Source organism: Entomomonas asaccharolytica, from assembly GCF_016653615.1.
In the GTDB taxonomy this organism is placed as follows: domain Bacteria; phylum Pseudomonadota; class Gammaproteobacteria; order Pseudomonadales; family Pseudomonadaceae; genus Entomomonas; species Entomomonas asaccharolytica.
Window position 1 is genome coordinate 2939885 of record NZ_CP067393.1, and the last position, 56923, is coordinate 2996807.

Annotated in this window: 62 protein-coding genes, 5 tRNA genes and 1 other RNA gene (2 of these 68 cut by a window edge); 40 read left to right on the forward strand and 28 right to left on the reverse strand. The window is 36.7% G+C overall.

Annotated elements, in window-relative coordinates; all coding sequences use genetic code 11:
- Together JHT90_RS13640 and grxD are read left to right on the forward strand one after the other, a co-directional pair.
- Positions 1-196: the 3' portion of a DEAD/DEAH box helicase gene (locus JHT90_RS13640; protein WP_201091950.1), read on the forward strand. Its footprint begins 1109 nt before the window's first position; the window shows 196 of its 1305 coding nt (coding positions 1110-1305); its start codon lies beyond the left edge, outside the window; the stop codon is at positions 194-196.
- A gap of 203 nt (positions 197-399) precedes the next feature.
- On the forward strand, positions 400-717 hold the full coding sequence (gene grxD / locus JHT90_RS13645; RefSeq protein ID WP_201091958.1) for a Grx4 family monothiol glutaredoxin: 318 nt from the start codon (positions 400-402) through the stop codon (positions 715-717).
- A 35-nt stretch (positions 718-752) separates the two neighbouring features.
- On the opposite strand, the gene JHT90_RS13650 is transcribed toward grxD, so the two are convergent.
- Positions 753-1349, reverse strand: a complete 597-nt coding sequence (locus JHT90_RS13650; protein ID WP_201091960.1) for a LysE/ArgO family amino acid transporter — start codon at positions 1347-1349, stop codon at positions 753-755.
- A gap of 84 nt (positions 1350-1433) precedes the next feature.
- On the opposite strand from JHT90_RS13650, the gene JHT90_RS13655 reads away from it, so the two are divergent.
- The 4 genes from JHT90_RS13655 to JHT90_RS13670 are packed head-to-tail and all read left to right on the forward strand — an operon-like array spanning position 1434 to position 4303.
- The gene (locus JHT90_RS13655; protein ID WP_201091962.1) at positions 1434-1829 is read left to right on the forward strand and encodes an RNA-binding S4 domain-containing protein; all 396 of its coding nucleotides are present in this window, start codon (positions 1434-1436) and stop codon (positions 1827-1829) included.
- 1 nt (position 1830) lies between these two features.
- Positions 1831-2799, forward strand: a complete 969-nt coding sequence (gene birA, locus JHT90_RS13660) for a bifunctional biotin--[acetyl-CoA-carboxylase] ligase/biotin operon repressor BirA (RefSeq protein ID WP_201091969.1) — start codon at positions 1831-1833, stop codon at positions 2797-2799.
- 2 nt (positions 2800-2801) lie between these two features.
- Positions 2802-3551 carry a type III pantothenate kinase gene (locus JHT90_RS13665; RefSeq protein ID WP_201091970.1) on the forward strand — a complete coding sequence of 250 codons (750 nt, stop codon included), beginning with the start codon at positions 2802-2804 and terminating at the stop codon, positions 3549-3551.
- Positions 3551-4303 carry a hypothetical protein gene (locus JHT90_RS13670; protein WP_201091971.1) on the forward strand — a complete coding sequence of 251 codons (753 nt, stop codon included), beginning with the start codon at positions 3551-3553 and terminating at the stop codon, positions 4301-4303. The genes JHT90_RS13665 and JHT90_RS13670 overlap by 1 nt, the downstream gene beginning before the upstream one ends.
- Here JHT90_RS13670 and JHT90_RS13675 read toward each other — a convergent pair.
- From JHT90_RS13675 to rsgA, 6 genes are all read right to left on the reverse strand, one after another.
- On the reverse strand, positions 4300-4749 hold the full coding sequence (locus JHT90_RS13675; protein WP_201091977.1) for an LEA type 2 family protein: 450 nt from the start codon (positions 4747-4749) through the stop codon (positions 4300-4302). The two genes, JHT90_RS13670 and JHT90_RS13675, sit on opposite strands and share 4 nt — an antisense overlap.
- Before the next feature lie 452 nt (positions 4750-5201).
- Positions 5202-5879 carry a tRNA (adenosine(37)-N6)-threonylcarbamoyltransferase complex dimerization subunit type 1 TsaB gene (gene tsaB, locus JHT90_RS13680; RefSeq protein WP_201091985.1) on the reverse strand — a complete coding sequence of 226 codons (678 nt, stop codon included), beginning with the start codon at positions 5877-5879 and terminating at the stop codon, positions 5202-5204.
- 51 nt (positions 5880-5930) lie between these two features.
- Positions 5931-6578: an adenylate kinase gene (adk, locus tag JHT90_RS13685; RefSeq protein WP_201091987.1), complete on the reverse strand. Its 648-nt coding sequence runs from the start codon at positions 6576-6578 to the stop codon at positions 5931-5933.
- Between the two features lie 218 nt (positions 6579-6796).
- A complete protein-coding gene (locus tag JHT90_RS13690) occupies positions 6797-7546 on the reverse strand; it encodes an OmpW/AlkL family protein (protein WP_201091989.1) in 750 nt (249 codons plus the stop codon).
- A gap of 216 nt (positions 7547-7762) precedes the next feature.
- Positions 7763-8632: a thioredoxin gene (trxA, locus tag JHT90_RS13695; RefSeq protein WP_201091991.1), complete on the reverse strand. Its 870-nt coding sequence runs from the start codon at positions 8630-8632 to the stop codon at positions 7763-7765.
- A gap of 43 nt (positions 8633-8675) precedes the next feature.
- Complete coding sequence (gene rsgA / locus JHT90_RS13700; RefSeq protein ID WP_201091994.1) at positions 8676-9692, reverse strand: small ribosomal subunit biogenesis GTPase RsgA; 1017 nt, start codon at positions 9690-9692, stop codon at positions 8676-8678.
- A 162-nt stretch (positions 9693-9854) separates the two neighbouring features.
- On the opposite strand from rsgA, the gene JHT90_RS13705 reads away from it, so the two are divergent.
- From JHT90_RS13705 to hflX, 12 genes are all read left to right on the forward strand, one after another.
- Positions 9855-10535, forward strand: coding sequence for a hypothetical protein (locus JHT90_RS13705; protein WP_201091996.1), 681 nt, complete (start codon positions 9855-9857; stop codon positions 10533-10535).
- Positions 10535-11386, forward strand: coding sequence for a hypothetical protein (locus JHT90_RS13710; protein ID WP_201091998.1), 852 nt, complete (start codon positions 10535-10537; stop codon positions 11384-11386). The genes JHT90_RS13705 and JHT90_RS13710 overlap by 1 nt, the downstream gene beginning before the upstream one ends.
- Positions 11383-11655, forward strand: coding sequence for a hypothetical protein (locus JHT90_RS13715; protein WP_201092001.1), 273 nt, complete (start codon positions 11383-11385; stop codon positions 11653-11655). Before JHT90_RS13710 ends, JHT90_RS13715 begins: the two co-directional genes overlap by 4 nt.
- Positions 11652-12134: a hypothetical protein gene (locus tag JHT90_RS13720; protein WP_201092003.1), complete on the forward strand. Its 483-nt coding sequence runs from the start codon at positions 11652-11654 to the stop codon at positions 12132-12134. Before JHT90_RS13715 ends, JHT90_RS13720 begins: the two co-directional genes overlap by 4 nt.
- Before the next feature lie 153 nt (positions 12135-12287).
- Positions 12288-12836: an oligoribonuclease gene (orn, locus tag JHT90_RS13725; protein ID WP_201092006.1), complete on the forward strand. Its 549-nt coding sequence runs from the start codon at positions 12288-12290 to the stop codon at positions 12834-12836.
- Between the two features lie 3 nt (positions 12837-12839).
- Complete coding sequence (locus JHT90_RS13730) at positions 12840-13682, forward strand: NAD(P)H-hydrate dehydratase (RefSeq protein WP_201092007.1); 843 nt, start codon at positions 12840-12842, stop codon at positions 13680-13682.
- On the forward strand, positions 13667-14134 hold the full coding sequence (gene tsaE / locus JHT90_RS13735; RefSeq protein ID WP_379971775.1) for a tRNA (adenosine(37)-N6)-threonylcarbamoyltransferase complex ATPase subunit type 1 TsaE: 468 nt from the start codon (positions 13667-13669) through the stop codon (positions 14132-14134). Before JHT90_RS13730 ends, tsaE begins: the two co-directional genes overlap by 16 nt.
- Positions 14135-14277: 143 nt before the next feature.
- Complete coding sequence (locus JHT90_RS13740; protein WP_201092011.1) at positions 14278-15666, forward strand: N-acetylmuramoyl-L-alanine amidase; 1389 nt, start codon at positions 14278-14280, stop codon at positions 15664-15666.
- Positions 15667-15676: 10 nt separating this feature from the next.
- Positions 15677-17536 carry a DNA mismatch repair endonuclease MutL gene (gene mutL, locus JHT90_RS13745; RefSeq protein WP_201092013.1) on the forward strand — a complete coding sequence of 620 codons (1860 nt, stop codon included), beginning with the start codon at positions 15677-15679 and terminating at the stop codon, positions 17534-17536.
- Positions 17536-18498 (forward strand): tRNA (adenosine(37)-N6)-dimethylallyltransferase MiaA, encoded by a 963-nt coding sequence (gene miaA / locus JHT90_RS13750; protein ID WP_201092015.1) that lies wholly within the window; start codon positions 17536-17538, stop codon positions 18496-18498. Before mutL ends, miaA begins: the two co-directional genes overlap by 1 nt.
- A gap of 51 nt (positions 18499-18549) precedes the next feature.
- Positions 18550-18807 carry an RNA chaperone Hfq gene (gene hfq, locus JHT90_RS13755; RefSeq protein WP_201092017.1) on the forward strand — a complete coding sequence of 86 codons (258 nt, stop codon included), beginning with the start codon at positions 18550-18552 and terminating at the stop codon, positions 18805-18807.
- Positions 18808-18819: 12 nt separating this feature from the next.
- The gene (hflX, locus tag JHT90_RS13760) at positions 18820-20118 is read left to right on the forward strand and encodes a ribosome rescue GTPase HflX (RefSeq protein ID WP_201092020.1); all 1299 of its coding nucleotides are present in this window, start codon (positions 18820-18822) and stop codon (positions 20116-20118) included.
- A gap of 55 nt (positions 20119-20173) precedes the next feature.
- On the opposite strand, the gene folD is transcribed toward hflX, so the two are convergent.
- From folD to yrfG, 5 genes are all read right to left on the reverse strand, one after another.
- Positions 20174-21031 (reverse strand): bifunctional methylenetetrahydrofolate dehydrogenase/methenyltetrahydrofolate cyclohydrolase FolD, encoded by an 858-nt coding sequence (gene folD, locus JHT90_RS13765; RefSeq protein WP_201092022.1) that lies wholly within the window; start codon positions 21029-21031, stop codon positions 20174-20176.
- Positions 21032-21114: 83 nt separating this feature from the next.
- On the reverse strand, positions 21115-21516 hold the full coding sequence (locus JHT90_RS13770; protein ID WP_201095912.1) for an SMI1/KNR4 family protein: 402 nt from the start codon (positions 21514-21516) through the stop codon (positions 21115-21117).
- Positions 21517-21605: 89 nt separating this feature from the next.
- Complete coding sequence (locus JHT90_RS13775; RefSeq protein ID WP_201092024.1) at positions 21606-22325, reverse strand: OmpA family protein; 720 nt, start codon at positions 22323-22325, stop codon at positions 21606-21608.
- A gap of 73 nt (positions 22326-22398) precedes the next feature.
- Complete coding sequence (locus tag JHT90_RS13780) at positions 22399-22788, reverse strand: DUF4398 domain-containing protein (RefSeq protein WP_201092026.1); 390 nt, start codon at positions 22786-22788, stop codon at positions 22399-22401.
- 286 nt (positions 22789-23074) lie between these two features.
- Positions 23075-23728, reverse strand: a complete 654-nt coding sequence (yrfG, locus tag JHT90_RS13785; protein ID WP_201092028.1) for a GMP/IMP nucleotidase — start codon at positions 23726-23728, stop codon at positions 23075-23077.
- 64 nt (positions 23729-23792) lie between these two features.
- On the opposite strand from yrfG, the gene nudE reads away from it, so the two are divergent.
- Together nudE and cysQ are read left to right on the forward strand one after the other, a co-directional pair.
- Positions 23793-24359 carry an ADP compounds hydrolase NudE gene (gene nudE / locus JHT90_RS13790; RefSeq protein WP_201092030.1) on the forward strand — a complete coding sequence of 189 codons (567 nt, stop codon included), beginning with the start codon at positions 23793-23795 and terminating at the stop codon, positions 24357-24359.
- Positions 24353-25171 carry a 3'(2'),5'-bisphosphate nucleotidase CysQ gene (gene cysQ, locus JHT90_RS13795; RefSeq protein WP_201092032.1) on the forward strand — a complete coding sequence of 273 codons (819 nt, stop codon included), beginning with the start codon at positions 24353-24355 and terminating at the stop codon, positions 25169-25171. The genes nudE and cysQ overlap by 7 nt, the downstream gene beginning before the upstream one ends.
- Before the next feature lie 6 nt (positions 25172-25177).
- On the opposite strand, the gene JHT90_RS13800 is transcribed toward cysQ, so the two are convergent.
- The 3 genes from JHT90_RS13800 to prfA form a co-directional block, all read right to left on the reverse strand.
- Positions 25178-26509: an ATP-binding protein gene (locus JHT90_RS13800; protein ID WP_201092034.1), complete on the reverse strand. Its 1332-nt coding sequence runs from the start codon at positions 26507-26509 to the stop codon at positions 25178-25180.
- Positions 26510-26559: 50 nt separating this feature from the next.
- Entirely contained in the window at positions 26560-27291 is a 732-nt protein-coding gene (gene ompR / locus JHT90_RS13805) for an osmolarity response regulator transcription factor OmpR (protein ID WP_201092039.1), read from the reverse strand.
- A 184-nt stretch (positions 27292-27475) separates the two neighbouring features.
- The gene (gene prfA / locus JHT90_RS13810) at positions 27476-28558 is read right to left on the reverse strand and encodes a peptide chain release factor 1 (RefSeq protein WP_201092040.1); all 1083 of its coding nucleotides are present in this window, start codon (positions 28556-28558) and stop codon (positions 27476-27478) included.
- Positions 28559-28916: 358 nt separating this feature from the next.
- Between prfA and JHT90_RS13815 the strand changes: the two genes are divergently transcribed.
- From JHT90_RS13815 to JHT90_RS13840, 6 genes are all read left to right on the forward strand, one after another.
- Positions 28917-30638, forward strand: coding sequence for a tetratricopeptide repeat protein (locus JHT90_RS13815; protein ID WP_201092041.1), 1722 nt, complete (start codon positions 28917-28919; stop codon positions 30636-30638).
- A gap of 3 nt (positions 30639-30641) precedes the next feature.
- The gene (lolB, locus tag JHT90_RS13820) at positions 30642-31292 is read left to right on the forward strand and encodes a lipoprotein insertase outer membrane protein LolB (protein WP_201092042.1); all 651 of its coding nucleotides are present in this window, start codon (positions 30642-30644) and stop codon (positions 31290-31292) included.
- Positions 31293-31306: 14 nt separating this feature from the next.
- On the forward strand, positions 31307-32173 hold the full coding sequence (gene ispE, locus JHT90_RS13825) for a 4-(cytidine 5'-diphospho)-2-C-methyl-D-erythritol kinase (protein ID WP_201092044.1): 867 nt from the start codon (positions 31307-31309) through the stop codon (positions 32171-32173).
- Between the two features lie 105 nt (positions 32174-32278).
- Entirely contained in the window at positions 32279-32503 is a 225-nt protein-coding gene (locus tag JHT90_RS13830) for a bacterioferritin-associated ferredoxin (RefSeq protein WP_201092045.1), read from the forward strand.
- 109 nt (positions 32504-32612) lie between these two features.
- A complete protein-coding gene (gene bfr, locus JHT90_RS13835) occupies positions 32613-33089 on the forward strand; it encodes a bacterioferritin (protein WP_201092047.1) in 477 nt (158 codons plus the stop codon).
- A 211-nt stretch (positions 33090-33300) separates the two neighbouring features.
- Entirely contained in the window at positions 33301-34611 is a 1311-nt protein-coding gene (locus JHT90_RS13840) for a haloacid dehalogenase-like hydrolase (protein ID WP_236253970.1), read from the forward strand.
- A gap of 49 nt (positions 34612-34660) precedes the next feature.
- On the opposite strand, the gene rsmD is transcribed toward JHT90_RS13840, so the two are convergent.
- Genes rsmD through JHT90_RS13855 form a run of 3 tightly spaced genes read right to left on the reverse strand, consistent with a single transcriptional unit; the run spans position 34661 to position 38014 of the window.
- Positions 34661-35233: a 16S rRNA (guanine(966)-N(2))-methyltransferase RsmD gene (gene rsmD / locus JHT90_RS13845; RefSeq protein WP_201092052.1), complete on the reverse strand. Its 573-nt coding sequence runs from the start codon at positions 35231-35233 to the stop codon at positions 34661-34663.
- Positions 35230-36675: a M16 family metallopeptidase gene (locus tag JHT90_RS13850; protein WP_201092053.1), complete on the reverse strand. Its 1446-nt coding sequence runs from the start codon at positions 36673-36675 to the stop codon at positions 35230-35232. The genes rsmD and JHT90_RS13850 overlap by 4 nt, the downstream gene beginning before the upstream one ends.
- Positions 36668-38014: a M16 family metallopeptidase gene (locus tag JHT90_RS13855; RefSeq protein ID WP_201092054.1), complete on the reverse strand. Its 1347-nt coding sequence runs from the start codon at positions 38012-38014 to the stop codon at positions 36668-36670. The genes JHT90_RS13850 and JHT90_RS13855 overlap by 8 nt, the downstream gene beginning before the upstream one ends.
- A 174-nt stretch (positions 38015-38188) precedes the next feature.
- Here JHT90_RS13855 and ftsY point away from each other — a divergent pair, with 174 nt between their 5' ends.
- The 11 genes from ftsY (at position 38189) to epsC (ending at position 48713) form a co-directional block, all read left to right on the forward strand.
- Positions 38189-39490: a signal recognition particle-docking protein FtsY gene (gene ftsY, locus JHT90_RS13860; protein WP_201092055.1), complete on the forward strand. Its 1302-nt coding sequence runs from the start codon at positions 38189-38191 to the stop codon at positions 39488-39490.
- Between the two features lie 2 nt (positions 39491-39492).
- Positions 39493-40161: a cell division ATP-binding protein FtsE gene (gene ftsE, locus JHT90_RS13865; RefSeq protein ID WP_201092057.1), complete on the forward strand. Its 669-nt coding sequence runs from the start codon at positions 39493-39495 to the stop codon at positions 40159-40161.
- Positions 40161-41144 carry a permease-like cell division protein FtsX gene (ftsX, locus tag JHT90_RS13870; protein ID WP_201092059.1) on the forward strand — a complete coding sequence of 328 codons (984 nt, stop codon included), beginning with the start codon at positions 40161-40163 and terminating at the stop codon, positions 41142-41144. Before ftsE ends, ftsX begins: the two co-directional genes overlap by 1 nt.
- 156 nt (positions 41145-41300) lie before the next feature.
- On the forward strand, positions 41301-42158 hold the full coding sequence (gene rpoH / locus JHT90_RS13875) for an RNA polymerase sigma factor RpoH (protein WP_201092061.1): 858 nt from the start codon (positions 41301-41303) through the stop codon (positions 42156-42158).
- 110 nt (positions 42159-42268) lie between these two features.
- Positions 42269-42901 (forward strand): LysE family translocator, encoded by a 633-nt coding sequence (locus JHT90_RS13880; RefSeq protein WP_201092063.1) that lies wholly within the window; start codon positions 42269-42271, stop codon positions 42899-42901.
- 126 nt (positions 42902-43027) lie between these two features.
- Positions 43028-43104, forward strand: a tRNA-Arg gene (locus JHT90_RS13885).
- A gap of 34 nt (positions 43105-43138) precedes the next feature.
- A tRNA-Arg gene (locus JHT90_RS13890) sits at positions 43139-43215 on the forward strand.
- A 218-nt stretch (positions 43216-43433) separates the two neighbouring features.
- Positions 43434-44870, forward strand: a complete 1437-nt coding sequence (gene mgtE / locus JHT90_RS13895) for a magnesium transporter (protein WP_201092065.1) — start codon at positions 43434-43436, stop codon at positions 44868-44870.
- 113 nt (positions 44871-44983) lie between these two features.
- Positions 44984-45910: a 4-hydroxyphenylacetate catabolism regulatory protein HpaA gene (hpaA, locus tag JHT90_RS13900; protein ID WP_201092067.1), complete on the forward strand. Its 927-nt coding sequence runs from the start codon at positions 44984-44986 to the stop codon at positions 45908-45910.
- Between the two features lie 130 nt (positions 45911-46040).
- Positions 46041-47591 carry a 4-hydroxyphenylacetate 3-monooxygenase, oxygenase component gene (hpaB, locus tag JHT90_RS13905; protein WP_201092070.1) on the forward strand — a complete coding sequence of 517 codons (1551 nt, stop codon included), beginning with the start codon at positions 46041-46043 and terminating at the stop codon, positions 47589-47591.
- A 183-nt stretch (positions 47592-47774) separates the two neighbouring features.
- On the forward strand, positions 47775-48713 hold the full coding sequence (gene epsC / locus JHT90_RS13910) for a serine O-acetyltransferase EpsC (protein WP_201092072.1): 939 nt from the start codon (positions 47775-47777) through the stop codon (positions 48711-48713).
- 54 nt (positions 48714-48767) lie between these two features.
- Here the strand turns inward: epsC and ffs are convergent.
- The 5 genes from ffs to JHT90_RS13935 all read right to left on the reverse strand — a co-directional run bounded on the left by ffs (position 48768) and on the right by JHT90_RS13935 (position 51641).
- An RNA gene (gene ffs / locus JHT90_RS13915) (signal recognition particle sRNA small type) lies at positions 48768-48864 on the reverse strand.
- A gap of 148 nt (positions 48865-49012) precedes the next feature.
- A complete protein-coding gene (gene hslU / locus JHT90_RS13920) occupies positions 49013-50359 on the reverse strand; it encodes an ATP-dependent protease ATPase subunit HslU (RefSeq protein WP_201092074.1) in 1347 nt (448 codons plus the stop codon).
- A gap of 45 nt (positions 50360-50404) precedes the next feature.
- On the reverse strand, positions 50405-50932 hold the full coding sequence (gene hslV, locus JHT90_RS13925; RefSeq protein ID WP_201092076.1) for an ATP-dependent protease subunit HslV: 528 nt from the start codon (positions 50930-50932) through the stop codon (positions 50405-50407).
- Positions 50933-51183: 251 nt separating this feature from the next.
- Positions 51184-51260: transfer RNA gene (locus tag JHT90_RS13930), tRNA-Met, on the reverse strand.
- A 168-nt stretch (positions 51261-51428) separates the two neighbouring features.
- The gene (locus JHT90_RS13935) at positions 51429-51641 is read right to left on the reverse strand and encodes a cold-shock protein (RefSeq protein ID WP_201092077.1); all 213 of its coding nucleotides are present in this window, start codon (positions 51639-51641) and stop codon (positions 51429-51431) included.
- Positions 51642-51928: 287 nt separating this feature from the next.
- On the opposite strand from JHT90_RS13935, the gene JHT90_RS13940 reads away from it, so the two are divergent.
- The gene (locus JHT90_RS13940; protein WP_201092079.1) at positions 51929-52351 is read left to right on the forward strand and encodes an META domain-containing protein; all 423 of its coding nucleotides are present in this window, start codon (positions 51929-51931) and stop codon (positions 52349-52351) included.
- 15 nt (positions 52352-52366) lie between these two features.
- Here the strand turns inward: JHT90_RS13940 and JHT90_RS13945 are convergent, their stop codons facing one another.
- The 3 genes from JHT90_RS13945 to JHT90_RS13955 all read right to left on the reverse strand — a co-directional run bounded on the left by JHT90_RS13945 (position 52367) and on the right by JHT90_RS13955 (position 54082).
- The gene (locus JHT90_RS13945; protein WP_201092081.1) at positions 52367-52642 is read right to left on the reverse strand and encodes a YfhL family 4Fe-4S dicluster ferredoxin; all 276 of its coding nucleotides are present in this window, start codon (positions 52640-52642) and stop codon (positions 52367-52369) included.
- A 61-nt stretch (positions 52643-52703) separates the two neighbouring features.
- Positions 52704-53189: a pantetheine-phosphate adenylyltransferase gene (gene coaD / locus JHT90_RS13950; RefSeq protein WP_201092089.1), complete on the reverse strand. Its 486-nt coding sequence runs from the start codon at positions 53187-53189 to the stop codon at positions 52704-52706.
- 86 nt (positions 53190-53275) lie between these two features.
- Entirely contained in the window at positions 53276-54082 is an 807-nt protein-coding gene (locus JHT90_RS13955) for a DODA-type extradiol aromatic ring-opening family dioxygenase (protein WP_201092091.1), read from the reverse strand.
- A gap of 268 nt (positions 54083-54350) precedes the next feature.
- Between JHT90_RS13955 and JHT90_RS13960 the strand changes: the two genes are divergently transcribed.
- A tRNA-Val gene (locus tag JHT90_RS13960) sits at positions 54351-54426 on the forward strand.
- Between the two features lie 8 nt (positions 54427-54434).
- Positions 54435-54511 (forward strand) — tRNA-Asp (locus JHT90_RS13965).
- A 210-nt stretch (positions 54512-54721) separates the two neighbouring features.
- Here the strand turns inward: JHT90_RS13965 and JHT90_RS13970 are convergent.
- Entirely contained in the window at positions 54722-55504 is a 783-nt protein-coding gene (locus tag JHT90_RS13970) for a hypothetical protein (protein WP_201092092.1), read from the reverse strand.
- Positions 55494-56923, reverse strand: the 3' end of a protein-coding gene (locus tag JHT90_RS13975; RefSeq protein ID WP_201092093.1) for a toxin VasX. 2335 nt of this gene lie beyond the right edge of the window; only the last 1430 of its 3765 coding nucleotides appear in the window; the start codon falls outside the window, past its right edge — the gene reads right to left on this strand; the stop codon is at positions 55494-55496. The genes JHT90_RS13970 and JHT90_RS13975 overlap by 11 nt, the downstream gene beginning before the upstream one ends.

Below are 56923 nucleotides of genomic sequence, written 5' to 3' on the forward strand. Positions count from 1 at the left end.
TATCGAGAGTTTAGCAGGTAAATTCCAAGGTTTAACTGATGAAAAGGTTACAGGTAAAAAACCAGCTAACCCATCCACCAAGGCTAAGATAAAAACTAAATCACATAAAGAAAAAAAACCATCATCAAGAGCAAAAGAGCAAATATCTACTTTAGTAAGTAGTGATGGTTTTGCACCTTTAAAGCGGAAGAAATGATTACTAATTATAGTTGTTTCTATATAATTTTAGACAAGGCGAATGACTGAAGATAGTACAATTACTACAGCAAAATCATTCAACGATGTATAAAAATATGGAGTAATAACTATAGTTACAAATGGCTCTATAAAATACCCTAGTAAAAAGATAAACTATACAAAAATTTTAGTTTACAGTAACAACTGAATTGAGGAAAAATCGTGGATACTATTGAAACCATTAAAGAGCAAATTGCTAATAATCCTGTACTACTTTATATGAAAGGCTCTCCAAACGCACCTCAATGCGGCTTTTCAGCAAGAGCAGCACAAGTTCTGATAGAGTGTGGCGAAAAATTTGCTTATGTGGATATACTTCAACACCCTGAAATTAGGGCTGAATTACCAAAATATGCTAATTGGCCAACTTTTCCACAATTATGGGTGGGTGGTGAGCTAGTAGGTGGTTCAGATATTTTGTTAGAAATGCACGAAAAAGGTGAATTAAAACCACTAATTCAAGCAGCAGTTAATAAATAATAGTATTAAGGGGTGATAACTATTTATCACCCTTTTTATATAACCAATTTTATTGCTATTAACCACATAATTATTCCTATTAAAAAATCCAATACTCTCCAAGAACTTGGTTTACTAAACCAAGGCTTTAGTAATCTTGCCCCATAACCTAAACAGAAAAAGAAAAAACAAGAGGCACAAATAGCTCCTAGTGCAAAATAACCGTGCTGGTTGGGATACTGATTAGCAATAGAGCCTAGTAACAATACAGTGTCTAAATACACATGTGGATTTAGCCAAGTTAATGCTAAACAAATTAAAATAGTGGTTTTTAAAGATTGCTTATTGGCTTCCTTTATCTGCAAAGCATCATTATGGGTAAAAGCTTTCCAAAAACTTATAGCACCATAACAAAACAAAAATACACAACCTATATAACGCATTATCCATTCAATACTTGGAATTATTTTTATAACAAATGATAATCCGAATACGCCAACCGCAATTAAAATAGCGTCCGATAATGCACAAATCAAACATACCCAAAATACATGTTGCTTATACAGACCTTGTCTTAGCACAAAAGCATTTTGTGCACCAATAGCAACTATTAAGGATAGACCTAAACTAAACCCTGCTACAGCGGCATACATTTAATAACACCTAATATCATGACTTCTTAATTTAAAGTGACTATAATGCTGTAAACACCTGATTAAAACAATAGGATTAGTATTTTGACAGAACAAGTCAATGAACAATGTCGTCTAGATAAATGGTTATGGGCTGCTCGTTTTTTCAAAACTAGAATCATTGCAAAAGAAGCTATTGCTGGTGGTAAAGTCCATTGTCAAGGGGAACGTTGTAAACCCTCTAAAAATATCCGTATTGGTGACGAATTAACCATACGTATTGGCTATGATGATCGTGTTGTTATTGTTAAAGAGTTATCTGAGATTCGCAAAGGAGCATCTGATGCTCAAATGCTTTACCAAGAAACGGCTGAAAGCGTCCAAAAAAGGCAACAAGCAGCCATTGATCGCAAGTTAGGTATGCAAGGTATCCAAACCGAAGGACGTCCTACTAAAAAGCAACGCCGTCAAATTCATCAATTCCGCCAATCTTCTAACTAATATGACACTACTTATTACCCTACTTGCTGATGGTAAATTTCACTCAGGTGAAGAATTAGGTAAGGCATTAAATATAAGCCGAGCTGCTGTCTGGAAACGGCTAAAGAAACTAGAAAATGATACTAACCTGACTATTCATAGTGTTAAAGGTAAAGGGTATAAATTAGACTCTGCTCTTTCTTTGCTAGATAATAAGCTACTTAATCAGCAAATTAATCAATGGCCTATTACTGTGTTACCGAAGGTTAACTCTACTAATACAGAGTGTTTTCGCCTTCTAAACACAGGGATGCCAGCCCCTTTAGCTGTAACAGCAGAACAACAAACAGCAGGTAAAGGTCGTCGTGGTAGACAGTGGGTTAGTCCTTATGGTCAAAACCTTTACTACAGTTTACTCATTGCTTTAAAAAATGGCTCCCATCAACTAGAAGGGTTAAGCCTTACTGTTGGTTTAGCTGTATTACAAGCTATTAAAAAGATGGGACTTACACAGGCTGGATTAAAATGGCCTAATGATTTGCTATTTGGTAATAAAAAACTGTGTGGCATTCTTCTGGAAATCACTGGAGACCCTGCGGATATTTGCCATGTAGTGATAGGTATTGGTATTAATGTTAATATGCCGAAAGCTATTACTGAGATTAATCAACCATGGACATCTCTTCGACAAGAACTAGGTGCACTGATTGATCGTAATAAGTTACTTATTGAACTAAACCATTCACTCTCTTATTATTTAAAAACTCATTATCAACATGGTTTTAGAGCACTAAAAGATGAATGGCAAGAGAATAACCTCTGGCAACATAAAACAGTTAACTTACTGCAAGGAAATCAACAAATTACTGGAGAAATGCTAGGTGTTGATGATAATGGTGCATTAAAATTACTGGTTAATAATGAAATTCAATATTTTAATGCAGGTGAAGTTAGTTTAAGATTAGCGACTCCAACTCATGACCAAAATTAATTATGATTCTTGAACTCGATTGTGGAAATAGTCTGATTAAATGGCGTATTTTAAACAGCCATGCTGAAGTCATTGCGCGTGGAGCAAATCAACAACTACAACAGTTGTTAACTGATATTGATAATAACCAACAAACTTTTCGTTTTTGTCGTATAGTCAGTGTGCGATCAGAACAAGAAACCTCACAGCTTATTAAAAATATAGAAACCAAATATTCAACATCTGTTATGCAAGCTGTTTCTTGCAAAGAATCATGTGGTGTTAAAAATGGTTATCATGATTATACTAGGCTAGGCGCTGATCGCTGGGCAGCTATTGTTGCTGCTTACCATCAAAGCCAACAGGCCACACTCACATTGGGCTTTGGTACAGCTATTACTTGTGACTTTATTGATAAATCTGGTCAACATTTAGGTGGATTTATTGCACCTGGGCTAATGTTAATGCGCCAACAATTATTATCTAATACTAATCGTATTCATTACCATGAAGACTTAGCAAAAGACTTACTTTCCCCTACCGAGAGACCAGGTGATTCGACAGAATCTGCAGTTAATGGTGGGTGTCACCTTATGTTACAAGGTTTTATCAGCCAACAACTAGCATTAGCTAATCAATATTTTGGTCAACAATTTACTATTTATGCGGCTGGTGGTGATGCAAGCTATTTTAATATACCAAAAGCACATCATATGCCTGATCTTGTTTTTTATGGTTTGTCATTACTCTGCCCTATAACGGATAATTTATAATGCGTTGGGTATTTGTATTTTTTGTTTTTTTAAATATATTCTTTTATATCTGGCAATATCAGCAAGCAACACCAACCTCCTTAGATAACCCAGTTACTACAACTTATGGTAATACAGAAATACCTACTATTAAACTATTTAAAGAACAGCCGATGGTGGATCAAACAGCTACGATTGATGAAAGCGAAAATCATCAAGAAATACCACCTGCAGATTTGTCCACAGAAAAAGAACTAGCTGATATAGATAATGCTGAAATTAAAGAAGTAGTATCTGAACCATTAACCTGTTTATATTTAGGTGGTTTTACTAACCCAGTACAACTTGATGTTATTAATCCTTTTTTAGAAAAATTAACTACTAATATTAATCCAATAGTTATTAAGCTGACAAAAGCACCTAAATTTCATCTATACGTATTAGCTAATAACGAAATAGAGCAACAAGCTCTTTTAGAAATACTCGACAATGCCTCTATTAATGCACTGATAATTCCTCGTGGCTTATTGAAAGATAATATAAGTTTAGGGGTATTTACAGAGGAAACTGCTTATAGTGATATACAGGATAAATTGAAAGCGTTAGATATCACTGTAAAAATCGAGAATCTATCTGAATCAGCAAGTAGTTATTGGTTAAAAATAACCAATGATAAACGCTCATTGTTTACTTATACGATTTTAGCTGAACTAACCCAGCAGCTACCTTCTATGCAACAAGAACTAATGCCTTGTGACTTTGCAGAAAATTAAAAATTAAGTGTTGGTGCTAACTTTTGTAGTCGTTGTATTTTTTTCATAGGGAGTTGATCGGGGGTAAGAGTTCCTGAATGTCTTACATAGGAAATACGTTGGTTTAATAAACTTCCAGTCATTAAATTACCTGTAAAATAATAATTAACTTCTCTGGTATCTTTAATTGAATTAACAATAGGCTTTAATTCACCCCAAATATTAGTAGACACTACAATATCAAATTGCTGTGTTGAAAATGCAGGAATATCTTGCCAAATGGGTTCTTCACCCGTGCTAATCTCAATACCATTTAATAACACTTTATAATCTAACGTACGCACATATAATTTTTTGCTTTGAGAATTTTTTATATTGATATTTAATTTAAAACGTTGTTCAAATGGATTAGCTTTTACAAACTCTAAACTCTCTAACTTTACCTCCACAGGATGACTATTTATCATCACACATCCTGACAGTGGAGCTGACACTAGCAATGTTATTATCATTTTTTTTACTAGACACATAGTATTTCCAAGAAAACTGCCTCTAATTTATATTAAGTAATAGCAAACAAGCATAAATGGTTATTAATATTCAAACAAGTCTCTATTAAACTAATATTTAAATATATTTTGATTGATTACTATAACTTATCTGCCATTAAAACCTATTCTACAATGGTTAAATAGCTATTGAAAATTATACAGTGACAGATTTTAAAAGAGGATTTGCGGTTGGTAGATTTTCTCCTTTACATAAGGGAGATGAGGCGCTTATTCATTTTGCCAATTAGCCACGCCAAATAACTCTACTTATCCCTGATCAAAACAAGAATTTAATTACTACCAAACGAGCTACTAACAACAATGATTACCCATTTTATTTTTATAACCAATAACTTAATGTTTTAAACCTAACCTATATTCTTTTTAGGGGTAGCTACATTATCTCTTAAATAAACAGGCTCAACTTTTTCAGCAGAAATCATTTCGTTTCTTTGCCATGCTAATAGAGCTAATGTTAGTAAATCCTGAGCATCTGGCAATAAACTATCATCTACTACTTCGCACTGTGCAGGCATTTGTTCTGCATACTTCCAACCCGTACCTACCCCAAACCATTTTTCGTTTATTTGGGGTAGTTGTGCCAGTTCTGGAGCTAATACTTGCTCCTTACCTATTAAACACATTTCTTGTTGTTGTAGCTGATAACATCCCCAATAAATCTCATTCATACGCGCGTCAATGGCTACAGCAACCTGTTCTATTTTATATTCACGCCATGCCCGTTGAGCTAAAACAGACAAATCAGATATCGCTATTACTGGTTTATCCAAAGCAAATGCTAATCCTTGAATAACGCCTGTCGCTATACGAACACCTGTAAAAGCTCCTGGCCCACACCCAAAAGCCAAACCATCAATAGTAGACAAAGAACAACCAACTTCTGCCAAAACTTTGTTAATCATAGGCAAAATCTGCTGTGCGTGTAGTTGAGGAATTACCTCATAACAAGTATATAATTCATCTTGATGCAATATAGCAACTGAGCAAGCTTCAGTCGCTGTATCTATGGCTAGTAGGGTTGTCATAAACGCTTTACTTAAAGAGAGATGACAGTATTACCTATCATCTTATTGATTTTAACTTAATGCTTGTAACACTTGCTGTGTAATCTCATCAACACTACCAATACCCATAATACGTATATATTTTGGGTTACCATTTTTTTGCGCAAGATTCTGATAGAAACTAACTAGTGGTTCTGTAGAATGATGATATTCTGTCAAACGTTTACGAACAGTTTCTTCAATATCATCTTTACGTTGAATTAGTGGTTCACCTGTTACATCATCTTTACCTTCAGCTTTAGGTGGGTTGTGTTTAATATGATAAACCCTACCTGATGATTCATGTACACGACGGCCAGAAATACGCTCAATTACTTCTTCATCATTAACCGCAATTTCAACCACATAATCAATATCAATACCAGCATCACATAATGCTTCAGCTTGAGGTATAGTTCTTGGAAAACCATCAAATAAAAAGCCGTTTTTAGCATCGGGCTCGGCAATGCGCTCTTTAACTAAGTTAATGATAAGCTCATCAGAAACTAGCTTACCTTGCTCCATAATTTCTTTTGCTTGTAAACCTAAGGGAGTACCAGCACGTACCGCAGCGCGTAACATATCCCCTGTAGAAACTTGTGGGATATTAAACTTCTCAGTAATAAAACGTGCTTGAGTACCTTTACCAGCACCAGGCGCACCTAGCAGAATAATTCGCATAACTCGCTCCATTAAACCCAATAAAAAAAACACAATACAAGGATAGATCTTTATCTGCAAGCTTTTATATAAGGAAAAAATAGCTTGTATTAAAAGTTTATTATATTTATTTACATAAATAACAATACATAAAATAACTAAACCAAGTCAACTATTGAATAACAAAATATCAATAAAAAAGGCACCTAAAAGGTGCCTTTTTATTAAGTCTCAGCTGATTACAGGCTAAATTTATAACCAATACCAACCATATAAACCCATGGATTAACATCTAAGTCTACTTTAGCACGGTTTTTACCATATCCTAATCCTGCTAAACCATTAACACTCACTGATGCTTGTGTATCGATATTAATATAACGCACTTGAGCATTTAACATTAAATTATCAGTGATCATATAATCAGCACCAATTTGTGCAGCCCACCCCCAAGTATTTTTTACTTTAAAGTTACTGTATGCTGCTGTACCATGTTTTGCACGATTACTTAAAGACTCATTAAAGAACCAAGTATAGTTAAGACCTACACCCATATATGGCTGGAACGCTTGAGCAGGATCAGCAGGATAATATACCACGCTTAAAGTTGGCGGCAAATGAGATACTTTACCTAATTTACCATTAGCAACATCATTTAATGCTGGATTACCCAATGCGGCTAAAGTTGTTCCTTTAATTCTAACATTATGGGTGAATGGTGTAGCACCTAATAACTCAACACCAATATGATCAGTAACCATATAAGCAAAGTTCAAGCCTAACTGAGTATCACTATCTAAGGTAGCTCTTCCACCAATATTATTACCAGCTAAGGGGCCATGTTTAATTTTAACATTACCACTGCTTTCATGTGGATCAACAGTTACAGCACCAGCACGGATAATAATATCACCAGCTTTGTGAGCCTGAACCATAGGAGCTGCTAAAGCAATAGCAAGCACGGTTGTAGCAAGAATAGACTTTTTCATAGGTACTCCAGTTTCTATAATTAAGTTAAGTATTAAGTTATCTCCTGAAAAAAATCATATATCAGGAATGAATTTCTAGCTTGTGGGAATGCTATTATAGTTTTATAAACAATGCATTTATTACAAAATGTTCGTTCATCTTTTAGACAGCTTAATAAATAAAAGCCCCTTTTCTGTTGACCGTAAGCAACAAATACATAAAATTTAAACTAATCTTTAATACAATGCTTGATACAACTTTTTACGATAACTTATTACTAATGGGTGATCATTTCCTAATAGATCAAATAGTTGGATTAGTGTTCTTCTGGGTAAATCATCTTGATAAGTTCTATTATGTTTAAATAATACAAACAATCTTTCCATTGCGAACTCATACTGTTGCTGTGCCAACTGTGCAATAGCTAATTGATAACATAGCTCATCACTATTTGGCTGTTCTTGTAATTTAAATTGTAACGCCTCAACGCTAGGTAAATCAGCTGCTTGTTTCAAAAAGGTTAATTGTGCTTTAGCCGCTACTAATTCATGTTTACAATCATCGTCAATAACAGCATTTAAAATTGTTTCCGCTTCAGATAATTCACCTCGCTCCGCTAAACATCGCGCATACAGAATTAAGGCAGGCATATTGGTATTATCTTGCTCTAATAACTCCTTTAATAAAGCCTCTGCCTCTACTTTATTATCTTGTTTATAAAATGCTTTAGCTTGTTCCAGTAAGTCACCCTCAGGAGTATTTGGCGCTTCAATATATTTTTCAAGCATTTTACGAATATTAGCCTCAGTCGTAGCTCCTGAAAAACCATCAATTGGTTGGCCATCTTTAAATAGTACGACTGTGGGAAGGCTACGCACACCAAACTGAGCGACAATTTGTTGTTGCTGATCACAATCAACTTTTGCCAATACTAACTGCCCATCGTAAGAAGTTACTATTTGCTCAAGTAATGGGGTTAATGTCTTACAGTGCTCGCACCAATTAGCCCAAAAATCAATAAGAACAGGCTTATTGAAAGAACCTTCAATAATAATTTGATCAAAGTTATCTAATGTAATATCTACAATATTTATTTGCTTATTCATACTCTTTATATCTCTAAATGCCCTATATTTAGGTTATAGGTTATTAATCATCAAGTTCTAAACTTGTTATAATATGTCGATAACTACTCATCCGTTTAGGATGAATTTTTCCTTCATCAATAGCCTTTAATAACGCACATCCTGGCTCTTGTTGATGTTTACAGTTACGAAACTTGCAATGCCCTAAATAGGGTTTAAACTCAATAAACCCCTGCTCAACTATCTCTTTATTAATATGGGTTAAAGCAAAATCTCTAATACCTGGTGAATCAATTAAATTCCCTCCCATAGGTAAATGGAATAATTTTGCTGTTGTGGTTGTATGTGCTCCCTTATTAGTTAACTCTGATAAAGCACCTACTCGCAACTCTGCCTCTGGTAGTAATGTATTAATCAATGATGACTTACCAACACCTGATTGTCCTACAAAAACACTCATATGGTTATTTAATGCTGTTTGTAATTGATGAATAGTTTCTGGCAAACATTTAGATACTTCCAAAATCTGATAATTTAAATTTCGATAAATATTCAACAGATCTTCCAACTCACTGCTATTCTGCTCATTTACCAAATCTAATTTATTAAAGAGCAATAAAGGCCTAATCCCTGCATGCTTAGCGGCAATCAAATAACGATCTAATAAGTTAGCATAGGGTGTGGGCAAAGGAGCAAAAACAATAACTAATAGATCCACATTAGCAGCAATAATTTTTAAGCGGCCAGAACTATCTGTCCGAGAAAGCTCAGAAGCTCTTGGCTGTATAGCTGTAATAATTCCATTTTGCTGATTACCTGTCCGCCATACTACCTTATCTCCTGTCACTAAAGGAGGTAAATTAGCTCTTAAGTAACAACGATAACGCTCTCCCTGCTTGCTTTCCACTTCGGCTTGAATACCAAAATGTGCTGTTACTAACCCTAACTGTTCTTCACCAAAATCGCCACCTGCCAATTCTTCTTGCAACTTCGACTCACGCTGATTAGCACGGCTATTACGTTCTTCTTGAATTTTCTCAATACGCCAGCGTTGGCGGCGGTTAAGTTGGCGTTTAGCCATAACTATTAAATCTCATTAGTAATACTTCATTATCAAAAAACTAATTCTATAATAAATTGCTTAAAGTTATAAATTAATTATTGGTTTATCACCAGTTAGGAAACCAAACAATACCTCACTGCAATATTGTCTTCGATTTTTCAATAAATAACTGAGGACATTATGACAGTAACAACACCCACTAACTACATACAATACCAAGCAGACGGTATTGCGACTAATTTCTCTATACCTTTCCTATTACTTGCTGATAATGATTTAGAAGTCTATTTAGATAATAATTTATTAACTATAGGTTATAGCTTAAAAGGTGTTGGCAATCCAATAAGTGAAATTATTTTTACTATTGCCCCTAGAGGCACGCTTTTATTACAACGAAAAATTACCTTACTAAGAGAAACAGATTATCAAGAAAATGGTGATTTATTAGCTAATACCCTAAATAAAGATTTTGATAGACTCTACTTAGCTTTGCAAGGAATCAGTCAAGATAACTCTAAAACACTTAGAGTAGAAGATGCCAAAGGTATTGCTGCATTATCTTATGCAAAAAATAGAGCTAATAAGCTATTAGGATTTGATAGTGAAGGGCAACCTTTACTCATTAATACCAATTCTGGTAGTGCTTTAGAGCTAGCCAAAGACTTAGCAGACCCTAATAACCCAATTAAGGGGGCGGGAATGTTAGGTTATAACGAAAATCTTAATTACTCAAATAGAACTGTAGGTACTGCATTAAAAACTATTTCACAAACAATTCCTAAAATCACTATTTCAGTAGATAAGCCAAATAACTCTATAGGCTCAGAAGGAGAAATTTGGTTACAATTAGAGGAAGAGTAATGACAATTCTATTTAAAAAAAATAATCAATGGCTTCCTATAAAGAATATTTATAGTTATCAAAATAATCATTGGAAAAGCATTAAGCAGTGTTATGTAAAACAATCAGGTATTTGGCAAAATGTTTGGCAAAATACCATTATTTTTATTAATGATATTCCTCAAACCAGTATTAGTATTTTTGAATTAATGGGTAGCCCTTCTAAATCTGGAGATTATATTTTTATTAATAATGCTGAAATAACTGCTAACTATGGTGAGCCTGCACTAAAAACAGGTATTTTTCCTAAAAAATCAAAACTTACCATTATTAATAACTCTTATATTAGAGGGCATGGAGGTAATGGAGGCAAGAGTAGAACAGATGGAGAACCAGGTGGCGACGCTATTTTAATCGAATACCCATGCATAATTGATAATAACAATGGCTATTTATATGGTGGCGGCGGCGGTGGTGGCGGTTTTTGGGTATCCTACTCTAGTGATGACTCATTCTGGTATGCATTAGGAGGCAGTGGTGGTGCTGGCTCTATATCAGGTATTAGTGTAGAAAATCTGACTGGTTCTATAGGAAATCCAACAACAGTAATCAACCCAACTAATGGAACAATAAATAATGGAGGAGGTTTTGGACAAACAGCTTATACAGGCAACCCTCCTGCCACTTATAAGTCTGGTGCAGGAGGAGGATTAGGTAAAGCAGGAGAGACCGCAACTTTGTATTCAGGAGGAGGAAAAGTACGCCATAAATTATATTCTGGCGGGGCTGGAGGTTTAGCAGTCAATAAAAATAATTTTGAAGTTACTGTATTAAATATTAATGAAGAAAATATTAAAGGTGAAATTCTATGAATAATCCAAATAAGTTTATTGTTGTTAAGGTTGATCCTGTGAATAAAACAATGGTGATTGATTGGGGCTATATCCGTTTAAACCATAGAATACCTAATCAAATATTAGAAAACCCTCACTTATCTCAAAATGAAGTTATTGAGTTAATAGAAAAAATGAGGCCAAAGCAACCACAACCTATAGAAATTCCAATGGGTTTACAATCATTAATTGATAAAACTGATCAACAGTTAAGCCAACAAATTATTCAAGATGAGATTCTATTATGAATCACAAACAAATATCTATTAGAGGTTGTATTCTTTGCATTGGAAATGGCGTAGAAGATGACACATTTACAAATCCTAATAAAAATGTTGGTGAAATTAATCATTATATTTTTCCAATATTAGGAAGTGGTAGTGTTTCAAATGGACAGAAAAGTCTTTTATTAGAAGAAGGAAAATTAACTGATTTAACAGCATTTGTAGGCAATGAGATCAACTATCAAGTCGCCAAAGAATCTGAATGGGTGGCTTTTAATTCCCTTTTAGAGCGAACAATGAATGTGCAGATAATCACAGAAACACCTACTAATCTATATAAGAACGATCTAGAAGAAACTATTTTCGTAGCATTAAAAGGAGAGGTAACTATTAATGAAAAAAGTTTACTTCCTTTCAAATCAGGTCGTTTATTTAAAAGTAATAAAGCAACTATTATATTAAATGAAAATAGCATATTAGCGGCTATTACCTTTAAAGAGTAATTAATTTTATAAATATCCCCTTATTTTCAAACTAAAAACATATTCTTATAGATATTTTTTGCAAAAAAAAGCCAGTCATTGCAGAATATCAACTAATTAGTATTTTTATTTAAAGTTCTTATAATTTGAGCTATCAGTAAGGGGATTTTTTATATGCAAGATCCAAACAATCTTATATGGATTGATCTTGAAATGACAGGGCTAAATCCAGACAAAGATGTGATTATCGAAATAGCCTCTTTAATTACTGATAGCCAACTTAATGTATTGGCAGAAGGTCCTGTTATTGCTATTCATCAACCAGATGATCTATTAGATACTATGGATGAGTGGAATACTACCCAACATGGCAATTCTGGTTTAACTCAGCGGGTCAAAGACAGCAAAATAACTACTGCTGAAGCGGAGCAACTGACTTTGGAGTTTTTTAAACAATGGGTACCTGCTAATTGTTCTCCTATTTGTGGTAATAGTATTTGTCAAGATCGGCGTTTTCTTTATCGACTTATGCCCAAGGTGGAATCATACTTTCACTATCGAAACTTAGATGTCTCCACACTAAAAGAACTAGCTAAACGTTGGGCACCAGAAATTATGGATGGTTTTAAAAAGAATAACACTCATTTGGCTATGGATGATATTAAAGACTCTTTAGCAGAGCTAAAATATTACCGCCAACACTTTATACAATTGCCTAAATAAGCTATGACTACACCTCAGCCAGTAATACTTGATAAAACCACAGTACCTAAACTACCTCCCCGCCCCTTAGATGCCCATAAAGGGCAGTTTGGTCATCTTTTAATTATAGGTGGCGATCATGGTACAGGTGGTGCTCCTTTGTTATCAGCTGAGATGGCATTACGTGCTGGCGCAGGCATGGTTTCTATGGCTACACGTCCTGAATATATTTGTGCTGTACTAGCCCGCAGGCCTGAAATAATGTGTTTGGGCATTCATTCTGCTAATCAACTCTATTCATTAACCAAAAAAGCTAACGTATTGGTAGTGGGTATGGGATTAGGACAAAGCGCATGGAGCCAGAGCTTATTATCTATAGTAGCTACTATTGATAAACCGCAAGTATGGGATGCCGATGCTTTAAATCTATTATCACAAGGAAAAGCTAAGCTACCAAGAGACAGTATTATTACTCCCCACCTAGGAGAGGCTGCAAGATTACTCAACTGTGATATAAAAACTATCCAACAAGACAAAGTACAAGCAGCTATTAAGATTAGACAACAATATCAGTGTACTGTAGTACTAAAAGGAAAAGGAACACTGATTGCTGGCTTAGATAATAGCCTCACCCTTTGTGAACATGGACATCCTGCAATGGCAGGCGCAGGCTTAGGTGATGTGTTAGCAGGTTTAATAGGTGCTTTACTTGCTCAGCACTTAACAGCCACAGAAGCAGCGCAACTTGCTGTTTGGTTACATGCTAGGGCAGGAGAACAATTAGGAAAACAAGGCCGGGGTTTATTAGCCAGTGATTTATTTCCCGTTATACGCAAACTATTAGAAGAACATTGTCCATGTCTATAATTTTTACCGTAGATGAACCTACTATGCTACAAATTGCAGCTAAACTAGCAAAAATCAGTAAGGGAGTAGGTGTATTCTATCTAAAAGGTGATTTAGGGGCAGGTAAAACTACTTTCTCAAGAGGATTCTTACAAGCTTTAGGTCATCAAGGTACTGTTAAAAGTCCAACGTTTACTTTAGTAGAACCCTATCAATTATCTACAGGTATGGCTTACCATTTTGATTTGTACCGTCTTGCGGATCCTGAAGAACTAGAGTTTATGGGAATTAGAGATTATTTTACAGAGAATTCCTTATGCTTAATCGAGTGGCCTGAGCAAGGACAAGGTGTACTTCCTCCATCAGATCTACAAATAACTATTGAGCATTTAGCTAATCAAAGAAAACTAATCCTCACACCTTTTAGTGAAAAAGCTAGGCTTTGGTGCAATACTTTAAATACACTAAATTAAGTTATATTCTGTAAACAAATCTTCCCCTATTCCATTATTTAATAATGGCATACTTTGTGCGATACTGTACTAATTTTAGTGATAAATAAGCAACAAATGGATCTATATAAATAACCATTGCTTTAAAAATATAGAGACTCTTAATGGCAATAAAAAGGCTGTTTGCAAATACAATAGGTGTTTTACTACTACTTATTACTTTTAATGCATTTGCAGAAACGACAATTAAGGGAGTTCGCCTATGGCGTGCCCCAGATAATACACGTATTGTATTTGATCTATCAGGGCCTGTTAAACATAACATGTTCACCCTGAGTGGCCCTGAACGAATCATTATTGATATAAGCAATATAACATTAGCAACCTCTTTGGATGATTTAAATCTTAAAGATACCCCTATCACTAGTATCCGCAGTTCAGCCCAAGGTAGCAAAGATATAAGACTTGTTTTTGATCTCTCAAGCAAAGTAACACCTAAAGTCTTTACTCTGCCACCTAATGAACCATACGGAAATCGTTTAGTGGTTGATTTATACGATAACCTAGCAACATCATCCATATCAACAACCACTGTGACCAAAACAGAGTCAGCCATTACGACGACCACTGTTACTACAACCGCCCCCTCTCCTACTATTACTAGAAGCCGAGATATTATTATTGCTATCGATCCAGGGCATGGTGGAGAGGATCCTGGTGCGATAGGTTCTGGTGGCAGAAAAGAAAAAGATGTAGTACTACAAATTGCCAAAGAATTACAAAGAGAGCTTAACCAACAAAATGGCTTTAAAGCTGAGCTCACTCGTAAAACAGATTACTTTATCCCTTTAAGACAACGCCCACAAATTGCTAGAAAAATGGGAGCAGATCTCTTTATCTCCGTTCATGCAGATGCTGCACCCAAAGCAGCAGCTTATGGCGCATCGGTATTTGCTATTTCTGACCGCGGCGCCACATCAGAAACAGCTCGTTGGTTAGCAGATACTGAAAACCGATCAGACTTAATTGGTGGCGCAGGTTCTGTAAGTTTAGATGGAAAAGATCAAGTTCTTGCAGGGGTATTATTAGATTTATCAATGACTGCTGTAATGTCATCTAGTCTTGATGTAGGCCAGAAAGTACTGGATAATATGGGCAAGACAACAGCCCTACATAAGAAAAGAGTGGAGCAAGCAGGTTTTGTGGTACTAAAATCTCCAGACATTCCCTCTATTCTAGTGGAAACGGGCTTTATTTCAAATCCAAATGAAGCAAGAAAGTTAGCCACTAAAAGCCACCAACAAGCACTGGCAAGATCTATTCGAACAGGTGTTGTAGCTTACTTTAAAAAGAATCCTCCACCAGGCACATATTTAGATCAATTGCGTAATGGTGGACAAGTGGCTGCATCTACTCATAAAGTAACCAAAGGTGATACATTAGGTGCTATTGCCGTGAGATATGGGGTAAAAATAGCTGACCTTAAAAAAGCTAACAACCTTGCTAATGATAATATACGGATTGGTCAAACATTAAAAATCCCTGCAAAATAATGGAATTGCTATGTCACAAATTCATTTACTTAGCCCTTTACTCGCTAACCAGATAGCAGCAGGCGAAGTAGTAGAAAGACCTGCCTCTGTCGTTAAAGAGTTATTAGAAAATAGTTTAGATGCAGGTGCTAAACGTATAGATATCGATATTGAACAAGGTGGCACTAAACTATTACGTATCCGTGATGATGGCTGTGGTATTATTTATGACGATCTTACACTTGCCTTAGCACGACATGCAACCAGCAAAATCAATGATCTAGAAGACCTAGAACATGTTTGTAGTTTAGGTTTTCGTGGTGAAGCATTAGCTTCCATTAGTTCTGTTTCTAGGCTTACTTTAACTTCACGCACAGCCGATGCTGAACAAGCTTGGCAAGTAGCTACTGAAGGTAAGCAGATGGAAAGCAAAATACAGCCAGCAGCTCATCCTAAAGGAACGACTTTAGAAGTAAGAGACTTATTCTTTAACACGCCTGCTCGCCGTAAGTTTTTAAAAACTGAAAAAACCGAATTTGACCATATTCAAGAAGTAGTTAGACGTTTATCGCTCGCTCATTTTGAAGTGGCTTTTCACCTTACCCATAATGGTAAAACCATATTCTCACTACACCCTGCTCTTGACGAAATTGCAAGAGCAAGAAGAGTAGCGCTTGTTTGTGGGAGTGAATTTTTGAATCAATCCACAACCATTGCTATAGAAAGAGAAGGTTTACACCTTTATGGATGGGTTGGTTTACCTACTTTTTCTCGTAGCCAAGCAGATTTACAATACTTCTATGTAAATGGGCGGATGGTTCGCGATAAATTAGTAGCCCATGCTGTACGGCAAGCATACCGTGATGTTCTTTATAATGGTCGGCACCCTACCTTTGTGTTATTTCTACAACTTGATCCTGCTTTGGTAGATGTTAATGTACATCCTACCAAACATGAAGTTCGTTTTAGAGATGGCCGATTAGTTCATGATTTTCTTTATAGCTCATTACATAGGGCATTAGCAGAAGTTCGACCAGAAAATCAACTGGCTAATGCTCCTGTCATATCTCAGCCAATAGTAACTGGTAAAGAAGCAGGTGAATTTGCGGGACAGAGAGAAATGGGTTTAGCCAGTACTATTCAAACCACTTCTGCCACAACCTCTAATCATAATTTCTCAGCAAATTACACACCACCTTATAATAGAAATAATGTACCTCCACTGAGTGAACTGAAAGGTAAATATGAAGCTTATTATGCGCCTTTAGCAGATGATACCTCCCTCACATCTATAGACGCACCAGATACTCCTCCATTAGGCTATGCATTAGCCCAATTAAAAGGTATCTATATTCTAGCTGAAAATGAGCAAGGTTTAGTGTTAGTAGATATGCATGCAGCCCATGAACGTATTACTTATGAACGACTCAAGCTAACTATGCAAACAGAAGGTTTAAAAGGACAGCCTTTACTTGTACCAGAAACCATTGCTGTTAGCCAACGTGAAGCAGACTGTGCCGAAACACATAGCCAGTGGTTTAGCCAATTAGGCTTTGAGTTGCAAAGATTGGGGCCAGAAACATTAGCGATTAGACAAACACCTGCATTACTAAAACAAGCACAAGCCAATCAATTAGTACGCGATGTATTAGCTGATTTACTAGAATATGGTACCTCTGATCGCATTCAAGCCCATATCAATGAGTTATTAGCCACAATGGCTTGCCATGGCTCTGTGAGAGCTAATCGTCGCTTAACGATTCCTGAAATGAATGCACTATTAAGGGATATGGAACAAACAGAACGTAGCGGGCAATGTAATCATGGTCGCCCCACTTGGACACAACTTGCTTTAGAAGATTTAGATAAACTGTTCTTAAGGGGTAAATAATGACCAATAAGTTACCCCCTGCTATTTTTTTAATGGGTCCTACTGCTTCAGGTAAAACAGATTTAGCATTACAACTGGCTGATAAACTACCTTGTGATATTATTAGTGTCGACTCTGCACTGGTCTATAAAGGTATGGATATAGGCACTGCTAAGCCATCTAAACAAATACTTAGCCAATATCCCCACCAACTTGTAGATATTCTAGATCCTGTTGAAGCCTATTCTGCTGCTGATTTTAGTAAAGATGCCTTAGTAGCAATGGAGCAATCAACTAAGCAAGGGCGAATCCCCTTATTAGTGGGTGGTACTATGCTGTATTACAAAGCATTATTAGAAGGACTGGCCACCTTACCTTCGGCGGAACCTGAACTACGTACTACTTTAGAAAATCGAATTAAGCAAGAAGGTGTCAGCGCACTACATGAAGAGTTACAAAAAATTGACCCTTTATCAGCCACTCGAATCCATCCTAATGATCCGCAACGTATTATCAGAGCATTAGAAGTATATTTGCTCACTGGTAAAACACTTACAGAGCACTATCAACAACAAAATGACACAAAAAACCAGTGTGGACATGCGCTACCCTATACTATGGTGCAATTTGCGATAGCCCCTGTAGAGCGTTATATTCTCCATCAACGTATTGAGTTACGTTTTAAGGAAATGTTAAAACAAGGGTTTATCGATGAAGTGGCTAATTTAAAAGCTAGGTCAGATTTACATGCCGATCTACCCTCTATGCGTGCCGTAGGCTATAGGCAAGTATGGGACTTTTTGTCAGGTAAATTGGACTTTGAAAATATGCAAGAACGTGGCATTATAGCGACACGTCAACTTGCTAAAAGGCAGTTTACTTGGTTGCGGGGTTGGCAAAATGTAAATTGGTTAGATAGTTTAGCCTCAAATAATTTATCGAAACTATTGAACTATTTACATATGACATCTATCTTATCTTAGTGTTAGCTGTTAATTATAATTTAAAAATATTAATTTTAAGGAGTTATTCCCATGTCAAAAGGGCATTCACTACAAGACCCTTACTTAAACGTTCTTCGTAAGGAACGAGTACCTGTATCTATTTATTTAGTTAATGGTATCAAACTACAGGGCCAAATTGAGTCATTTGATCAATTTGTTATTTTGCTTAAAAACACTGTTAGTCAAATGGTTTATAAACACGCCATTTCTACTGTTGTACCTAGTCGCCCTGTTCGTATGCCTACAGGTGAAGAGATGGGTATTACAGAAGAACCAACTAGCTTTTAATGGAAGTTTATATTGCTGTTTGAACGTCCAGGTGGCGGTGAAAAGGCTATTCTTATCCATTTGCATACTCAAGAAATGGATGAAAGAGAAGACCCTCAAGAGTTTCAAGAGCTTGCACATTCAGCAGGTGCTGAATGTGTAGCTTTTATTGAGATAAGCCGTTATCAACCCTCTGCTAAATTTTTAATAGGTTCAGGTAAAGTTGAAGAGCTACATGCTCAGGTTAAGGCTTTGCAAGCTGAACTTGTTATTGTTAACCATACCCTTACCCCTAGTCAGGAACGTAATTTAGAACGTGCCTTAGAATGCCGTGTTATTGATCGCACAGGGCTGATTCTTGATATCTTTGCACAACGTGCGAGAACCCATGAAGGTAAATTACAGGTTGAACTCGCTCAGCTAGACCATATGAGTACTCGTCTTGTTAGAGGCTGGACTCATCTTGAGCGACAAAAAGGTGGTATTGGTTTACGTGGGCCAGGTGAAACCCAATTAGAAACCGATAGACGCTTATTAAGAATTCGTGTTAAACAACTTAAACAGAAACTAGAGAAAGTTCGCAATCAACGAGAACAAGCTCGTCGAGGTAGACAACGTGCTGAAGTTCCTCTTATTTCTTTAGTTGGTTATACCAATGCTGGTAAATCCACATTATTTAACGAATTAACACACTCTTTAGTATTAGCTGCCGACCAACTGTTTGCAACTCTTGATCCGACACTGCGTCGCCTGGAATTACCTGATAAAGGGCGGGTAGTTTTTGCGGATACAGTGGGATTTATTCGCCACTTACCCCATAAATTAGTGGAAGCATTTAGAGCCACTTTAGAAGAGTCAGCTAATGCTGATTTACTGATCCACGTTATTGATGCTCATGAACCTGAGCGTATGTTGCAAATTGAACAAGTCCTTAAAGTCCTACAAGAAATAGGCGCAGATAAGATACCGTTATTAGAAGTCTATAATAAAATAGATTTAATGGATGATGTTGAACCACAAATACAGCGTGATGATAATGGCAAACCACAAAGAGTATGGTTATCTGCACAAAATAATCAGGGACTTGATTTACTTATCAAGGCCATTGATGAATTACTTAGCGATGATATTTATACAGGTACCTTACGTTTATCACCCTCACTCAGTAAATTAAGAGCCCGTTTTTTTGAAACTAATTCTGTTCAAAAAGAACAAATTGATGAGCAAGGTAATTCACTCCTTACTATTCGTATTAGCCAAATTGATTTAAGTCGTTTACTAACCAAAGAACATCTTAATAAAGATACATTTTTGCAAGAATATACCATTTGATTTTATAACAAAAAAAGCCACTTATTATAAGTGGCTTTTTTATTAACCCACTATTCTATTCAGAATGAAGTTCTTCTGCCGCATACAGTGTATTTTCTAGTAAACAAGCACGTGTCATTGGCCCTACCCCACCGGGTACAGGAGTTATCCAATTGGCTCGTTGAGCCGCTTTTTCAAACTCCACATCACCCACTAACTTACCATCAGGCATACGGTTAATACCTACATCAATAACAATCGCACCTGGCTTAATCCAATCACCTTTAACCAATCCTGGCTTACCTACGCCAACTACCACTAAATCTGCATTAGCTACGTGAGCAGCAAGATCTTTAGTAAAGCGGTGAGTAATGGTTGTAGTACAGCCTGCCAATAACAACTCTAAGGCCATAGGACGACCAACAATATTAGAAGCACCTACCATCACAGCATTTAATCCATAAAGATTTTCTTTAGTGCTTTCCAGTAGTTTTATAATACCTTTAGGGGTGCATGGGCGTAATAGCGGATTACGCTGTGCTAACCGACCAATATTAAATGGATGAAAACCATCCACATCTTTATCTGGACGAATTCTTTCCAACAAAGGAGCGGCATCTAAATGTTCTGGGAGTGGTAATTGCACTAAAATTCCATCGATAGCAGAATCATCATTCAGCTTATCAATAAGTGATAATAACTCTTGCTGTGTAGTAGAAACAGGCAAATCATAAGACTCAGAAATGAACCCTACTTGTTCACAATCTTTACGTTTATGAGAAACATACACTTCAGAGGCAGGATCGTTACCTACTAAAATCACTGCAAGTCCTGGAATACGTAATCCACGTTGACGACGATCAGCTACTTTTCTAGCAATATCTTCGCGAATATTAGCAGCAATGGTTTTTCCATCAATTAATTGTGCGGTCATAGTCTCATTTATTTAGTCAGCAAAATATCTATTTTCTCATAGAGTGATAATTACAATAAAGTCTTTTTATATTTTTACACAAGCTATTCTTCTAACCAGACTTCCGCAATCCATTCCCACAAAGTATCCCATTGTTGTTCAGAGAGCTCTCCATTCTCCCAAAGCAACACTACACCATCAGGATCTATACAATAATAGCCTGCATTAATTTCACAAATGGGCAATAAATACCGTGGTAAGCCATAAGACCACGCAGTAGCAGCCATTTCTGGTAAATAGGTATGAAGATGAGGGTCAGCTATGGTGGCAGGCTCTAAATGACCATATATAACATCACTTGCATTAAGCAAGTAATACCTAAAGTCACGGGGAATAGGTAACAACAACTCCTCTTGTACAGTAACCAATTGCTCTTCATCTGGTAATTCAAGGGGAGTAGCAACGTCTTCTGCTAGCTCTCGCAATCTTTCTAAAATTTCTTCCATCAAAATAAAAACCCTGCTGAATTAATAGTTAGAGTGTGTATTACTCTAACTATTCCGTCAACAGGGTTATGTTAACTAATTTTTAAAAATTAGCGACGTGGAGCTACAGGTCTATCATCATTAGAGATAGTTACTTCTACGCGACGATTTAAAGCACGATCTGAAGCATTGCTATTGCTCGCTACAGGGAATGCTTTACCATAACCACGTGTAGTAATACGAGCAAATTCAACACCACGGTTTGAAAGTTCACGAGCTACTGCATCTGCACGAGCTTGTGACAATTTTAAATTTAATGCATCACTACCAGTGCTATCAGTAAAACCTTCAACTAACACTTTACGCTCTCTATTTTGTTTTAAATAAACAGCTAATTTATCAAGATTAACGTAAGCTGATGGAGTTACATCTGCTTTACCTACAGCAAAAAGAACATCACCAAAGGTTACTACTTCACCACGTGCAGTTTGCTTAGCAATATCTAATACTTTTGCTTTCACACGTTGGTTTTCTTCTTGTTGGCGTAATGCTACAGTAGCATTCGCTAAATCAACACGACGTTGTAATAAATAAGCAAGTTCACTTACTTTTTCTTGTTTCTCGCCATCACGATAAGCTTTATCTGCTCTATCTAAAGCAGCACTTGCATCATTAGTTTCAGCATTAGCCCATTGGCTTGCTTTAGGATTGTTTTGTAATGCCATGAAATCAGCACGTGCTTTTTCTAAATCTGGATTAGGATTATTTGAACAAGCAGCTAGCGTTAAACCTACTGCTAAAAGAGATGGAATTAATATATGTTTGCGCATAACCAAAGTTTCCTTTGTAAAAATATTAAATAATGTTCATGTATGTAACTGTCAATTAATTAAGTGTTAAAACTTAATTAACATTCGCTGGAGGAATAGCGTTTGTTACAGGTTGAACTGGTGCATCTGTAGGCGTTAAAGCTTTTGGATCAACATATTTCATTTTTTCTACTTGCGCTCTACGCTCTGCTACACGCGCATCCCATTCTGCTCTCTCAGCATATATTTTAGCCGCTTTATAATCTTTATCATCCATAGCAATACGTGCTTTACGGAAATGCTCCTGAGCAGTTTGCATATCAGTTGGAGCGAATTGAGTAGCACCTGCACCTACTGCGTTATTAACTGCTAATCTTGCTACATCCATCTGAGCTGTTGGAGGATTACCAGCGCAACCAACTAACACACCACCAGCTAAAATAACACCACCTAATGCTAGCTTAGATTTTGAAAAGAGAGTCATATTTTAATACTCCATTACACTTTATTCGTTAATTAAGAAATTTTCTAAAACTGAAACTTCAATATAATTTTTTCAGTTATTTATTAGAACTACTAATTAGTCTAATTGTTCAATATTTTCGACAAGTCCATCTGTTTTACTTGAAAATACAATTAACTAAATACTAATTCAAGGCTGTTTAAAACCTCGCAAAATCATGATAAGACATTGATTTTATTGAGCTTTAAAATAAAATAAATCGATATAAAACGTTAATCAATTAGTTTATTACAATATATTTCGTCAATTAAAAACAATCTATATAATCTTTGATAATAGCAAACTCATGCTCGTCTTTTAAGGGTGGTTTTTGGCTATCAGGCTGATAAATAGCAAATAAATGCTTGATTCCATATTGCTTAGCACTACGTAAAACGCTAATGCTGTCATCAATAAACAAACTGCTATGTGGATTAAACGTTACCTGCTCTCCCAAATGCTGCCAAAAATATTGATTTTCTTTTGGAAAATTATAGTCATGGGAACTGATGATATGTTTAAACCAAGGCGCTAAATCAACCTTCTGCATTTTTAGATTTAGCGATTTTGGGTGGGCATTAGTGATTAGAATAACTTGCTTACCCATTTCATTAATTAATTTTAAAAAAAGCTCTGCATGGTTGCGCCATTTAATTAAATGAGCAATTTCTTGCTTAAACTTAAGAATAGGTAAATTTAAAGAGTCAGTCCAATAATCAATACAATACCATTGTAATTTGCCTTGCAATGTAGCATATTGACTTAATAGTGTTTGTTTAGCTTGTTCTACTGTTAAGCCGTAAGTTTGTCCATAACGTTCAGGAAGATATTCTAGCCAAAAATGATTATCAAAATGCAAATCTAGCAAAGTACCATCCATATCTAAAAAAACTGTTTCGATGTCAGACCAAGGTAATAACATAAAATTTTCACAAATACTGATTAGCACGCTATGATAGTAAGGCGTTTTTAACAAAGAGAATACTATGGAAAAAAAACCTGCCATATTAAGCCAACGAATTGTAACATCATCTCGCCTATTTAAGGTGGAAGAATTACAACTGCGCTTTTCTAATGGTGAAGAGCGAATTTATGAACGTCTAGCAGGAGGAATGCGCGCAGGTGCTGTAATGGTTGTGGCAATGCTAGATAAAGAACACTTCATTATGATTGAAGAATATTGCGCTGGTGTTGATGACTACCAACTAACTATTCCCAAAGGACTTATTGAAAAAGATGAAGATGTATTAGCTGCTGCTAATCGTGAATTAAAAGAAGAAGCAGGTTATGGTGCAAAAAAATTAGAATATGTGACCTCTCTTACCCTGTCACCAAGCTATATGGCACAAAGGATACAAGTAGTACTTGCACAAGATTTATATCCAGAAAAATTAGAGGGTGATGAACCAGAACCGATCATTGTAAGTACTGCAAAATTAAATGATCTTTTAGCACTCAGCCAAAAACCTAATTTTACAGAAGGACGCGCTATTGCAGCACTATATATAGTCCGAGACTTACTGATTAGTCGTGGCGAACTTACTGTATGTTAACAGAACTACTACCCTCTATAATTAAACTAGCTCAACAAGCTGGACAAGCCACGCTACACTATTGGCGGAATGCTGTTGCAGTTGAAAAAAAACAAGATAACTCTCCTGTTACAGCAGCGGACTTAGCAGCTAATCAAATATTAATGACAGGGCTAGCTGCATTAACACCTAATATTCCTATTCTTTCCGAAGAAGACTGTGCAATTGACTTAGCTATACGACAAACATGGCCACAATGGTGGCTTATTGATCCGCTTGATGGCACAAAAGAATTTATTGAAGGTAATACTGACTTTACCATTAATATTGCATTAATAGACCAAGGAAAGGTTATTTTTGGAGTAGTGTTTATTCCTGCCACTAACTATTGTTATTTTGGCGGTAAAGATATTGGTGCATGGCAGATTGATGATCAAGGTAAGCAACAAGCTATACAATGTAGGAAAGCTGATAATCAACAGCTATCTATAGTAGCTAGTCGTCGTCATAGTTCAGAAAAGCAACAGTTACTACTTAATAAGCTACAAGAGATAGCCCCTATCTCACTAAAGAATGCTGGCAGCTCATTAAAATTTTGCTTAGTAGCAGAAGGTAAAGCGGATTGCTATCCACGTTTTGCACCTACTTGCCAATGGGATACAGCGGCCGCACAAGGGGTACTAGAAGGCGCTGGAGGCAGTGTATTAACTGAAACAGGACAACCTTTGAGCTATATAGCTAAACAGGATTATTTAAACCCTAACTTTATTGCACTAGGTAATGCACCTCAATGGCAAAGCGCAATTTTTGATATTATCCAACAACTAGCCTAATCCTTATTACTCAGGATTAGGTAGTTTTAAACCAATGGGTAAACTCACTCTCGCCTCTAAGCCACCACCCACACGATTTAGCAACTCAATATGACCACCATGTTGCTCTACAATTCGTTTGACAATGGCTAAGCCTAAACCAGAACCTTTGCCACTACGCGCTTGATTACCTCGCATAAAAGGATTAAATACCGCGAGTATCTCACTTTCAGGAATACCAGGGCCACGATCTAATACACTTAAAACCACATAGGGCGATTTATGTTTATTAGCTAAATAAGTAGTGACTTCTACTTTATCATGAGAATAATTTAAGGCATTGTTCACTAAGTTGATTAATAACCGTTTTAATGAAATACGGCGTGCTTGAATGGGTGGAATGTCTTCCAAAAATACTCTGACTTTTTCTTCATTCTGATTAAAGGGCGCTACTGCCTCAGCAACTAACTCATTTAAATCTAATTCCTCTAAAGCCTCATCCTTACCATCACGAATAAATGCGATAAACTGATCGAGGATTTCATTCATATCCTCAATATCACGAACCATATCCTCAGTAAATTCTTCATCACCATGCATTAGTTCTACTGAAAGACGTAATCGTGTTAAAGGTGTTCTTAAATCATGAGAAACACCCGCTAACATCAAGTCTCGTTCATTATTTGCTTTCTCAACATCTTCTGCCATCTGGTTGAAGGCTTGATACACATCGGTCATTTCACTTAATGTATCATTAATCGGTAAACGAACACTTTTACCTTTACCTAATTGTCTGGCAGCAAATACTAAACGTCTTAAAGGCTGGTTAAGCTGTAATACAAAAATACCTGCAGTAAACATGGATAAAGAAACAATGCCAATAAACCATGCAAGTACTCGCCAAATTTGTTGTCCACGTAAAGGATGGGGATACATAGGTATTTCTAGCCAACCGGGGCCTAGACTGGGTGCACTGACCCATAAAGAAGAAATATATTTGCCGATGATTAAACGTGTACTAGCATCTTCGCCTAGTTCACTTTGTATTTGTCGTTGAAAAATATCTGAATAGGGCCAATGATATTCACCTAGAGGCGCTTCATTATCAGGCTTCCATAAAATACCTGCGGCAATGGCAATATCATCACGGCTATCTTCATCTACTGACCAATAAGCTCTAATCAGCATAGCCGCACCATGGCTATACTGCCTATCCACTAATACATCTTCATTTAAAACTAAATAGCCGAGCGTGAGTGCTTTAGAAAACAGCACGATGATTAAGATAAGCCATAACATACGAGCAAAGAAGCTTTTAGGTAGCCATAGTGCCCTGTATTTTTTCTTATTATTTACCATATAAAGGATAAACTAGCTTTCCCCTCTCTTTGAGAGAGGAAAGCCATTAACTATTTGTCGCCATCAGGCACAAATACATAACCAACACCCCAAACAGTTTGAATATAGCGAGGTTTGGCAGGATCAACTTCAATCATACGACGTAAACGAGAAATTTGTACATCAATAGAACGCTCTAAAGCATCCCATTCTCTACCGCGGGCAAGACTCATTAATTTATCACGTGTTAACGGCTCTCTTGGGTGCTGAACAAGTGCTTTTAACACAGCAAACTCACCTGTAGTTAGCATATGTACTTTATCGCCATGGGAAAGCTCACGGGTTGCCAATGATAATTTATAATCACCAAACGTAACCTCTGCATCTTCAGTATCTGGCGCACCAGGAATTTGCGAAGTTTGACGGCGTAATACAGCCTTAATACGCGCTAATAACTCACGAGGATTAAATGGTTTTGGTAGATAATCATCTGCACCACTTTCAAGTCCTTGAATACGACTTGCTTCATCACCTTTTGCGGTCAACATGATAATAGGTGTTTTATTACCTTGGTTGCGGAGTCGTTGACAAGCACTCATACCATCTTCGCCTGGCATCATTAAATCAAGAACAATTAGATTAAATAGCTCACGGCTTAATAATCTATCCATCTGCTCAGTATCTTCAACTGCTTTGACACGAAAACCTTCCTCAGCTAGGAAGCGCTCAAGAAGTCGACGAAGTCTTGCATCGTCATCAATAATTAAAATTTTCTCGCCTTCTTGTGTTTGGCTTGCTGTCATATGAGCTCCTTGATAGTCAACTTACAACAACATACTTTGTTGTAAATAATATAATTCAAATAATAATAGTTAGCTATAGTATGACTGATTTATTAAAGATAGGCTAAACAGCATTGTTAAAATATTTTTCTAATTTGATTTTAAGGCGATAATATATCCGATAATTATCGCCTTAATTTATCTATTAATCACCTAATGCAGCTAATTGATCTGCTTGGTATTCTGCTCTCAATGGTTCAATAACCGCCTCAACACCACCAGCAATTACATCATCTAACGAATAAAGTGTGAGATTAATACGATGGTCTGTTACTCGTCCCTGTGGGAAATTATAAGTCCGAATTCTTTCAGAACGATCCCCAGAACCAACCAATAATTTACGTGTATCCGCTATTGCTTGTTGTGAAGCTGTTTGTTGTTGATCATTTAACTTAGCATATAACCAAGACATAGCTTTAGCGCGATTTTTATGTTGGGAACGCTCTTCCTGACAGGCTACTACAATACCCGTTGGAATATGCGTAATACGTACCGCAGAATCTGTTTTATTAATATGCTGACCACCTGCACCAGAAGCACGATAAGTATCTACTCGCAAATCAGCAGGATTAATTTCTATTTCTTGTTGTTCATCAGGTTCAGGTAATACAGCTACGGTACAGGCAGAAGTATGTACCCGCCCTTGCGATTCTGTTTCAGGGACACGTTGCACACGGTGTGCACCAGACTCAAATTTTAAGAAGCTATAAACATTATCACCCTCAACCCTTGAGATCACTTCTTTATAGCCACCGTGTTCACCTTCGTTAGCAGACAATATCTCTACTCGCCACCCGCGTTTCTCTGCATAACGAGAATACATGCGAAATAAATCCCCTGCAAAAATAGCCGCTTCGTCACCACCTGTACCAGCACGAATTTCAAGATAAACATTACGGGCATCATTAGGATCTTTAGGCAAGAGCATTTTTTGCAAGTCTTGCTCTAAGGTTTCGATAGTTTCTTGCTGAGTTTTAACCTCTTCTTCCGCCATTTCTTTTAGATCGGGATCAGAGTCTTTCAATAACTCTTTAGCACTCGCCAAATCTTCTTGCGCTTTGCAAAGATCACGGAATGTTTTAATAACAGGTTCTATTTCTGCATATTCTTTTGAATATTCACGAAATTTATTTTGATCGCTAATAATCTCAGCATCGCCTAATAAAGCTGTTAACTCTTCATAGCGATCTTGTAATAATTCTAATTTATTTAGTAAGGAAGGTTTCATTATTTTATCAGCCAATAGTATTTTAAATTCTTTTGTTGCTTAGTTCTACATTACATTAATAAACAACAGCCCTTTAATTTATACCTATGATTTAAAGGTATATTTCTTGTTAAGCTATCTTTGCTAATATAGACCAATACGCATAACTATCCACTGACTAAACATTTAAATTGAACATGTTGGATATTGTAGCATTAAATAAAGTTAGCACTCTAGTTATGATTGTTGTTGAAAGCTAAAAACAAGTATACTAATTGTGTGTTTAGTCTTTATTCAAATAAATAGCTATTTGTTATTCATATGGTTTTAATAATATTAATAGCCCTTTAAATTACTCAATAACTGATTTTGGTTGATTATGAATAAGTTTTTCTTATTATTTTGTGTGTCAGTAACACTGTTAAGTGGTTGTCACTTATTTGAGAACAAACAAGGTAATAATACTGTTCAACCTATAACAGATGTGCCACCAAAAGAAAAACCTATTATAAAACCCTTTACTAAAGATTCTTTATCAGCACTACTTGTTGCAGAATTTGCAGAACGACGGGGACAATTTGATTTAGCATTAGAAAATTATGTGAACCAAGCTCAACAAACTAATGATCCCAAAGTTGCTGAACGTGCCTATCAAATGGCTAGCTATCTCGATAATAGCCAGCAACAGTTAAAAATGGCTTTATTGTGGGTTACTATAGAACCCAATAATATAGATGCAAATAGAGTAGCCGCCATTGAATTAACTAAAAATGAACGTGGACTTGAAGCTACCCCCTATTTTGAAAAAGTATTAGCTAATACAGAACAATTGGATTTTTTAGATCTTACCAATAGCAACCTCACTCAAAAAGCACGCCAAGAAGTGCTTGTAAGCATTGATCAACTTGCTATTAAACATCCTAATAATACACAACTAACTTACACAAAAGCTATTTTGCTTGCTGAAAACGGCGCAGCTGAAGAAGCCTTAACTACTCTACAAAAATTACCTACAGTGCAACAGAAAAAAAATAATGTTGTACTATTAAAAGTATTCCTATTACAAAGCGTTGGCAAACCTGATGAAGCCCTAGCACTATTGGATAAAGAAGTTAAAAATCGTCCTGAAAATAAAAAACTACGTTTAAGTTTTGCCCATCGATTAATTAGTCAAGGCAAACTACCTGAAGCCAAACAACAATTCTTAACATTAAGTAAGCAATATCCTGAAGATGAAGAATTACGTTTTGCTTTAGTATTGATTTGTATGGAAAATCAACAATGGGATGAGGCTATTAGTTATCTACAAACTATGTTAAACAACGGCATCAATTCTGATGCAGTCTATTATTACCTCGCCACCGCCTATAATGAGAAGGGAGATAAAGAGCAAGCGCTAGCCAACTACAAACAGGTCACTGGCGGAGAAAACTATTTAGCGGCTATTGCCAATACAGCTAAAATTCTCTTTGAACACAATCAAATAAGCGAAGCGCAACAACTCTTAGCCACCACCCGCAAGAATCAGCCAGATTTGGTTATACCTCTTTATCTGTTTGAAATAGAAGAATTACAAAAATTAAATAAATTACCACAAGCATGGCAAATTATTAACCAAGCAATACAAGCAGATCCTAAAAACACTAGCTTATTATATAGTCGAGCCTTATTAGCTGAGCAGAGTAATAATTTACCGCGAGCAGAAAAAGATTTGCGTTATATTATTAAACTTGAACCTAATAACGATACAGCAATTAATGCCTTAGGATATATCCTAACAGATAGAACGACACGCTATCAGGAAGCATTAGTACTAATTGAACGCGCATTACAACTTAATCCAGAGAATCCTGCTGCTTTAGATAGCCTAGGCTGGGTTAAATATAAACTAGGCGACCTAGAAGCTGCAAAAAAATACTTACAGCAAGCTTATGGTAGCTACCCTGATCCTGATATTGCAGCTCATTTAGGTGAAGTATTGTGGAAAAAGGGTGAACAGCAACAAGCAAAAGATCTTTGGTCTGAAGCATTAAAGGATAATCCAACCAATAAAACACTCCAAAAAACGATTAAACGATTAACTGGAGCTGAGGAATTATAGATTATGGTATTTTCTTATTTACGTTCAACGCTTATTGTTAGCCTTATGTTGTTAATGACAGGCTGTGGCCTTTTTACTACCAAAGAAAAACCACAGACGATTGGGCAACCTGACGAAAAACTTTGGCAACAGCACCAAATTAAAATTGCTGAATTAACTACTTGGCAAGTAGATGGCAAAGTAGGCATTAAAGCGGGAAAAGAGTCAGGGAGTGCTACATTATTTTGGTTACAACAATTTGATTATTATGATATACGCCTTGCTGGCCCGCTTGGCCGTGGTGCTACTCGTATTGTAGGCAAAAAAGGTGATGTAACCATTGAAATATCTGGACAAGGCCGTTACAACGCCGCCACACCTGAGGAGTTATTACAACAACAACTAGGTTGGAATATTCCCGTATCAAATCTTATTTGGTGGATAAAAGGTTTACCTGCACCTGATACCCCCTATAATCATACGCTAAATACCGATAGCCGTTTACAAGAGCTGAAACAAGCTGGCTGGACAATAGAGTATCGTGACTACCAAAATCATGCAGGTTACTGGTTACCTGAACGTATTATCGCTAACAGCCAAGATATACGTGTTACTTTAGTGACTAAACAATGGACCCTGAGGAAAATGGGTAAAGAGATTGCTAGCATTAACTAATCATAGATTAACCAATGACCAATTTATTTCCAGATGATGCCTCATTAATTTTACCTGCGCCTGCCAAGCTAAATCTATTTTTGCATATTCTTGGCAGACGTGCTGATGGTTATCATAATTTACAAACTATTTTTCAATTTTTGGATTACTCAGATCAGTTAGCATTTAATTGTCGTAAAGATGGCGAGATCAAGCTGCATACTATTTTTGAGAACGTACCCCATAATGACAATTTAATAGTTAAAGCAGCAAACCTTTTAAAGAACTATACAAGCTCTCCCTTAGGCGCTGATATTTGGATTGATAAAAAACTGCCAATGGGCGGTGGAATTGGCGGTGGTAGCTCTAATGCAGCCACCACTTTATTAGCACTTAACCAGCTCTGGCAATTGAATCTTGACTTAATAACACTAGCGAAACTAGCTCTACAACTAGGTGCTGATGTTCCTGTTTTTGTACAGGGTAAAGCTGCTTTTGCAGAAGGGGTAGGCGAACAACTAACACCTATTACGCCACCTGAATTATGGTTTCTTGTAGCTATACCTAAAGTGGCTATCAGTACGGCTACTGTATTTAATGATCCCTTATTACCTAGAAATACTGCTGCTATCACCTATCAACAGGTATTAGCTACTGAAGGGCAAAATGATTGCCAAGCGATTGTGCTTAATCACTACCCTGCTGTACAAGATGCTTTTTTAATAATGAATAAGCTAGCTCCTACCAAACTAACAGGTACTGGTGCTTGTTTATTCGCCTCTTTCACTACTGAGCAACAGGCATTAGCAGCCCAACGACAACTTATTGATAAAATAGATTGTTTTATTGCTCAAGGTATAAATTTTTCTCCACTTCATCAAAAATTAAATCTAAGCTATTGATATTTAAATAGATAATTATTAAGAATAATTAACAATAACTTATTGACAATGATTATCATTTAAATTAATATTTACATTACTTACTATTATGGAGTAATAAATAAGATGTATGTTTGTCTATGCCAAGGTATCACTGATAAAGATATACGTGATGCAGTAAATGATGGCTGCTGTAGCTATAAAGAAGTTAGACAAGCATTAGATATTGCCAATCAATGTGGTAAGTGTGCATGTTTAGCTAAACAGATAGTAAAAGAATCTATTACTGAATCTCAATTAAGTAATCCAATGGTCGCTCACTTCAATCCAGCGGAACTAGTCAACCTTTAATATAAATAGTTGTAATTATCATTCTTGTTCAATCGCCTAAGACTCAGCGCTATTTGACTTTTTTCATTAGCCAACGCACAATAAAAAAAAGTCTTAATGGGAATAAAAAATGAAAGGCGATAAAATTGTTCTTCAATACCTCAATAAAGTACTAGGAAATCAACTGGTTGCTATTAACCAATTTTTCCTACACTCACGCATGTATAACGATTGGGGTTTAGAGGGGTTAGGCCATAAATCTTACCATTACTCTATTAAAGAGATGAAGCAAGCAGACAAAGTTATTGAACGTATTCTATTTTTAGAGGGTATTCCTAATTTACAAGATTTAGGTAAATTGTTAATTGGTGAAAACACTGAAGAAATGATTAATTGTGATCTGAAACAAAAAGAAAAGGCTACTGCTGATCTACGTGAAGCTATCACTTATTGTGAAACTAGCGGTGATTACGTTAGTCGTGATATGCTAAAACGTATTCTAAAAGAAGAAGAAGAGCATATCGACTGGCTAGAAGCACAAGTGGGCTTAATTGAAAAAATGACTATTCAAAACTATCTACAAAATGGTATTGAAAAAGAAGATTAAAAAATAACAAGGCTAACCTACCATTAGATGTGTTAGCCTTTTATTTCGCCTAACAAAATTAACCACACTAATAATAACAAAAATCGGAAATTTTTTTACCCTGCTGATTTATATCAGCTAGACAAATAATTGGGATACCTCTTTTTAGTCAATTTTCTTATAGTGACTAATAGTTATACATACATAGTTATATATACAAACAGGAGTCATTATGCTTAAAGTTAGTAAATTAATCATCGCATTAGCCGCAGCAACAGGCTTGGTTACTACACATGCTTTAGCAGAAGTTGCTAAAACTAATCCTGTAACCAGTGCGCAAACAGTCACTGTTACTGCACCTCAACTAATCAAAGGTAATTGGGATAGCTTCAATCGCGATCAACTAAATAAATTGATTGCAACTTATGGCAAAACCAGCCCTACCTATGATACTAATAACCCACCTTATGCTGTTTTTGACTGGGATAACACCTCAGTATTCTTAGATATACAAGAAGCATTATTAGTTTATCAAATTGAAAACCTATATTTTAAAATGACACCTGAGACTTTAAATAAAGTTCTTAGGATGAATGTACCTAGTGATAATTTCACCGCTGAAGATAACAACTTAGCAGGAAAACCAGTTAATATTGATCTTATAGCGCAAGATATTGTGAATAACTATACATGGATCTATAACAACTTTGACCAAATGAAAGGTAAAAAGTCGTTAGCAGACATCAAGAAAACAGATCAATACAAAGAATTCTCTAGTAAACTACGTTACCTCTACACGGCTATCGGTAATTCTTTTGATGCATCTCTTTCTTATCCTTGGGTAACTTACCTATTCACAGGTTTAACAGAACATGATGTAGCCAAATTAACATCTGCAACAGTTGATTGGCAAGCTACTCAGCCAATTGAAGATGTTACTTGGACAAGCCCTGCAATTGCAAGTAAAGCAGGCCAAGTATCTACAGTATGGCACAACGGTTTACGTTTAGTACCAGAAATGCAAGATCTTTATCACAAATTAAGAGAAGCGGGTATTGATGTATGGGTTTGTTCAGCATCATTTATTGACGTAATTAAAGAGATTTCATCTAATCCTAAGTTTGGTTATAACAACCAAGCAAGCAAAGTAATTGCCATGGAATTAGAGCGTGATGCTAACGGCGTTATTCAACCTGAATTCCGCAAAGGCTTTAATCAAACTCAAGGTCCTGGCAAGACTTTAGAAATTAAGCGTTTAATTGCACCTAAGTACAACAATAAAGGACCTATTTTAGTAGCAGGTGATAGTGAAGGCGACCAAAATATGGCGCAAGATTTTGCTGATACTAAAATTGTTATTATTGTTAACCGCTTAAGAAAACCTACCACTGATATTGGTAAGTTCTCTAAAGTAGCAGTAGACACTTATAAAAAACCTGATGCAAAATTCTTATTGCAAGGTCGTAATGAAAACACTGGTTTATTCACAGGCGACCAAAAAACCATTAAGTTAGGCGCTAAAGAAGGCCAAGCTTTACGCTAGTCAACTATACTGGCTTAACCTAACAAGTTAAGCCAGTTTCCAATCTGCACTACTCAGCTAACCACAAACTATAATAAACCTGCCCTGCTTTCTTTTCCCTATATAACTGCCAATTGGTAGGCATTAATAATTGCGACGGCATTGTCTCACTTTCTGTATAAATCCATGCTTTAGTAGCTAGCCAACCATTATCTGCTAATAATTGACAGGCCTGTTGTAGCATATCCTTTCTAAAAGGTGGATCTAAAAATACCACATCAAATTGTTCACTCGCTTGTTTTTGTAAAAACAATAATGCACTTTGATTAATCAATGTCGCGCGTTGACAATTCAATATTTCTAATTGATTTTTTAAATTATTGATAACTTGATGGTTTATATCAAGCATTGTGGCACTAGCCGCACCTCGAGAAAGCGCCTCTAATGATAAAGCGCCACTACCAGTGAAAAGATCTAATACTTGCGCCCCTTCAATATAAGCTGCTAGCCAATTAAATAGGGTTTCTCTAACCCTATCAGGCGTAGGGCGCAAACCTTCAGCCTCAAGAAAATTTACTTTACGGCTGCGCCATTCACCGCCAATAATTCGTAGCTGCCCTTGCTTCACCGCCCCTTTACTCAATGTGGCACTCCCATCACTTGCTTCTGAGTAGCTGTTGGCTCAGGTAATGATTGTTGAGGAACGGTAGGGCCTACTGTTACCACAATAAAATCATCCATCTTCAGATGTTTATTCATTGCTTGTTTAATTTGCTCTGGTGATAACGCTTCTATTTGTTTAATAAAATCCTCTAAATAATTTAAAGGTAAATTATAAAAACCAATAGCACCCAATTGAGAGACTATATTGCTATTACTTGCATTAGATAATGGGAAACTTCCTGATATTTCACGTTTTGCATCCTTTAACTCCTGCTCTGTAGGACCATTAGCTAAGTATTCACGCACAATATCTTTAATAAGCACTAAAGAACCATCAGCCATTTCTGCACGGGTTTGTAAACCAATACTAAAAGGGCCTGCTGCCTGCATAGTAGAAAATCCTGAATAAATCCCATAGGTTAAGCCACGACGCTCCCTCACCTCTTTCATCAACCGAGACGTTAAGCCACTTCCACCAAGAATCTGATTACCTACATATAAAGCAGGATAATCAGGATCATTTCGAGTGACACCTAACTGGCCTAATACTATATGGGTTTGTTGAGAAGAGAACTCAGTATGATAGTTTCCTGCTGTCGCTGATTGAGGCGCTTCCACAGCGGCTAATGCTTGCCCTTTTGGTAAAGAGGAAGAAATCTTTTCTGCCAACTCTTCAGCTTGTTGCTTAGATAAATCACCCACAATAGCAATCACTACATTTTTTGAGTTATAGGTTGCTTGGTAAAACTGCTTAAGATCGGCAATAGTCATTGCTTTAATACTTTCTGGATTACCATCACTACTGTGTGCGTAAGGATGATTACCATACAGCCTATTATAAAATTCTTTTGTAATTAACCTTCCTGGTGTTTTCTTATCAATTTCAAAACTAGTTAAAAGTTGATTCTTAATACGCTCAAAAGAACTTTCAGGAAACGTTGGTTCACTGATTACCTTCGTCAATAAATCTACAGCCACTTGGCTTTTTTTAGGATCAGTCAAACTTCGCAAGGATACAATGGCCATATCTCGATATGAACCATTACCAAAATTAGCCCCAACACCTTCAAAAGTTTTGGCAATCGCTGTTACATCCATGCCTTTAACACCTTCATTTAACATGCCATTTGTTAAAAGTGCCAATCCTGGTTTATCACCATCACGGCTACTTCCTGCTGCAAATGTTAATTGAATATCAAACATAGGTAATTCATGGGCAGCTACAAATAATACTTTACTACCTGCACTAGTCTGCCATTGCTGAATATTTAACTGACGACCAACAGGCGCTGTTTGTCCTAATTCCACTAAAGATTCCAGTTTTGGTTTAATCGCAGTATCAGCCCAACTGTAAGACACACTACCTAAAGAACCTACTAATCCTAATTGGATAGCTATCACTAGTTGTTTCCAATTAGTCATTTTTATTCTCCTCTGGTAACACGTAAGCTGTTGTTAAACGTTCACGGGTAAAATATTTTTTGGCTACATTTTGAATATCCTCTGGTGTAACAGCATTTAACTCATCTAACTCAGTATCAGCTAACTGCCAAGGTAAATCAATCGCTTCCAACATGCCTATAGTCATTGCTTGACTAGAAATAGAGTCCCGAGAATAAACTAATGAGGCAATTAATTGAGCCCTTACTCTTTCTAACTCTTCAGCAGAAGGTTTAGTTGTTTTAAGTTGATCTAACAACTGCCAAATGCCCTTTTCTACCTGTTCAATTGTTTTACCCTTCTGTAGATTAGGTAATGCACTAAACATAAACAAGCTATCACCACGCCTAACAGCCGAATAACCAACACCTGCCCCAGTTACTAACTCTTGTTTAAGCTCTAAGTCTGTTGTTAAGCGCGCACTATTACCACCATCGAGCAAGGCGGCGATTAACTCTAATGTATAAACTTCTCGTTTATTATCCGCCGTAGATAAACTAGGGACATTAAACCCCATAAGTAAAGTTGGCAGTTGTGCTTTAACATGTATAGTTAATTGACGCTCTCCTGGCGTGGCTAACTCTAAAGGCTTTTTAAGGTTGGCATCGGCACCTCTTGGAATTTTAGCAAACCATCGATTTACTTGTTTTTTAGCCTCATCTACCGTTATATCTCCCACTAATATCAATACTGCATTATTAGGTGCATACCAACGGTGATACCAAGCTCTTAAATCTTCTACAGACATGCGATCTAAATCAAACTTCCAACCAATTGGTGGGTTATGGTATCCACTGGCCAGATAAGCTAAACTTCTAAAACGTTCATAGGCTAAAGCATTAGGATTATCATCAGTCCGTAATCTTCGCTCTTCCTTAACTACTTCAAGCTCTTTCGCAAACTCATCAGCAGGAATTTTTAAAGTCGCCATACGATCAGCTTCTAGTTCAAGCGCTACAGGTAAACGGTCTTTTGCTAGTAACTGGTAATACACTGTTACATCATCCGAGGTAAAAGCATTTTCCTGTACCCCCAAATTACTTAATATCTGGGATGCTTCACCAACACCCGCCTTACTACTGCCTTTAAACATCATATGTTCTAATACATGTGATAAACCTGTAGAACCAGGCGCCTCCAAACTTGAACCAACTTTATACCATAACTGTGAAACAACCACTGGTGCACGATGGTCTTCTCTAACAATCACCTTAAGACCATTATCTAAAGTAAATTCATGGGTAGGTTGTGCAGGTGCAGCTAAAGCACTCAAAGAAAAACCTGTAATGCTTAGAAACATTACAATACGACGGACAATCATCAAGTTTACCTATTCTTAGTAGAAAATATAGTATTATTAAATACTAACATTCAATAGCAATATGTTAGGATAATACATTTATTGTTTATAATGTAGCAAAGTCAGTTATTATTTATCATCCCATGCTTTGTTACATAATTTATATATTATATTCATTATTGAGATAATAGGCGCATGTCAGATTCTAAAGATAATCAACCCACTACAGAAGAGAAAGAAAAGAAAGGGCTTTTTGGTTGGCTTCGTCGTAAACCTAAAACTGAAGAAACTGTTACAGTGGTTGAACCTTTATCGACAGAAGAAACTGAAACCGATTTAACATTATTAGAAAATGCACCTACAATTGCAGAACAACCCATCATTCCTAATGTTGAACCCACTGAAAATGTCTCAGTAGAAGCAGTTGAAGAAGCTGTTGAACCCGTAGAGCAAACTACTGAAATAGTTGAAACTTCAGAACCAGAACCAGAACCAGAACCAGAACCAGAACCAGAACCAGAACCAGAACCAGAACCAGAACCAGAACCAGAAAATAATAATGATGATCCCACTGAAAAGAAAAGCTTCTTTGCACGCCTTAAACAAGGTTTAGCAAAAACTAGTGCCTCTTTTGGCAAAGGCATTGCCAGTATTTTTTTGGGCAAAAAAGAAATTGATGATGACTTATTAGAAGAAATAGAAACCCTGTTATTAACATCTGATGTTGGTTTTGAGGCTACCAGTAATATTATTGAAAACCTAACTCAAAAAATAAAACGTAATCAATTGGCCGATAGCGGCGCACTTTACCAAGCACTAAAAGAAGAATTGGTAGCGATGCTTAAACCTGTAGAGCAGCCACTTACCATAGCAGAAAGCCATTCACCTTATGTTATTTTAGTGGTAGGGGTTAATGGCGCAGGTAAAACAACTACTATTGGAAAATTAGCTAAAAAACTACAACTACAAGGTCAAAAAGTAATGCTAGCGGCAGGTGATACTTTCCGAGCAGCGGCGGTTGAACAATTACAAGTATGGGGTGAGCGTAACAATATTCCCGTAGTGGCACAACATACAGGAGCTGACTCTGCTTCTGTTATTTTTGATGCTGTGCAATCTGCTAAATCCAAAGGTATCGATGTGCTTATTGCTGATACAGCAGGCAGACTGCATAATAAAGAAAACCTAATGGAAGAATTGAAAAAAGTAAAACGTGTTATCACTAAAATTGATGGCACAGCACCGCATGAAACATTATTAGTGTTAGATGCAGGTACTGGACAAAATGCGCTAAGTCAGGCAAAACTCTTTAACCAAGCAGTAGAATTATCTGGTATTGCATTAACTAAATTGGATGGTACAGCAAAAGGTGGTGTCATTTTCGCCTTGGCCAATCAAATGCAATTGCCGATTCGCTATATTGGTGTTGGTGAAGGCATTGATGATTTGCGTCCCTTTGAGGCAGAGCCCTTTGTACAGGCAATCTTTAAGGATTAATTATGATACGTTTTGACCATGTTGCAAAACGCTACCCCAACGGGCATATTGGCTTACATGAGCTTAGCTTTCATGTTCGGCGAGGCGAGTTTCTATTCGTTACTGGCCATTCAGGGGCAGGTAAAAGTACTTTATTACGACTATTACTTGCTATGGAGCGTCCTAGCTCAGGTAAGATAATGCTTGCAGGTCAAGACTTATCACGTATTTCAAATGCACATATTCCTTTTTTAAGAAGACAAATAGGCGTTGTTTTTCAGAACCACCAACTGTTATTTGATCGTGATGTTTTTGCTAATGTAGCTTTACCTTTACAGATTCTTGGCCTTGGTAAAGAAGAAATTTATAAACGCGTTATAACTGCTCTTGATCGTGTGGGCTTAAAAGAGAAAGCTGAACAACTCCCCTCTAATATCTCCACTGGTCAACAGCAACGGGTAGGCATTGCCAGAGCAATTGTGCACCAGCCTGCCTTATTACTTGCTGATGAACCAACAGGTAACCTAGATCCACGCTTAGCTTCAGAAATCATGGGGATTTTTGAAGATATTAATAGTTTGGGAACAACGGTTATTATTGCAAGCCATGATTTAGCACTTATTGCAAGAATGCGCCACCGTCTACTCACCTTACAACGCGGTCGCTTAATTGGCGATGGAGAGGCTGCCTAATGTCTGATGTAAGACCTACTAATCAACCACAAAAGCCCAAAAAACTTGAAGGTGAACCTAGTTTTGGGGAACTTTTTCATGCTTGGTTAGAAAATCATAAAGCCAGCTTAGTGGATAGTTTTTTAAGGCTTGTTAAACATCCTTTTGCTAGCTTCTTTACCTGTCTTGTTATTGCAGTAACATTAAGTTTACCTATGGGATTATCCATTATCCTAAAAAATATCAATGAGTTAGCAGGATCTTGGCAACAGGCTGCACAAATATCCCTATTCTTACATTTAGATGTTGATGACGAAAAAGCGAGCCAGTTACAAAATGAACTTAATCAAAATCCTGATATAGAAAACACACAACTTATCACTAAAAAACAAGCATTGGCTGAATTTCAGGAGCAAACAGGTTTAGGTGAAGCGTTACAAGCATTACCTAGCAACCCGCTACCCTCGGTAATTGTGGTTACGCCTAAAGAATTGGTTCAGAATACAATCACTGAACTACAACATAATCTACAACAGTTACCAGAAGTAGACCGTGCTGAGCTGGATATGCAGTGGCTAGAACGGCTTATGTCTATTCTAAAACTAGGTGAACGATTTGTTTTTGGTATCTCTGTACTACTAATTGCAGCATTATTACTTGTTATTGGTAATACTATTCGTCTTGCTATTGAGAATAGACGTGCTGAAATAGAAGTTATTAAATTAGTAGGTGGTACAGATGGCTATGTGCGTCGACCCTTTATCTATATGGGGGCACTTTATGGTTTAGGTGCTGGACTATTTGCATGGGCTTTATTAGCATTTGGACTTAACTGGATTAATACTTATGTAGTACAATTAGCGGGTTTATATGCAAGTGACTTTAAATTATCAAATGTTTCATTGGAAGATGCTTTGTCACTTATTATAGGAGCTATATTATTAGGTTGGATTGGGGCTTGGTTAGCCGTTGCTAGACATCTTCGTGAACTTGCGCCACGCTAATTACAAAGCCATGGTATAACTAGCTTAAATTAGCATATAGAAACAATTTTAAAAACTAAAAGACTAGCGGAACTAATAGATATTCTTTATAGTCTAAAAGAGTATAATTCTCAATAAGAAGTTATTTATTGAGTTTTCATTTTTTGGGAGAATCGAATGTCAAAAAACTTAATACCTGTTCAAACATTAACACCAGGAGCTAATCTGGAAGCCTATGTGCATTCAGTAAATAGTCTACCTGTGTTAACAGCTGAGCAGGAACATGAATTGGCAGATCGGCTCTATTATGAACAAGATTTAGATGCCGCGCGCCAACTAGTGCTTGCACACTTACGCTTTGTTGTTCATATTGCCCGTAGTTACTCTGGTTATGGTCTTCCACAAGCTGACTTAATCCAAGAGGGTAATGTTGGTTTAATGAAAGCAGTTAAGCGCTTTAATCCTGAAATGGGGGTTCGCCTTATTTCTTTTGCTGTGCATTGGATCAAAGCTGAAATACATGAATTTATTTTAAAGAATTGGCGTATCGTTAAAATTGCTACTACCAAAGCACAACGTAAACTATTCTTTAATTTACGTAGTAAAAAGAAACGCTTAAATTGGTTAAATAACGAAGAAGTAGCTAATGTTGCTAACGATTTAGGTGTAGATGCGAAAGATATTCGCGAAATGGAAAGTCGTCTTACTGGTTCTGATATGGCATTTGACCCTGCGACTGATGAAGATGACGAAACAGCGATGTATGCACCTGCTGCATATTTAGAAGATAACCGCTACAACCCTGCTACTCAATTAGAAGACGCAGATTGGAGTGATAGTTCTTCCAATAATCTACATGAAGCATTAGAGAAATTAGACGAGCGCAGTAAAGATATTTTACAACAACGTTGGTTATCTGATGATAAAGCTACTTTGCACGATTTAGCAGCAAAATATAACGTATCAGCAGAACGTATTCGCCAGCTAGAAAAAAATGCAATGGATAAATTAAAGCGCCATATTATTGCTGCTTAACATTGTAAAATACAGATAAAGCGTACTAAATATAAAATTTAGTACGCTTTTTTATTGCCTGTCATTATATAATAGCCTCTCATTACTTTACTCAATAATGGACTAACAACGTGTTTGAATCCACCGTATTGTTGGCTTACTTAGCCGCTTGTTTATTAGTTGTTATTGTACCTGGCCCAGATAATATCTTAGCTATTAGCAGAGGCTTAAGCCAAGGCAATAAAGCTGCGATTCTTTCTTCCATTGGTGCTGGCTTAGGTATCTTAATTCATACCTTAATGGCCACCTTAGGCTTATCGGTTATTATTCAAACTTCAGAGCTAGCATTTTGGATTATTAAAATCATCGGCGCGTGCTATTTAATCTATTTAGGTTATAAAGCAATTTCCTCAAGAAACCTTATTAGTTTTCTGCCTACTACACAGCTACCTTTAAAAAAAGTATTTATTATTGGCACGCTATCTAATGTACTTAATCCAAAACCAGGCTTATTTATATTAGCCTTTGTTCCTCAATTCGTGGATGCATCAAAAGGCTCTATAAGTTTACAAATGCTAATTTATGGTGTTATTTTTGCCGTTATGACAGCCATTATATTTGCTATTTTAGGCTGTTTTGCGTCACAGCTTGCCTGTTGGCTTAAGCAACATAATAAAGTAATTAAAGGATTAAATATAAGTGCAGGATTTACCTTAATTATTGCTGGTTTATCAATACTAATGCTTAAGCCTAAAAATACTTGATAATCACTCAATTTTTTGACACTGATAGTTGGCTAAGCGAAATATTTTAAAATTAATACTTGCCCTAAAATAGCTTATAGCGTATAGTTTGCGCCTGCAATTTGACACTTGCTTTGTTTGATATGTGCGCTCGTAGCTCAGCTGGATAGAGTACTCGGCTACGAACCGAGCGGTCAGAGGTTCGAATCCTCTCGAGCGCGCCAATTAACACAAATCATCTGTTTATTTGCACATTGCGCGCTCGTAGCTCAGCTGGATAGAGTACTCGGCTACGAACCGAGCGGTCAGAGGTTCGAATCCTCTCGAGCGCGCCAGAATACTAAAAACCTGCATTAGCAGGTTTTTTTTTAAAGTGTTTTTATAATTTAAGAAACTTTAATTATCTTTCTACTAAATTTGTGGAGAATAACTGCCAATAGGCTTAGCCTAAAGCATTTTCATACTATGGACATACACTGTTGCTATAATAGTCGCCTAGCGATTAAATAATTCCCACGATGAGCCTTCAAACCATCGGGGAATGGAGGCTGTAATGATTGAAACTGAAATTAAACCGCAAGAATCTCTACAAGATCGCTTTGATCAAATTCAAACCCTGCTTCGGCAATATAATAAAGAAAAACAACACGCTGAAGAAAATGATTTACCCTTAACAGCAAGTTATACAGAGCTGCAACAAAAACTAGATGAATTACACTGGGCAGATATAGCAGACCTGTTAGAGTCATTACCATTAGATGACCGTTTATTAGTATGGCAACTGGTTAAGTCAGATCGCGATGGTGATATCCTTTTAGAAGTATCTGATGCTGTCCGTGAAACCTTATTAGCAGACATGGATGATCATGAGATCATCGCAGCAGCTAAGGACATGGATGCAGATGAGTTAGCAGACCTTGCCCCTGAACTATCTAATGACGTTTTACAAGAATTAATGAGTTCATTAGATACACAACAACGTGAACGCTTACAATCAGCTCTCTCTTATGAAGAAGATCAGGTTGGTGGATTAATGGACTTTGAAATTCTTAGTATTCGCGATGATGTAAGCCTAGAAACGGTATTACGTTATTTACGCCGCTTTAAAGAATTTCCAAGCCATACTGATAAGATCTTTGTGGTTAACTCAGAGGCCATATTAAAAGGTGTCTTACCTATTAAACAACTACTTCTCAATGATCCAGATTTACTCGTTGCTGAAGTAATGGCTGATGACCCTGTTATCTTTCATCCTGATGAGGATGCTTATGGAGCCGCTCAAGCCTTTGAAAGATATGATCTTATTTCTGCACCTGTGGTAGATAACAACGGCAAACTAGTAGGTCGTTTAACCATTGACGAAATGGTTCACTTGATTCGTGAAGAAACCGAAACCGAAATGTTAAATATGGCAGGTTTACGGGAAGAAGAAGATATTTTCGCCTCAGTTTGGCGTTCCGTACGTAACCGTTGGGCATGGCTAGCCGTTAATCTAGTGACCGCATTTATTGCTTCACGTGTTATTGGTTTATTTGATGGTACCATTGAAAAATTAGTAGCCTTAGCAGCCTTAATGCCTATTGTTGCAGGGATTGGCGGCAATTCTGGCAATCAGACTATTACCATGATTGTAAGAGCAATGGCGTTAGATCAAATTACTACTGCCAATACTTTTAGACTACTAGGTAAAGAGATAGGTGTTTCCTTTATTAATGGTATTATTTGGGGTAGTGTTATTGGTATTGTTGCCTATTATCTTTATGGCAGTTGGTCATTAGGGCTGGTAATGATGTCAGCCATGACCCTTAATCTATTGCTAGCCGCCTGCATGGGTGTGCTTATCCCTATGACAATGGTTAAATGTGGCAGAGACCCTGCACTGGGTTCTAGTGTTTTAATAACAGCAATGACAGATAGTGGTGGTTTCTTTATCTTCTTAGGGTTAGCTTATCTATTTATTAGCTTTGGTATTATGCCTGTTACAGGTTAATTTTTAACCTGTAACAGCAAGGGTATATTTAAAAATAATAACTTTACCCTTTACTATAAGCCATATATAAAAGAAACTTAACTCTATTATAAAACATACAAAGTTTCGCCATAATGATTCAAAAAACACCCAAACTATCACATATTCCTATCCTTGATCTTTTTAATGTATACGATCAAAGGTATTTAGGGGCTGACTTTCATTATGAATCACACCGCAGTTTCTCTCAGTTTTTTAGTCGTAATGTAGCTATTCATCGTCATGATCGAGTTTTTCAAATTCATTACTTACTTAATGGCAAGGTACATGTTCAACTCGATGATTTGTTCTATCGTTTAGAAGGGCCTATGATCTTTTTTACACCACCAGGCATTCCCCATGCTTTTACCAGTGATAAAGATACCGAAGGTCATGTAATTACAGTAAAACAACAATATGCTTGGCAACTATTTAATAACCGTTTTGATTACAACAACCTAAGCTTTAATCTAAGAAGACCTTTGTGCATTGATTTAGCCAATCCACACATAGATTTGGTGGAAGATGCTAAGCAATTAAATATACTATTTGAAATCGCGGCCAATGAGTTTAAAAATAATAAACCCAATTATCAGCTCACAATGCCCGCCCTTATCCAACTGATATTTATTACGCTGTTTCGTTTTACTGATAGCAATTATCCTAACTATACTGTTCAACGGCAAGACTTACAGCTATTTTATCGGTTTAATGAGCTATTAGAAAAACACTATAAAGAACATTGGCAACTTATCCAATATGCTACTCAATTAGGAATGACTACTGCTAGACTGCACTTGATCTGTCAGCGTATGGCAGGTATTAGCCCTAAACAACTAATCATAGAACGACTACTGCAAGAAGCAAAACGTTTATTAATTCACAGCCAACTTACTGCCAATGAAATTTGTTTTACATTAGGCTTTAAAGATCCTTCTTATTTTTCTAGATTTTTTAACAAATATACAGGACTTACCACTAAAGATTACCGTCTATCCCATCATTATCAAACTATTAACTAAATCTTTTGCCCATCATCAGCCTTAAGAAAAGTACCATTTTTAAGGTATAAAACTACCTTTACTCCCGTTCATAGACTCATCATGATAATACCTTAAATAAAAACAATAATGTGTACTGGAGAAAATAATTATGAAGTTAGACGGTAACAAGCGTCCTTTAAATGGTGAAGAATATTTAGCAAGTTTACGTGATGGTCGTGAAGTGTATATTTATGGCCAACGAGTGGATGATATTACTAGTCACCCTGCTTTTCGCAATTCAGCCGCTGTAGTAGCACAAATGTATGATGCCCTACACGATCCCAAATCAAAAGATGAACTATGCTGGGAAACCGATACAGGGAATGGCGGTTATACCCATAAATTCTTTAGAATAGCTAAAACAGCAGATGATTTACGCCAACAACGTGACGCTATTGCTGGTTGGGCGAGAATGTCCTATGGCTGGATGGGACGTACTGCTGATTATAAAGCAGCCTTTGGCTGTGTATTAGGTGCCAATCCAGAGTTTTATGGCAAATTTGCAGATAATGCTCGCCTTTGGTACAAACGTCTTCAAGAAAATTGTTTGTATTTTAATCATGCTATTGTAAATCCTCCTATTGATCGTAATAAAAGTATCGATCAAGTAGGCGATGTGTTTATGCGCGTCGTGGAAGAACGTGAGGATGGTATCGTAGTTAAAGGTGCTAAAGTGGTTGCTACTAACTCTGCCTTAACTCACTATAATTTTATTGGCTTTGGCTCTGCCTCAATTGTGGGCGATAATCCTGATTTTGCGTTAATGTTCCTTGCTCCAATGAATGCTAAAGGGGTAAAACTGATTTGTCGTACCTCTTATGAATATATTGCAGGGGCTATTGGCTCACCCTTCGACTACCCCTTATCAAGTCGTTTTGATGAGAATGATGCCATTCTTATTTTAGATAATGTATTTATCCCTTGGGAAGATGTATTGGCTTATAAAGACTATGACCGTTGCCGTCGTTTTGCAACTGATGGTGGTTTTGCTAGGCTATACCCTATGCAAGGCTTAACTCGTCTAGCTGTTAAACTAGACTTTTTAAGTGGTTTATTAGTAAAAGCATTAGAGTGCACAGGGGCTATCGAATTTCGTGGCGTCTCCGCACAAGTGGGTGAAGTAATCGCATGGCGTAATTTATTTTGGTCATTAACTGATGCTGCATACGGTGCTCCCGAGTTACAAAGTAATTGGAGTACACCTGCCTTGTTACCAAGTAATCAAGCATTACAAGTGTATAGAAATATGGCGCCATTAGCTTATCCAATCATTAAAAAAATCATCCACCAAACCGTAGCGAGCGGCATGATTTATTTACCTTCTGGTGTAAAAGATTTTGAAAACCCTGACTTAGATAAATATTTAAGTGTTTATTGCCGTGGCTCTGAAGGAATGGGACATAGAGAACGGATTAAAACGCTTAAATTGCTGTGGGATGCGGTTGATAGTGAATTTGGTGGTAGACATGAGGTCTACGAAGTAAATTATGCGGGCAACCAAGATGATGTGCGTCTACAAACCCTCGGCTATGCAAGAAGTAATGGCAATTTAGCCGCAATGAAAGGATTAGTTGAAAAATGTATGTCTGAGTATGATGAAAAAGGTTGGACAGTCCCTTATTTAACCAATCCAGATGATATTAACGCATTACCCAAATAACCCTTACCTCTAACCATTCACTGGTCTATTTAGTAGACAGTGAATGGCTTTTTCTGTTTTTCTTATCTCACTTTTCCTAGCGTTAAAAATTAATCACAAAATTACTAACCCCTATTTAACAATTTTGTTTATCATTATCACCTTTGTTATTGAATAGCATTCGTTTGTCGAACGGAGCAACTAATGGTTATTAAAACTTACAACACCTACTGCAAAGCCACTCCCTCTTGGAATTTACAAAAAATAGTCAGTGAGTTACGAGAAGTACGCAATGAATGGCGCACAAATCATGGTAGGACACGTAACGCAGGAAGAGAACTTCCTTCGCGTACCATCATGAGTGAGATTATTGACACTATCACGCGTGCTCTATTCCCTATGCGTTTAGGCCCATCTGATTTAAGAGAGGAAAGTGAAGACTTTTATGTAGGCCATTCTTTGGACGCTGCTTTGAGCGCTCTACAAAATCAAGCCTATCTTGAGCTTTGCTACAATGCAAAATATCAAGGCACAGCTATTGATGATGTCCATGCTCAAGCCACCTCTATTGTTCAAGAATTTGCTTTTGCACTACCCAATATTCGTAAGTTATTAGATACAGATGTTATTGCGGCCTATAATGGTGATCCAGCCGCTCGTAGTGTTGATGAAGTATTATTGTGCTACCCAGGCGTATTAGCTATTATTTATCACCGCCTTGCGCATTATCTCTATACCGTTGGTTTAACCTTATTAGCGAGAATTACCGCAGAATTAGCACACTCTGCCACTGGAATAGATATCCATCCTGGCGCGACTATTGGTGAAAGCTTCTTTATTGACCATGGTACAGGAGTGGTAATTGGAGAAACCTGTGTTATTGGTAATCATGTACGTATTTATCAAGCTGTTACCTTAGGCGCTAAACGCTTTACAGCTGATGAATCGGGGCACTTACAAAAAGGCTATCCCCGTCACCCTATTGTAGAAGATGATGTGGTTATTTATGCAGGCGCCACTATTTTAGGTAGAGTTACTATTGGTAAAGGTTCTACAGTAGGTGGTAATGTTTGGTTAACTAAGAGTATTCCTGCTAATAGCAGTATTACTCAGGCCAGTACATTAAATGAAACCTGTTGTTAATAGTTAGGCATAAAAAAAGCGCTCATTTGAGCGCTTTTTTAATTTAGGTGGCTCCCCTATCAGCCACACCCCGGCACATGAGTTCACTACTATGGCTGCTTCCTTCCGGATCTGACCAGGTTGATAGTTAATCATTGCGAGGGGACCGATAGGGTCGCCATTAATCGATAATAAGAAACTGTGTGGTGCATTCTACTGATTTATTGAGAAGTTACAAGTCAAATTTACAGTTTTTTATAATTAATATGACATGATTGACATAAATTTACAGACCATCCGATGATGGTCTGTCATACTAGTTAAAGGATATAACGAGATAAATCTTCATCCTTAGCTAATTCACCTAAATGCTCATTCACATAAGCTGCATCAAGTATTATTGGTTTGTCATCTTTAGTAGCTAAATCGGTTGCACTAAAAGACACTTCTTCCAATAGTCTTTCTAACAAAGTGTGTAATCGACGAGCGCCTATATTTTCCGTCTTCTCATTCACTTGCCAAGCAATTTCAGCGATACGCTTGATGCCATCTTCTTTAAACTCAATATTTAAACCCTCTGTTTTTAAGAGTTCAATATATTGTTTTGTTAATGAGGCATGTGGCTCCGTTAAAATACGCTCAAAATCATTAGGGGTTAATGCTTTTAACTCTACCCGTATAGGTAAACGACCTTGTAATTCAGGCACCAAATCACTAGGTTTAGCTAAATGGAAAGCACCAGAGGCAATAAACAGAATATGGTCTGTTTTTAACATACCTAATTTGGTATTAACGGTACAACCCTCAATTAACGGTAGTAAGTCACGCTGCACACCTTCACGAGAGACATCAGCACCGCCAACATTACCACGTTTTGCTACTTTATCAATTTCATCAATAAAAACAATGCCATTTTGCTCTACAGCTTCTAACGCTTTAGCTTTTAACTCTTCTTCATTAATCATGCTCGCTGCTTCTTCATCACGCAGAATTTTACGAGCATCTTTAATTTTCAATTTCTGTGTTTGGCGCTTACCTTTATTCATACCAGAAAACAAGTTTTGTAACTGGCTGGTCATTTCCTCCATACCAGGTGGTGACATAATTTCAACACCAACGGGTACAGTAGCCACCTCTATCTCAATTTCCTTATCATCTAACTGACCCTCACGTAAGCGTTTACGGAATAGTTGACGGGTATTAGAATCACTTGCAGCCGTAGCCTCTTGTTCAAAACCACTATTTGCAGAACGAGCAGGTGTTAATAAAGCATCTAAAATACGCTCTTCTGCTGCATCTTCTGCCCTATGGTTAACGCGTTGTATTTCCTGCTCACGCAGCATTTTTATAGCCGCATCAGCTAGATCGCGAATAATTGACTCAACATCTCGCCCAACATATCCCACTTCCGTAAACTTAGTAGCCTCTACTTTTACAAAAGGTGCATTAGCTAAACGTGCTAAACGGCGAGCAATCTCGGTTTTACCTACCCCAGTAGGACCAATCATTAAAATATTCTTAGGGGTTACCTCTGCTCTTAACTCAGCTGGTAACTGCATACGACGCCAACGATTACGTAATGCGATGGCTACAGCTCGCTTAGCTTCATCTTGACCGATAATAAAACGATCTAGTTCATGAACGATTTCACGGGGTGTCATGGACATTTTCTAACTCCATATCCTTATTAATAGTTTTACTATTAATTTGTTTTAATTACAGTCAAGTTCTTCAATAGCTAAATTTTGATTTGTATAAATACAAATACTGCCTGCAATATTTAATGCAGTTTCAGCGATTTCTCTTGCTGACATATCAGTGTGCATCAGTAATGCTTTAGCCGCTGCTTGTGCATAAGGGCCACCTGAGCCCATAGCAATTAACCCATCTTCAGGGTCTAACACATCACCATTGCCCGTTAATATAAGAGAAGCATCTTTATTAGCCACGGCCAACATAGCTTCTAATCGACTTAAGGAACGATCTGTACGCCAATCTTTAGTTAACTCCACGGCAGCTCGCACTAAGTGCCCTTGATGTTTTTCAAGCTGTGCTTCAAAACGTTCAAATAAGGTAAAAGCATCTGCAGTAGCACCTGCAAAACCTGCAATCACTTGTCCATGATATAAACGGCGTACTTTCTTTGCGTTACCTTTCATTATGGTATTGCCTAAAGAAACCTGACCATCGCCGCCCATAACCACTTTGCCATTACGGCGAATAGAAACGATAGTGGTCAAAGGAAAACCCTCCAATCTGATGAATAAATCATTATTTCATCTATATGGGGATAAATTAGTAAGGCTTCAAGTTTAGTCTGCAACAATAAGTTATTTTAATTATTAGATGATCACTATAGGCTTATTACGTAATAATAAAATTTTAGAGTAAATAAAAAGGCATACCTAACATATTAGGTATGCCTGACAAAGAAAAGCATAACAGAGTAAAAAATAAAAAAAACCTTCTTAAAAGAAGAAGGTTTTAAATATGGTAGCAACGAGTGGACTTGAACCACCGACCCCAGCATTATGAATGCCGTGCTCTAACCAACTGAGCTACGTTGCCATGAAAGAGGGCGTTATTATTCTCATCTGGAAGGATTATGTCAAGTACCTAATTAATAAAATTTCAGTAAACTGACAATATTAATGATTAATCTTTCTTTTTAATTTTACTATAAAAAAACCTCCTAAAAAGGAGGCTTTAAATACTATGCAAATGTAGGTAATGCAATTAGCTAATAAGTTGAACTTGGTCAGCTTGCATTCCTTTTTGACCCTCAGTAGCAATAAAGCTAACTTTCTGCCCTTCTTTTAACGATTTAAAACCTGTGCCTTCAATAGCACGGTAATGAACGAATAAATCTGGACCAGTGTCTTGAGAAATAAAGCCAAAGCCTTTTTCATTATTAAACCACTTGACAGTACCGTTTTGACGGTTAGACATGCCTAAACTCCTTGAAACTATACAAACTTACGCCACATTAACAATTAATGCGCACTTCTATAACTGAGTGCAAGGAGTTATAAAAGTCATTCAAACGGATGGTAAGAACTGCCACTAGGCGACCTCCAAGCTCCATACAAACTCAGTATTATTACTCTACCCTAACTCAATAAAAAAAGCTAAAGATAATATTATTTTAATATTATCTATTAGTCTAATAAACTATGATAAGTAACCTAACTATATAATAGTTAAAAATTAATTGAGAAAATAAAAGGAAACAATTTATGACACGACTATTACTTTTACTCATGATTACTATGAGTAGTTGTTCCTCTATACAAAAAAATCAAGTCTCACTGACTTCATTAAAACTGCAAACTAGCTATCAAGTGGAATGGATTGGTGAACGACCACTCATGGATTACAGTTATCTTAATATTATTCTCGATCAAGATAATAAAGCTTATGGTTTAGCAGGTTGCAATTATTGGTCTACCAACTACCAGTTACATGGCAACAAACTAACCTTTGATAGCCCGATTAATGTCACTAAAAAAGTGTGCACACCTGCATTAATGGAGCAAGAGCAACGTTTTCTTGATACTTTAAAAACTATCAAATCGTGGAATTTTTCAGATATCCAACAACTACAACTGTGGCCTGAAAATGGACAACCCATAAAATTATGGGCAGAAGAAAAGAAATAACAGAAGCGATCATAATTATGATCGCTTAATATAAAATGAATATGCTTTTTCAGTTAATTTAATATACTTTTCCATTAACTGTTCTTTTGTTTCCTGATTATTAGGATCAAGTGGTATACAATCGACTGGACACACTTGCTGACACTGTGGTTCATCGTAATGGCCAACACATTCTGTACAACGGTTAGGATCTATTACATAAATCTCTTCACCCTGAGAAATCGCTTCATTAGGGCATTCAGGTTCACACACATCACAATTGATACAGTCATCAGTAATGATTAATGACATAACAACTCCAATCAACACTTAGTTGATAACTTACTTCAAGACTAATTTATTTTAACATAAACTACTGAGAAAACTTTACTTTTAGAGCCTTCTCAACTTCTGGTGGCACAAACTTACTGATATCGCCACCAAGAGACGAAATCTCTCTAATAAACGTAGAAGAAATATAAGAATACTTTTCAGATGGCGTTAAAAATAGACTTTCCAACGTAGGAACCAAGGCTCTATTCATATTAGCTAACTGAAATTCATATTCAAAATCAGAAATCGCCCGTAAGCCTCTGATTAAAGTACTAATTCCTTGCTCACACATAAAGTGTGCTAATAAGCAAGAAAATCCCCTCACCTCTACATTAGTAAGGTGTTTAGTTACCTCTTTAGCAAGAGATACACGCTCATCTAAAGAAAATAATGGCTTCTTTTTTGGACTTTCAGCAACAGCAATAACAACGTGATCAAACATCCTTGCCGCACGTTCAACAATATCCACATGTCCACATGTAATAGGATCAAAGGTTCCTGGATAAACTACTTTATGTTTGGGCATGGAAAGTTTCCCATAACTATCGACTAAAGCGCGCATAGTAGCCCAGATCAAGTTTTAAGCCAAGTATTTTCATCTAAGCATTAAGACTAACCAAAGCGAAATGCCGAAAAAGATAACTCCCTTACCTTACCAGAATAAATGCAATGGCCTTTATCACTGTCACCTGCTCCAGCAACCACCATTAACGGTAACAAATGCTCTTCTCTTGGGTGAGCTATACGCGCATAAGGAGCCTCTTGCCAACGACATAACAGCCTATTGCGCTGCTCTATATCATCTTCCTCAAGGGTAGTTATTAACCACTCATTAAACGCTTGCGAGGCAGTAGCAGCTAATTCTCCACCCCAAACAGTTAGATTATGGTAACTCATACCACTACCTACAATTAATACGTCTTCTTTACGTAAAGGCGCTAACGCCTTACCTAAATTAATATGAGTCTGTGGATCTAAACCTTTTTTTAATGATAATTGCACCATAGGAATATCTGCATCAGGGTAAATCACTTTAAAAGGAATAAATACACCATGATCCAATCCCCGCTGATTATCAGTGTTTATACAAATACCTGCACTTGATAATAACCGCATAATATCGGTTATCAGATGGTTATCTCCTTTAACAGGGTAAGTTAATTGGTAAGTATAAGCAGGAAAGCCATAATAATCATAATATAAAGTATGATTAATCACCTTATTAATTGTAAATTCAGGTTCTTCCCAATGCCCTGAAATAACTAATATAGCCCTTGGCTTTGCTGGTAGTGTATTAGCTAACTCCGCTAAAAAATCTTGCATTCCCTGCCAAATATTACCTCCTACTGACCAATCCATAAAAAAACAAGGACCACCTCCATGAGGAATAAATAATGCAGGTTGTATATTATTTGTCATTAGTCACTATTCGTCTAAAATTAATTACTATGTTTATATAGATTAATATTTACTCTCCAAGTTCTTTTTTTAGAAAGATTTATAAAATCATCTATTAGAATGCTATAACAATTGCAATTACTCTATAAATCTCATACAGATGATTTTAAAAATAATAACTAAATGAATAAATTATTCCTTTGAAACAAAATAATTTTAACTTTTTTAAAAATAGCACTTGCATATTTTCTCTGTTACCCGTAGAATGCGCGACACTTTCGGAGACGAAGGGTGGTTAGCTCAGCTGGGAGAGCATCTGCCTTACAAGCAGAGGGTCAGCGGTTCGATCCCGTTACCACCCACCAATTACAACGCAGCGGTAGTTCAGTTGGTTAGAATGCCTGCCTGTCACGCAGGAGGTCGCGGGTTCGAGTCCCGTCCGTTGCGCCACAAAATAAGCCTAGTTAATTGATTTAACTAGGCTTTTTTGTTTTTATAGCTTTCCTTAACCCCTATTTTAACCCCCATTATATTTTTTAACCTATCCTATTAAGTTAAATTTCAATTTTTAATTACGCGGGTAAAGAAAAAAGCCTATAGGGGCGGTCAATATAAAAAAGGGGATAACTTTTAATTATCCCTTTTGACTAAATAGCTTATTTATAAAGCAAAATTACTATTAATTCGGCTTGCACCCTCTTGTTGTTTTAAGTGGGGGTATTGTTGCCCTACTATATTAGCAACGTGATCTAGTTCATTAGGATAACAAAAGATAAATAAAGCCCATTTTTTACGCTTGGCGGTTAAATCCTCTGTCTGTTCTGCGTCTAAACATACTATAGAGCGTTCTCGGTCTATAATTAATCGTTTAGGCTCAAAATCGCGCCATTGCCAAGTATAATGCTTGTAAGCTGTTTCACGTTTGGCAAAACTATCTGAGTAAAATGTACCACCTGCCATTAAACCTACACCAATAGCCCCGCCTAAGCTAATTAAAATGGTTTCTGGCTTAATCAAAAAAGCGATAAACAATAAAACAGCTACCACGATAAAAAATATAGATAAGCCTTGTTTAATCTTATGGTAATAATCTTTCCAACATACTACCTCGATATGCTTTTCAGTTAAGCGATAACTATAGAGTTTACCGCCTAAAATACCTTGATAAATTAAAGCTAATAGAGGAAAGTAGAAACAACTAATTACACCTAATGGAATTAAAAATGTAGATGAAATATTACTTGCGGCTTTTAAACCTATTAGAAACATGATACTAGCCCATAGAGTTAAAGCACCTATAGCTAAATAAAACATTTTATAAATAAAAGCCTTATCATGGGGTAAGGCTCTTATTGTCCATGCTTTTAATAAAGGCTCTTGTAATGTTTTCCACTCAATAGCCTTTACCGTTTGCTGATTATACTTAGATAACTTAATAGTCATTATCATTCTCTATGTTTGCGCCAATGGGTAAACCAACCACTATATTATAGCGTTTAATCGCATGGTTAAATTTACCGCTTTTTAAATAGCTTTTATTTTCCTTACTGTCCTTTAAAAACTCAAGGCTAGTGATAGGGGTTTCTGGTTGCTCATGGCTTACTATATCCTTTTGGTTAAATAGTTCTATCTGATAAAGAAAAGAGTAATTTAATGATTGTTCATTAGTGGCTACGCTATCAAGGTTAGCTTTTTGTGATAGATCAAAGGGGTAACTAATTTGTAAATCAAGATAACTATTATTATATAGCCCATCATAAGGAAGCCATACATTATAGATAAAACGGTTATCAAAGCCCGTATAGCTATAATCAGGTTGTATAGTATCTACCCCTATAACAGGATTAGTAGGCAGTAAATTATCCATACTAATACTAGGATTAGACCAAAAGCCATTATTGGCTATACGTTGGGTTAAATCTTGACTATAGGCTTGGGTATCTAATAGGCGGCTATGGGTCATTAGGGTTGTTATCTCTATCGGGCAATAGTCCAGTTCTACAGGAAAAGAGAATTGCAACCAATAGCCCGTTGTTTGATAAACACAATTATCAAAGTTAGTTAATAACTTGCGGGTTTGTTTAATTTTTACCTCTGGATAAAGTAATATTTTATATAAGGCGGTTAGCTCGTCTAGTTGGTTTTGTTGTTCATCCTCTGTTATCCATTTTTGAGCAGTACCAAACACACAATTATCAATCCAAAGGGCTAGCCCCTCACGGTGGAATAACTCTATCCATAGGGTAGCCAGTAAATACACCACGCCCGCCACTAATAAAGCAGTCGTTACAAAAGCTCCCATAGCAAAAGCAATTCCCCATATAGACGAGCCAAGCCACATGCTTATACTTATTATTCCACCTGTAACCATAGCAGATAGCGAGGTAACTTTAGCTATTTGTCCTACTAACTCCAATCCATTACTAGAATAGAATAAATCATCTTGCATAGCCCCTATTTCAAAAGCCGCGCCAACTGCCATTAAACCATTTACAAAAGCGACCCTTTTAATCACCATTTCTATAATAGCCGCGCTACTGCCTACTTTACCGCCTACTTTTACTAAATTTTGTCTATATTGATAAAGGTCTTTAGTAGCTATAGTGGCTAATAGTTTAGTAGGGGTTAATAAGAGTTCTTTATGGTGTTTTAACATGCTAGCGGTATAGCGTAACTCTATTTGTGAAAACTCCGCCCATATAGGGGCTAGCCATAGCGCGCCAACTGCATTAGCAGTATAAAACATATTGCTAGTAATGGTGGCGTTGTCTTTATGCTCTTTAATGGCGTTAATAGTATTGGCTAAATTCCATAGTACCATAGCCATAGGTAGGCTTTTACCTTGCCATTGTTTAATATGTT

Excerpts from the sequence above, each read along its gene's own strand:
- JHT90_RS13650 (WP_201091960.1), bottom strand. The coding sequence starts at position 1,349 with ATGTATGCCGCTGTAGCAGGGTTTAGTTTAGGTCTATCCTTAATAGTT.
- birA (WP_201091969.1), top strand. The coding sequence starts at position 1,831 with ATGACACTACTTATTACCCTACTTGCTGATGGTAAATTTCACTCAGGT.
- JHT90_RS13665 (WP_201091970.1), top strand. The coding sequence starts at position 2,802 with ATGATTCTTGAACTCGATTGTGGAAATAGTCTGATTAAATGGCGTATT.
- JHT90_RS13670 (WP_201091971.1), top strand. The coding sequence starts at position 3,551 with ATGCGTTGGGTATTTGTATTTTTTGTTTTTTTAAATATATTCTTTTAT.
- JHT90_RS13675 (WP_201091977.1), bottom strand. The coding sequence starts at position 4,749 with ATGATAAATAGTCATCCTGTGGAGGTAAAGTTAGAGAGTTTAGAGTTT.
- tsaB (WP_201091985.1), bottom strand. The coding sequence starts at position 5,879 with ATGACAACCCTACTAGCCATAGATACAGCGACTGAAGCTTGCTCAGTT.
- adk (WP_201091987.1), bottom strand. The coding sequence starts at position 6,578 with ATGCGAATTATTCTGCTAGGTGCGCCTGGTGCTGGTAAAGGTACTCAA.
- JHT90_RS13690 (WP_201091989.1), bottom strand. The coding sequence starts at position 7,546 with ATGAAAAAGTCTATTCTTGCTACAACCGTGCTTGCTATTGCTTTAGCA.
- trxA (WP_201091991.1), bottom strand. The coding sequence starts at position 8,632 with ATGAATAAGCAAATAAATATTGTAGATATTACATTAGATAACTTTGAT.
- rsgA (WP_201091994.1), bottom strand. The coding sequence starts at position 9,692 with ATGGCTAAACGCCAACTTAACCGCCGCCAACGCTGGCGTATTGAGAAA.
- JHT90_RS13705 (WP_201091996.1), top strand. The coding sequence starts at position 9,855 with ATGACAGTAACAACACCCACTAACTACATACAATACCAAGCAGACGGT.
- JHT90_RS13710 (WP_201091998.1), top strand. The coding sequence starts at position 10,535 with ATGACAATTCTATTTAAAAAAAATAATCAATGGCTTCCTATAAAGAAT.
- JHT90_RS13715 (WP_201092001.1), top strand. The coding sequence starts at position 11,383 with ATGAATAATCCAAATAAGTTTATTGTTGTTAAGGTTGATCCTGTGAAT.
- JHT90_RS13720 (WP_201092003.1), top strand. The coding sequence starts at position 11,652 with ATGAATCACAAACAAATATCTATTAGAGGTTGTATTCTTTGCATTGGA.
- orn (WP_201092006.1), top strand. The coding sequence starts at position 12,288 with ATGCAAGATCCAAACAATCTTATATGGATTGATCTTGAAATGACAGGG.
- JHT90_RS13730 (WP_201092007.1), top strand. The coding sequence starts at position 12,840 with ATGACTACACCTCAGCCAGTAATACTTGATAAAACCACAGTACCTAAA.
- JHT90_RS13740 (WP_201092011.1), top strand. The coding sequence starts at position 14,278 with ATGGCAATAAAAAGGCTGTTTGCAAATACAATAGGTGTTTTACTACTA.
- mutL (WP_201092013.1), top strand. The coding sequence starts at position 15,677 with ATGTCACAAATTCATTTACTTAGCCCTTTACTCGCTAACCAGATAGCA.
- miaA (WP_201092015.1), top strand. The coding sequence starts at position 17,536 with ATGACCAATAAGTTACCCCCTGCTATTTTTTTAATGGGTCCTACTGCT.
- hfq (WP_201092017.1), top strand. The coding sequence starts at position 18,550 with ATGTCAAAAGGGCATTCACTACAAGACCCTTACTTAAACGTTCTTCGT.
- folD (WP_201092022.1), bottom strand. The coding sequence starts at position 21,031 with ATGACCGCACAATTAATTGATGGAAAAACCATTGCTGCTAATATTCGC.
- JHT90_RS13770 (WP_201095912.1), bottom strand. The coding sequence starts at position 21,516 with ATGGAAGAAATTTTAGAAAGATTGCGAGAGCTAGCAGAAGACGTTGCT.
- JHT90_RS13775 (WP_201092024.1), bottom strand. The coding sequence starts at position 22,325 with ATGCGCAAACATATATTAATTCCATCTCTTTTAGCAGTAGGTTTAACG.
- JHT90_RS13780 (WP_201092026.1), bottom strand. The coding sequence starts at position 22,788 with ATGACTCTCTTTTCAAAATCTAAGCTAGCATTAGGTGGTGTTATTTTA.
- yrfG (WP_201092028.1), bottom strand. The coding sequence starts at position 23,728 with ATGTTATTACCTTGGTCTGACATCGAAACAGTTTTTTTAGATATGGAT.
- nudE (WP_201092030.1), top strand. The coding sequence starts at position 23,793 with ATGGAAAAAAAACCTGCCATATTAAGCCAACGAATTGTAACATCATCT.
- cysQ (WP_201092032.1), top strand. The coding sequence starts at position 24,353 with ATGTTAACAGAACTACTACCCTCTATAATTAAACTAGCTCAACAAGCT.
- JHT90_RS13800 (WP_201092034.1), bottom strand. The coding sequence starts at position 26,509 with ATGGTAAATAATAAGAAAAAATACAGGGCACTATGGCTACCTAAAAGC.
- ompR (WP_201092039.1), bottom strand. The coding sequence starts at position 27,291 with ATGACAGCAAGCCAAACACAAGAAGGCGAGAAAATTTTAATTATTGAT.
- prfA (WP_201092040.1), bottom strand. The coding sequence starts at position 28,558 with ATGAAACCTTCCTTACTAAATAAATTAGAATTATTACAAGATCGCTAT.
- JHT90_RS13815 (WP_201092041.1), top strand. The coding sequence starts at position 28,917 with ATGAATAAGTTTTTCTTATTATTTTGTGTGTCAGTAACACTGTTAAGT.
- lolB (WP_201092042.1), top strand. The coding sequence starts at position 30,642 with ATGGTATTTTCTTATTTACGTTCAACGCTTATTGTTAGCCTTATGTTG.
- ispE (WP_201092044.1), top strand. The coding sequence starts at position 31,307 with ATGACCAATTTATTTCCAGATGATGCCTCATTAATTTTACCTGCGCCT.
- JHT90_RS13830 (WP_201092045.1), top strand. The coding sequence starts at position 32,279 with ATGTATGTTTGTCTATGCCAAGGTATCACTGATAAAGATATACGTGAT.
- bfr (WP_201092047.1), top strand. The coding sequence starts at position 32,613 with ATGAAAGGCGATAAAATTGTTCTTCAATACCTCAATAAAGTACTAGGA.
- JHT90_RS13840 (WP_236253970.1), top strand. The coding sequence starts at position 33,301 with ATGCTTAAAGTTAGTAAATTAATCATCGCATTAGCCGCAGCAACAGGC.
- JHT90_RS13850 (WP_201092053.1), bottom strand. The coding sequence starts at position 36,675 with ATGACTAATTGGAAACAACTAGTGATAGCTATCCAATTAGGATTAGTA.
- JHT90_RS13855 (WP_201092054.1), bottom strand. The coding sequence starts at position 38,014 with ATGATTGTCCGTCGTATTGTAATGTTTCTAAGCATTACAGGTTTTTCT.
- ftsY (WP_201092055.1), top strand. The coding sequence starts at position 38,189 with ATGTCAGATTCTAAAGATAATCAACCCACTACAGAAGAGAAAGAAAAG.
- ftsE (WP_201092057.1), top strand. The coding sequence starts at position 39,493 with ATGATACGTTTTGACCATGTTGCAAAACGCTACCCCAACGGGCATATT.
- ftsX (WP_201092059.1), top strand. The coding sequence starts at position 40,161 with ATGTCTGATGTAAGACCTACTAATCAACCACAAAAGCCCAAAAAACTT.
- rpoH (WP_201092061.1), top strand. The coding sequence starts at position 41,301 with ATGTCAAAAAACTTAATACCTGTTCAAACATTAACACCAGGAGCTAAT.
- mgtE (WP_201092065.1), top strand. The coding sequence starts at position 43,434 with ATGATTGAAACTGAAATTAAACCGCAAGAATCTCTACAAGATCGCTTT.
- hpaA (WP_201092067.1), top strand. The coding sequence starts at position 44,984 with ATGATTCAAAAAACACCCAAACTATCACATATTCCTATCCTTGATCTT.
- hpaB (WP_201092070.1), top strand. The coding sequence starts at position 46,041 with ATGAAGTTAGACGGTAACAAGCGTCCTTTAAATGGTGAAGAATATTTA.
- epsC (WP_201092072.1), top strand. The coding sequence starts at position 47,775 with ATGGTTATTAAAACTTACAACACCTACTGCAAAGCCACTCCCTCTTGG.
- hslU (WP_201092074.1), bottom strand. The coding sequence starts at position 50,359 with ATGTCCATGACACCCCGTGAAATCGTTCATGAACTAGATCGTTTTATT.
- JHT90_RS13935 (WP_201092077.1), bottom strand. The coding sequence starts at position 51,641 with ATGTCTAACCGTCAAAACGGTACTGTCAAGTGGTTTAATAATGAAAAA.
- JHT90_RS13940 (WP_201092079.1), top strand. The coding sequence starts at position 51,929 with ATGACACGACTATTACTTTTACTCATGATTACTATGAGTAGTTGTTCC.
- JHT90_RS13945 (WP_201092081.1), bottom strand. The coding sequence starts at position 52,642 with ATGTCATTAATCATTACTGATGACTGTATCAATTGTGATGTGTGTGAA.
- coaD (WP_201092089.1), bottom strand. The coding sequence starts at position 53,189 with ATGCCCAAACATAAAGTAGTTTATCCAGGAACCTTTGATCCTATTACA.
- JHT90_RS13955 (WP_201092091.1), bottom strand. The coding sequence starts at position 54,082 with ATGACAAATAATATACAACCTGCATTATTTATTCCTCATGGAGGTGGT.
- JHT90_RS13970 (WP_201092092.1), bottom strand. The coding sequence starts at position 55,504 with ATGACTATTAAGTTATCTAAGTATAATCAGCAAACGGTAAAGGCTATT.